This window comes from Roseivivax lentus, from assembly GCF_900156805.1.
GTDB classification, from domain to species: Bacteria; Pseudomonadota; Alphaproteobacteria; order Rhodobacterales; family Rhodobacteraceae; genus Roseivivax; species Roseivivax lentus.
The window spans coordinates 1-56,093 of the sequence record NZ_FTOQ01000015.1 but is presented as its reverse complement, the minus strand read 5'-3'; the positions used below and the strand labels follow the sequence as shown (position 1 = coordinate 56,093).

Below are 56,093 nucleotides of genomic sequence, written 5' to 3'. Positions count from 1 at the left end.
AGCGGCGCTCGCCCTTCGCCGACGATCCCTTCTTCGGCAGCATCTTTCGCGATTTCGCGCCGACGCGGCCGCGGGTGCAGAACTCGCTGGGCTCGGGCGTCATCCTGTCGGCAAACGGGATCGTGGTGTCGAATTACCACGTCGTCGGCGAGGCCCGGGACATCCGCGTCGTGCTGAACGACCGCCGCGAGTACCGCGCCGAGGTGCTGCTGGGCGACGAGGAGGCGGACCTCGCGATCCTGAAGCTGGAAGGGGCGGAGGACATGCCCTTCCTGCCCCTGCGCCGCGACGACCCGGTCGAGGTGGGCGAACTGGTTCTCGCGATCGGCAACCCGTTCGGCGTCGGGCAGACCGTCTCCTCCGGCATCGTGTCGGGGCTGGCGCGGTCGGGTGCGGCCACGGGCAATGCGCGGGGCCATTTCATCCAGACCGATGCGCCGATCAATCCCGGCAATTCCGGCGGGGCGTTGATCGACGTCGCCGGGCGGGTGATCGGGGTGAACACCTCGATCCTGAGCCGGTCGGGCGGATCGAACGGCATCGGCTTCGCGATTCCGGCGGCGCTGGTGGCGCAATTCGTGGCGCAGGCCGAGGCGGGGGCGGATCGCTTCGTGCGGCCCTGGGCCGGGCTGACCGGGCAGCCGGTGGATCAGGATCTCTCCGAAAGCCTCGGGCAGAGCCGTCCGGTCGGCATCCTGATCGCCGATGTGCATCCGCTCTCGCCCTTCGCCGCGGCGGGCATCGCGGTGGGCGACGTGATCGAGGCGGCGGATGGCACGCCGGTCCACACGCCGTCCGAGATGATCTACCACATGGCGGTGCGCGGCATCGGGGCCGAGATGCAGGTGCGCGTGGCGCGCGGCGACGACGTGCGGACCCTGCCGGTGACGCTGATCGCCGCGCCCGAGACGCCCGCGCGCGAGACCGTGTCGCTGGGCGAGGGCAGCGTGCTGCCGGGCCTCGTCGTCGCGCGGATCAATCCGGCGCTCGCCGAGGAGATGGCGCTCGATCTGCGCGCCGAGGGGCTGGTCGTGCTCGATCCGGGGCCCTGGGGAATGCGGGCGGGGCTGCGCCGGGGCGACCGCCTGCTCGGCATCGACGGGCGCGTGCCGGACCGGCCGGCGGAGATCGCGCCGCTTCTGCAGCGCGCCGCGCCGCAGATCCAGATCGACATCCTGCGCGGCGGGCGCCGCCTCGCGCTCAGGTTCCGCAGCTGATGGCGGATCTCTTCGACACTGGCGGCGATGCGGGCGATGCTGCGCCGCAGGGGCGCGCACCGCGACCCCTGGCGGATCGGATCCGGCCCGGCAGCCTCGGCGATGTCATCGGGCAGGCGCAGCTCCTCGGCCCGGACGGGCCTCTTCGCGTCATGCTCGATGCCGGAGCGCTCGGCTCCATCGTGTTCTGGGGGCCGCCCGGTGTCGGCAAAACCACCATCGCGCGGCTTCTGGCCCATGAGACCGACCTGCATTTCGTGCAGATCAGCGCGATCTTCTCGGGTGTGGCGGAGCTGAAGAAGGTCTTCGAGGCCGCCCGGCTGCGCCGCCGCTCGGGCCACGGCACGTTGCTCTTCGTCGACGAGATCCACCGCTTCAACAAGGCGCAGCAGGACAGCTTCCTGCCGCATATGGAGGATGGCACGATCCTGCTCGTGGGCGCGACCACGGAGAATCCGAGCTTCGAGCTGAACGCGGCTCTGTTGAGCCGGGCGCAGGTCATGGTGCTGGATCGGCTGTCGGAGGTGGATCTCGAGGCGCTGATCGCCCGTGCCGAGGCGGAGCTGGGCGCGGCGCTGCCGCTCGAAGCGGGCGCGCGGGCGAGCCTGATCGAGATGGCCGACGGCGATGGCCGCGCGCTTCTCAATCTCGTCGAACAGATCGCCGCCTGGCGGCTCGCGGCGCCGCTCGACCGGCAGGCGCTGTCGCAACGGCTGATGCGGCGCGCGGCGCAATACGACAAGTCGGGCGACGGGCATTACAACCTGATCTCGGCGCTGCACAAATCGGTCCGCGGCTCGGATCCGGATGCGGCGCTCTACTGGTTCGCGCGGATGCTCGAGGGCGGCGAGGACCCGCGCTACCTGGCGCGCCGGATCACCCGGATGGCGGTGGAGGATATCGGGCTCGCCGATCCCGAAGCGCAGGCGCGCTGCCTCGAGGCCTGGCAGATCTACGAGCGGCTCGGCTCGCCCGAGGGCGAGCTGGCGCTGGCCCAGGCGGTGACCTATCTCGCGCTCGCGCCGAAGTCGAATGCGGGGTACGCCGCCTACAAGGCCGCGCGCAAGGCGGCCAAGTCGACCGGCTCCGCGCCGCCGCCGAAGCATATCCTGAACGCGCCGACGAAGCTGATGGAGGCGCAGGGCTACGGGGCGGGCTATGCCTATGACCACGATCAGGAGGATGCCTTTTCCGGGCAGAACTATTTCCCGGACGGCATGGCGCGGCCGGATTTCTACCAGCCGGTGGAGCGCGGCTTCGAGCGCGACCTGAAAAAGCGGGTGGAGTATTTCAATCGGCTTCGCCAGGAGCGCGACGGCAGCTAGCGCCATCCCACGGCGTCCCGCCGTGACGCCCCGGGCGCGACAGCCTGTCATGACCGGAATTGAAATACCTTGGGGGGCCGTCAGTGGTGTGCCATTGGTCAAAGCGACAAAGGCGGCGGGGCAGCGCCCCCGACGGGCCCGGTGCCAGGGGCGCCGGACCCGATCTTCAAGAAGCGGGGGGCAGGATCAGAGCCCGATCATCTCCGCCTGGCGCACGATCACCTCGGCCTGCTTGATCGAGGCGATGTCCACGAGCCGGCCCTTGTAGACCGTGGCGCCTTCGCCCCGGGCGGTGGCCTCTTCCATGGCCGACAGGATCTCGCGCGCCTCGCCGACGGCGTCCTCCGAAGGCGTGAAGACCTCGTTGGCCAGCGCCACCTGCTTGGGATGGATCGCCCATTTGCCCACCATGCCGAGCGTCGCCGACCGGCGCGCCTGGGTGCGGAAGCCCTCGTCGTCGGAGAAATCCCCGAACGGGCCGTCGACCGGCAGCACGCCATGGGTGCGGCAGGCGGCGACGATGGCGGCCTGCGCCCAGTGCCACGGGTCGGACCAGTAATTCACGCCCTCATGGTGCATGTAATACCATTTCTGCGTGCCGCCGATGCCGGTGGTGGCCATGCCCATGGAGGCCGCGAAATCCGCCGCCCCGAGGCTCATCGCCTGCAGGCGTGGCGTGGCGGCGGCGATCTCCTCAACGTGGCAGATGCCGGCGGCGCTTTCGATGATGACCTCGAAGGCGATCTTCTTCTTGCGGCCCTTCGCGGCCTCGATGGCGGTGACGAGCGCATCCACCGCGTAGAGGTCGGCGGCATTGCCGACCTTCGGGATCATGATCTGGTCGAGCCGCTCGGAGGCCTGTTCCAGCAAGTCGACCACGTCGCGATACCAGAACGGCGTATCGAGGCTGTTGATGCGCACCGACAGGGTCTTGTCGCCCCAATCCACATCGCCGATCGCCTCGATGATGTTGGCGCGCGCGGCGGGCTTGTCGTCCGGCGACACCGAATCCTCGAGATCGAGATTGATCACGTCCGCCGCCGAGGCGGCCATCTTCTCGAAGATGGCGGGGCGCGAGCCGGGGCCGAAGAGCTGGCAGCGATTGAGCCGGGCGGGCGGCGCGGGCTGGATGCGGAAGGACATGAGGCGAGCCTCCGTTAGGCTAAGGAAGTTTCAATTCGGATGCGCCAACCGGTATAAAATTGCTGCGCTGCACGCAAGTTCATTTTGCACATGCAGCATTTTCGCCGCCCTGTGGTGAATTCTTCGACAAGGGCCGGTCTTGCTGCCCTTATCTTGCGCAATCCGGCGCATCGGCGGCGCGATTGCGCAGGACATTCCGCTGCAGACTGCTAGTTTGCGCCGAAACCGCTGGAGGATGCCATGATCGAGACACCCTATCTTCTGTTCCTGGGCGACGCGCCCGACCCGCTCGCGGCCAAGGTGGCCCAGGGGATCAAGGACTGGCGGCCCGACAATTGCGTGGGCCAGCTGCGCCTCGAGGGTTGCAACGCGGATATGGGGCTCACCGACATGACGCTCGAGGAGGGCCGCGCGGCCGGGGCAAAGACGCTGGTGATCGGCGTGGCGAACCGGGGCGGCAAGATCTCCGCGAAGTGGAAGGAGGTCCTGCTCGCGGCACTCGATCAGGGCTACGACATCGCCAGCGGCTTGCACAACCTGCTGCGCCATGAAAAGGACCTCGCGGCGAAGGCCCAGGAGACCGGGCGGGCGCTGCACGACGTGCGCATCCCCGAGGTGGAATATCCCATCGCCGACGGCAAGAAGCGAACCGGCAAGCGGGTTCTGGCGGTGGGCACCGATTGCTCCATCGGCAAGATGTACACCGCGCTGGCCCTCGATGCGGAGATGAAGCAGCGGGGGATGAAATCCTCGTTCCGGGCCACCGGGCAGACCGGCATCCTGATCACCGGCGAGGGCGTGCCGCTCGATGCGGTGATCGCGGATTTCATGGCCGGTGCGGTGGAATGGCTGACGCCCGACAACGATCCCGATCATTGGGACGTGATCGAGGGGCAGGGCAGCCTCTATCACGTCTCCTATTCCGGGGTGACCATGGCGCTTATCCATGGCGGCCAGCCCGACGCGCTGATCCTCTGCCACGAGCCGACGCGCACGCATATGCGCGGTCTGCCGGATTACAGCCTGCCGAGCCTCGAGGAGCTGCGCGACCTGGCGCTGGCGCTGGCGCGCATCCCAAACCCCGGCTGCCAAGTGGTTGGGATCTCGGTGAATACCAAGGCGCTGTCGGACGATGAGGCGAACAGCTATCTCGCCGAGCTGGAAGAGCGGCTGGGCCTGCCGGCGGTCGACCCCTACCGCCACGGCGCGGGCAAGCTCGTGGATGCGCTGGCGGCGCTCTGAGCCCGGCGGCAAAGCCGCGTATTTTCAAAGAGGCAAGACAGGAGGTGCAGGGATGACCATCACCGTGACGCGCGACGTCTTCCGGCTCGCCGAAGCCTTCACCATCAGCCGCGGCTCGCGCACCGAGGCGCAGGTCCTGACCGTGCGGATCACCCGCGACGGCGTCACCGGCTGGGGCGAATGCGTGCCCTATGCGCGCTACGACGAGACGCTCGACAGCGTGACCGCCCAGATCGAGAGCCTGCCCGCGGATATCGACCGCGCGGCGCTGCAGGAGGCACTGCCGGCCGGCGCGGCGCGCAACGCCGTGGATTGCGCGCTTTGGGATCTCGAGGCCAAGCAGGCGGGCTGCCGGGTCTGGGAACTCGCGGGCCTCTCCGCGCCGAAGCCCGAGATCACCGCCTTCACCCTGTCGCTCGATGCGCGCGAGAAGATGGAAGCGGCGGCGCGCAAACACGCTCATCGCCCGCTTCTGAAGATCAAGCTCGGCACGCCCGACGACATGCCCCGTCTCGAGGCGGTGCGGCGCGGCGCGCCCGAGGCGCGGATCATCATCGACGCCAACGAGGGCTGGTCGGCGGAGGTCTATGCCGATCTCGCGCCGCATCTCGTCAAGCTGGGCGTGAGCCTTGTCGAGCAGCCCCTGCCCGCGGGCGAGGACGACGCGCTGCGGGGCATCGACCGGCCCGTGCCGCTTTGCGCCGACGAAAGCTGCCACGACCGGGCCTCGCTGCCTGCGCTCAATGGCAAGTACGACATCGCCAATATCAAGCTCGACAAGACCGGCGGGCTTACCGAGGCGCTGGCCCTGCGCGATGCGGCGCTGGCCGAGGGCTACGACATCATGACCGGCTGCATGGTCGGCTCCTCGCTCGCCATGGCGCCCGCGGTGCTGGTGGCGCAGGGGGCGCTGGTGACCGATCTCGACGGCCCGCTGCTTCTGGCCGAGGACCGCGACTTGCCGCTTCTTTTCGACGAGCATGGCGTGCATCCGCCGGAGCCGGGGCTCTGGGGCTAGAGCGGAGCGCCGTGGCCTCGGCCCCGGCGAGTTACGCGCAAGCGCGGGCCGCGTGCCCCGGCGCGGCGTCCGCAAGCTGCCCTGTTTAGCAGTGCCGGTCGCGCCGGATCGGCGGACAGAATATCGCAGCGCCCTCTCTTGACGGAGCGGCCGAAGCCATGAAAACCACCTGCACGACATTCAGGAGACATGCCCCATGACCCGCACCGTCTATGTGAACGGCGAGTATCTGCCCGAGCACGAGGCGAAGATCTCGATCTTCGACCGTGCCTTCCTGATGGCCGACGGGGTCTACGAGGTGACGAGCGTGCTCGACGGCAAGCTCATCGACTTCGCGGGCCACGCCAAGCGGCTGGAACGCTCGCTCTCCGAGCTCGACATGCGCAGCCCCGTGACCACGGATGAGCTTTTGGAGATCCACCGCGAACTGGTGCGCCAGAACGGCATCGAGGAGGGGCTCGTCTACCTGCAGATCACCCGCGGCGCGCCCGGCGACCGGGATTTCGTCTTTCCCGACCCCGAGACGACCGAGCCGACCATCGTGCTCTTCACCCAGAACAAGCCCGGCCTCGCCGACAGCCCGGCGGCCAAGAAGGGCATGAAGATCATCTCGATCGAGGATCAGCGCTGGGGCCGGCGCGATATCAAGACGACGCAGCTGCTTTACCCGTCCATGGGCAAGATGATGGCCAAGAAGGCGGGCGCGGACGATGCCTGGATGGTCGAGGACGGGTTCGTCACGGAAGGCACTTCGAACAACGCCTATATCATCAAGGGCAACACCATCATCACCCGCGCGTTGTCGAACGACATCCTGCACGGCATCACCCGCGCGGCGGTGCTGCGTTTCGCCGCCGAGGCGCAGATGAAGGTGGAGGAGCGGAATTACTCCATCGACGAGGCGAAGGAAGCCGACGAGGCCTTCATCACCTCGGCCTCGGCCTTCGTCATGCCGGTGGTCGAGATCGACGGCGTAGCGCTGGGGGACGGCACGCCGGGCGCGCGCGCGGCACGGCTGCGCGAGATTTACCTCGAGGAAAGCCGCAAGGCCGCGATCTGAGATCGGGCGCGGGTGGGAGGCGCGGGCCGAGGGCCGCGCGTCACTCCCCGGGCGTCAGGCTGATCTGCTGGTAGAGGCACCCGGTTTCCGGATCGAAACTGCCCGCGCGGCGCGACAGGCGCGCGGCATCCTCGAACTCCGCGCAGAGGCGGTATTCCTCGCGGTCCACCACCTCGTAGCGATAGGGCGCGCCGGTATAGGGGTCGGTGCGGCGGACGTCGTAATAACACGATGTGCTGGGGCTCAGATCGTCGGGCAGCACATTGCCTTCGGTCGTGGCCTTGCAGGTGACGACCGAGGTCAGGGCGAGAAGATCGCCGAAGCGGGCCTCGTCCCGCGCCTCCATGCGCCCGGCCTGCGGGCCGCCCACCTGCACGAAGGCCAGCCCGACAAGGCCCACGCTCAGCGCGATGACACCCCAGACGGCGATGCGGTCGGGCCTCACGAGGCCGCCTCGGGCGCCATGACGCCGCGGATATAAAGAAAGACGAGCCCCGCCGCGATGGCGACAAGCACGGCCTTGGCGATGAAGCGCAGGGTCAGCTCGCCCGACAGGAAGGCATACAGAACGGCGACCGCGTCGCAGATCAGCGTAGCGGCGGCGAGAAACAGCAGCACATGGCCGAGCCAGGCCCGCGTCGCAGACCGCCCGCCGGCAGGGTCCGAGGCGCGGTTCTGCACCATCCGCCGGTCGAGCAGCAAGAACAGCGGCAGGAAGATCATCAGGTTCGCGATGGACCAGCGCATCAGCCCGTTGAAGCCCGCATAGGGCCGGTCGCCGGGATCGGGCAGCCAGGCGTCGATCAGGTTGAAGCCGAGCGCCACCATGTAGCCGATGATGGCCGCGAGAGACAGGAACATGACCGCGTAGAGGAACGCATCGCGCGCGCCGAGCACCGCCCGCGGGCGCGGCACCGGCAGGGGGCCGTCCCCGGGCGCCCATTGCGCGAGCGCGGCGCGGGTTTCGCCTTCGGACCAGCCCGCTGCGATCAATTGCCGGGAAATGCCCTCTGCGCTCTGGCCCGCGGCCAGCGCATCGCGCACGAAGCTGTCCCGGCGTTCCTCGGGGCGCATGGGCGCCTCAGCCCTTGGAGCCCACGTTTTCCGCGAATGCCTGCTCGAAAGCGGCCTGCTTCTCGCCCGAGGCCTCGGTCTGGTACTTCGCCTTCCACTCGGACATGGGCATGCCGTAGAAGATCTCGCGCGCCTCGTCCTTGCCCATCTCGATGCCCTTTTCGTTCGCGGCCTCCTGGTACCAGCGCGACAGGCAGTTCCGGCAGAACCCCGCGAGGTTCATCATGTCGATGTTCTGCACGTCGGTGCGGTCTTCCATCAGGTGCTGGCGCAGGCGGCGGAAGGCGGCGGCTTCAAGCTCGATGCGGGTCTGGTCGTCCATGATGTCCTCCTGAACTTTCCCGATAACGTCGTGTCTTTCGGCATCCTATGCAAGTGGTGCCGCGGACAGGGCGGTTGTGCAAATGGCCCTTTGACAATCGCCCTCCCGGTCGGTTCAGGTTGAGCCCGCGGGAAAAGTGCGCCATAAGCCGACCGACTGGTAGCGGTAACATGGCCGCTTTCCCCTTCGATCAACGAACAGGACCTTGCGATGAGACGGATGCGAAACGTGAAGATCGTGGCCACCCTCGGCCCGGCCTCCTCCTCCTACGAGATGATCCGCGCGCTGCACGAGGCCGGGGCGGACGTCTTTCGCCTGAACATGAGCCATGGCAGCCACAGCGAGATCGCCGAGCGGCACAAGATCATCCGGCAGGTGGAAAAGGACCTCGATTCGACCATCGGCATCCTCGCGGACCTGCAGGGCCCGAAGCTGCGTGTGGGCGCCTTCGCCAAGGGCGAGGAGGAACTCGAGGAGGGGCAGGCCTTCCGCCTCGATCTCGATCCCGCCGAGGGGGATGCCAAGCGCGTGAACCTGCCGCATCCGGAGATTTTCGCGGTGCTGGAACCCGGCGCCTCGCTGCTGGTCAATGACGGCAAAATCCGCCTCAAGGTCGAGAAATGCGGCAAGGATTTCGCCGATTGCACCGTGACCGTGGGCGGCACCATCTCGAACCGCAAGGGCGTGAACGTGCCCGACGTGGTGCTGCCGCTGGCGGCCCTGTCCGAAAAGGACCGCAAGGACCTGGAATTCGTCGCCGATCTGGGCGTCGACTGGCTGGCCTTGTCCTTCGTGCAGCGCGCCGCCGACGTGGAAGAGGCGCGCGAGCTGACCAAGGGCCGCGCGGCGATCCTGTCGAAGATCGAGAAGCCCGCCGCGGTGAAGGCCTTCGCCGAAATCCTCGCGGTCTCGGACGGTATCATGGTGGCGCGCGGCGATCTCGGCGTGGAACTGCCGGTGCAGAACGTGCCGCCCATCCAGAAGCGCCTGATCCGCCAATGCCGCGCGGCGGCCAAGCCGGTGATCGTGGCCACGCAGATGCTCGAATCGATGATCGAAAGCCCGATGCCGACCCGCGCCGAGGTCTCGGACGTGGCGACCGCGATCTACGAGGGCTCCGACGCGATCATGCTCTCGGCGGAATCGGCCGCGGGCGATTACCCGATCGAGGCGGTCACGACGATGAACAACGTGGCCGAGGAGGTCGAGAGCGACCCGACCTATACCGACATCATCGAGGCGTCGCGCTCTTCCAACAAGCGTTCGGTCGCCGATGGCATCGTCGCCGCGGCGCGCGAGATCGCCGAGAGCGCGCAGGTCAAGGCGATCTGCTGCTACACCCAGTCGGGCACCACGGCGCTTCTGGTGGCGCGGGAACGGCCGCGGGTGCCGATCCTCGCGCTGTCCTCCTCGGCCAAGACGGCCCGGCGGCTGGCGCTGACCTGGGGCACGCAATGCGTCGTGACCGACTCGCTCGACCGGTTCAAGATGGCCGTGGTGAACGCCGCGAAGGCCGCCCGCGCCCTGGAATACGCCACCACCAAGGACCTGATCGTGGTGACCGCGGGCGTGCCCTTCAACACGTCGGGCACCACGAACATCCTGCGCGTCGCGCCCTGCGATGAGCGTTTGATCTACGCCACAGATCCCGAATAGGCTGCCCCCCGAAAGGGGCGCTGTCCATGTCACCCGATATCGCGCTGGCGCTGGGGATCTTCCTCTCGGCGCTGGCGGTCACCTCGGCGCTTGCGGCCTTCGCGGAACGGCGGCGTCCGGTCGTCGCCTGTCTGCTGGCGCTTGGCGCCGGCTGGGCCATCGTCTTCGCGTGGCAGGGATCCGAAGACGGCTACCGGCTCGCAGATATTCCGATGGTTTTCTACGAGGTGATCGCGGCCCTGCGTTAGGGAACTCGGGGCGGCGATCCCGGCGCCCGGCGCGGCGTCGCGGCAGGGCTTGCAATCCCATAGGGCCTTGTCTAAAGGGGCGTCTCTGACGTCGCGCGTCCGGCCAAGTGGCATTGCCGAGTCGCGCGTTTCCGACGCTCAAGCAGATGGAGATGGAAATGCCCAAGATGAAGACGAAGTCGAGCGCCAAGAAGCGCTTCAAGGTCACGGCCACCGGTAAAGTCATCGGCGGTCAGGCTGGCAAGCGCCACGGCATGATCAAGCGCACCAAGAAATTCATCCGGGACGCACGCGGCACGACGACCCTGTCGGAGCCCGATGCGAAGATCATCAAGGGCTTCATGCCCTACGACCGCTGATCCCACCCAGAGACACCAGAATTAGGAGCTAGATCATGGCGCGAGTCAAAGGTGGGACCGTTACCCACGCCCGTCACAAGAAGATCACCAAGGCAGCCAAAGGCTATTACGGCCGCCGCAAGAACACCTTCAAGGTCGCCACGCAGGCGGTCGACAAGGCCAACCAGTACGCCACGCGCGACCGCAAGAACCGCAAGCGCAACTTCCGCGCCCTGTGGATCCAGCGGATCAACGCCGCCGTGCGCGCGCATGACGAGGCGCTGAGCTATTCGCGCTTCATCAACGGCCTGTCGCTGGCCGGCATCGAGGTGGACCGCAAGGTTCTGGCCGATCTGGCCGTGCACGAGCCCGAAGCCTTCGGCGCGATCGTGGAGCAGGCCAAGGGCGCGCTGGCCGCGTAAGCCTTGCCCGACACCGTCCTTCGAAGGCCCCGGACCGCAGACGCGCCCGGGGCCTTTTTTCGTCTCGGGGGAAGGCATGGAAGGGGACGCATGACATATGACCGGATCGCCATCGTCGGCGGCGGGCTGATCGGCGCCAGCTGGGCGGCCCTGTTCCTCGCCCATGGCGCGCATGTGGCCGTGCAGGACCCCGACCCCGAAGCCGAGGCGCGGGTCGCGCGGACGCTCGCTGCCGCATGGCCCGACCTGCAGGCGCTGGGGCTGGCAGAGGGGCCCGTGCCCATGGAGAGATTGCTGGTCACGACCGATCTCGCCGAGGCCTGCCGGGAGGCGGAGTTCGTGCAGGAATGCGGCCCGGACCGCATCGCGGTGAAGCGCGAGATCGTGGCCGCGCTTGAGGCGCATCTGGGCGCGGCGGTGCCCATCGCCTCCTCGACCTCGTCGCTTCTGGCCTCGGACATCCAGGAGGGCGCGGCGCATCCGGGCCGGGTTTTCGTCGCGCATCCCTTCAACCCTCCGCATCTCATCCCGCTGGTGGAGCTGGTGGCGGGCCGCGCGACTGATCCCGAAGTGATCGAGGCCGCGCGCGCCTTTTACGGCGGCCTCGGTCGCGACGTTATCGTGGTGCGCAAAGAGGTGATCGGCCATATCGCCAACCGCCTGTCCGCCGCGCTTTACCGCGAGGCGGTGCATCTGGTGGCCGAGGGCATCGCCAGCGTCGCCGACGTGGACCGCGCGGTGGCGTCGGGGCCGGGGCTGCGCTGGGCGCTGATGGGGCCGCACCTGACCTACCATCTGGGCGGCGGCGATGGCGGGTTTCGCCATTACATCCGTCACCTCGGCCCGACGCAGGCGGCGCGCTGGGCCGAGCTGGGCAGCCCCGAGCTGACCGAGCCGGTGATCGCGCAGCTGATCGCGGGCGTCGATGCAGAGCTTGACGAGTATGCGGGGACGGATTTGGTGCGCGCGCGCGATGCGGGCCTGATCGCCATCTTGCAGGCCCGGGCCAGGCAGGGGCTCTGAGCCGTGGGGGGGCCCCGGCGCTTTGACGCGGGCGGCCATCGCGGGTAAGCGGGCGTGATCTGGAATCCAAGGTCGGAGGTCCTCGGTGAAATACCGCCGCGATATCGACGGGCTGCGCGCCGTGGCCGTCCTGCCGGTCGTGCTGGACCACGCCCATGTGCCGGGCTTTTCCGGCGGTTACATCGGCGTCGACATCTTCTTCGTCATCTCGGGTTTCCTGATCACCCGCATCCTGATGGACGACATCGCGGGCGGGCAATTCAGCCTATTGCGCTTCTACGAGCGCCGGGCGCGGCGCATCCTGCCCGCGCTCTTCACGGTGATCGCGGCGACGCTGGTCGCGGGCTGGTGGATGCTGGTGCCGGGGCAATACGAGGCCCTGGGCGAAAGCGTCATCGCCACGACCTTCTTCTTCTCCAACTACCACTTCCTCTGGATCGCGTCGGATTATTTCGCGCCGGGGGCGGAGTTCATGCCGCTTCTGCACACCTGGTCGCTGGCGGTGGAGGAGCAGTTCTACATCGTCTTCCCGCTGCTGCTTCTGGGCCTCACGCGGTTCGCGTCGCGGTTGGTCTGGGCTGGGATCGCGCTGATGTCGGCGCTCTCGCTGGCCTATGCAATCTGGCTGGTGGGCGCCGATCCGGTCGCCGGATTCTACGCGACGCCGACCCGCGCGTGGGAGCTTGGGGCCGGGGCGCTGGTGGCGCTCTCCGGGGCGCGGTGGCGGCTTCCCGACTGGCTGGCGGACGGGCTTTCGGTGCTGGCGCTGGGCGCGATCCTCCTGCCCATCGCGCTTTATTCCGAGGCGACGCCGTTTCCGGGGCTCGCGGCCCTTCCGCCGGTTCTGGGCGCGGCCCTGCTGATCTGGACGGGCGGGTTCCGCACGACGCCCGCGGCGCGGCTCCTGTCCCTGGCGCCCTTCGTCGGGGTCGGGCTGATATCCTACTCGCTTTACCTCTGGCATTGGCCGGTGCTGGTCGCCGCGCGGCTCTGGGTCGGGGACGGGCTCTTGCCCGCCACCCTGGTGGTCGGGGCCATCGCCCTGTCGCTGGCCCTCGCCACGCTGAGCTGGCGGTTCGTGGAGCGTCCGTTCCGCAGGCCCGCGCAGGCGGGCGGCCTCGGGCGGCGCAGCATCTTCGGCGGCGCGGTGCTGGGCGCGGTCCTGTTTTATACTGCCGGCAGCACCATCGACACCGAGGACGGCTATGCCGCGCGGATGCCCGCCGCCATCGCGCCGATCCTCGCCACCGCGGATGAAGAGACGCTGCCGGTGGCGCGCTGCGGCGGACGGGCCGAGGGCAAGCTGTGCCCCCTCGGCGTCGAGACCGCGGCGCCCGAGGTGATGATCTTCGGCGACAGCCATGCCGGTGCGCTGGCCTATGGCTTCGACGCGCTGTTGCGCGAGACGGGGCAGGGCGGGGCGCTCCTTTATGCCTCGGCCTGCACGCCGCTTGCGGGGGTGCGACGGACCGACGAGGAGGCGGAATGCGCGGCGGCCAAGGCGCGCCTTCAGGAGGCGCTCGAGGGAGAGGCCTTCGGGACCATCGTCCTCGTTGCGCGCTGGGCGCTGGCGGTCGAGGGCGTCCGCGCGCCGGGCGAGGCGCCGGGCGTGGCCCTGTTCGAAAGAGAAGCGCCGGGCATCGCGCCCGGGGCCGACGGCGCGGGCCTCGTGCGCGCGGGCGTCGCCGCGCTGATCGACATCATTACCGCGAGCGGGCGGCGGGTCGTCCTGCTGGAGGGGGTGCCGGAGATCGGCTACGATGTGCCGCAGGTCTATGCCTCGGCGGCGCTCTTCGGCGCCGATCTGCGCCCGCCGCCGGGCCGGATTGCGACCGAGGCGCGCAACGCCCGCGCCTCGGCGATGCTGGCGGAACTGGCGGCGGGCCGTCCGGACGTGGTCTTCGTGCCGTTCATCGCCGAGTGGTGCGGCGCGACCTGTCCCGTCGCCGATGCCGGCGGGCTTTATTACCGCGACGACGACCATCTCAGCCGCCGGGGGGCGGAGGCCCTGATCGCCGACTACCTGCGCGCCCCCCTGGCCGCGGCGCTGCGCCCCTGACGGGCGCCGTCCGGGGAGTTGCGCCCGTCCCGGCGGGGCTGTAGTCAGGCGCGCATCGAGGCCGGGCTTCAGCGAGGGCGACATGGACGATCTGCGCAACAAATATATCGAGGCGATTGCCGGGGCCGATGACGAGGCCGCGCTCGAGAGCCTGCGCGTCGAGGCCCTGGGCAAGAAGGGCGAGATCAGCCTGAAGATGCGCGAGCTGGGCAAGATGAGCCCCGAGGAGCGCCAGACCGCAGGTCCCGCGCTCAATGCCCTGAAGGACGAGATCAACTCGGCCCTGTCGGCCAAGAAAGAGGCGCTGGCCGATGCCGCGCTCGATGCGCGGCTGCGCGGCGAATGGCTGGACGTGACGCTGCCCGGGTGGGGCCGGCGCATGGGTTCGATCCACCCGATCAGCCAGGTGACGGAGGAGGTCACGGCGATCTTCGCCGATCTCGGCTTCTCGGTCGCCGAAGGGCCGCAGATCGACACCGACTGGTACAATTTCGACGCGCTGAACATCCCGGGCCACCACCCCGCGCGGGCCGAGATGGACACGTTCTACATGCACCGCGAAGATGGCGACAATCGCCCGCCGCACGTGCTGCGCACCCATACCTCGCCGGTGCAGATCCGGCATATGGAAAAGCACGGCGCGCCCTGCCGGATCATCGCGCCGGGCCGGGTCTACCGCGCCGATTACGACCAGACGCACACGCCCATGTTCCACCAGGTCGAGGGGCTTGCGATCGACCGCGACATCTCGATGGCGAACCTGAAATGGGTGCTGGAGGAGTTCTTCGCCGCCTTCTTCGAGGTGGACGGCATCAAGACCCGCTTCCGCGCGTCGCATTTCCCGTTCACGGAGCCGTCGGCGGAGGTCGATATCCAGTGTACCTGGGAGGACGGGCAGCTCAAGATCGGGCAGGGCGACGGCTGGATGGAAGTGCTGGGCTCCGGCATGGTGCACCCGAAGGTGCTGTCGGCGGCGGGAGTGGATCCGGCGGAATGGCAGGGCTTTGCCTTCGGGATGGGGATCGACCGGATCGCGATGCTGAAATACGGGATTCCGGATCTGCGGGCGTTTTTCGATTCAGACCTGCGGTGGCTGCGGCATTACGGCTTTGCGAGCCTGGATGTGCCGACGCTGCATGGGGGGCTGTCCCGCTAAGGGATTGCGCCGCGCGCGGCGCGTCGCCCGGGGCAGAAAATTAAAAATTTTCTGATCGCGGCGGCTCTGAGGTGACGCTTTCATTTCGGGTGACATGCGTAATGGGCCCGGAACAAGGCTGCCCCTGGCAGCCGCCGGGCCAGCGCCGGACCGGCCCGACCGGTCTGGCGCTTTGGGGACGCAAGTGCGCCGTTCGATACGTGCAATGACATAACGGGATAAAGCGCATAGCACAATCATTGCTGCGCCAGCCCGCCGGTCCGGCGCTGGCCCGGCTCGACCGTCGGTGCGCGGGCCACTCGCAGCGTGCGGGCCAGGCGTCGGCCATTACGCGCAACGTCGCAGGATAGGCGAAAGCCCATCAGCCCCGAAATACGGCCCCGGCTGGACAGCCCGCATCCTCCGCCTAGGCTTCCCGGCATCCAAACCGGAGGTCCTCCATGCCGCTCTTCCACCAGGAAAACCGCGACCGCAACGACCGCACGCGCCAGCTCTACGCGTTCTACGAGATCGCCCACACGCTCGTCGATTTTGCCGCCGCGATGCTCTTTCTCGTAGGCTCCGTCCTGTTCTTCTGGGCCGCCTACGAGACCCCGGCGATCTGGTGTTTCGTCTGGGGATCGATGTTCTTCGCGGTCAAGCCGACCCTGCGCCTGGTCCGGGAAATCCACCTTCTGCGCATCGGCGCGACCGAACGGCTCGCCCGCGCGCAGGAGTAGCGCCGCCCGGCCCCTTTCCCCCCGCCTTGCGATCCGGTAACACCCCGGCCAACACCGCACCAGAGGGCTGCACGCGATGAAATTCACCCTGTCCTGGCTGAAAAGCCATCTCGACACCACGGCCTCCGCGTCCGAGATCGCCGAGGCGCTGACCGATCTGGGCCTCGAGGTCGAAGGCGTGGAAAACCCCGCCGAGAAACTGCGCGACTTCACCATCGGCAAGGTCATCGCCGCCGAGAAGCATCCCGATGCGGACAAGCTCAAGGTCTGCCGGGTCGAGACCGACGAGGGCGAAAAGCAGATCATCTGCGGTGCGCCCAATGTGCGGCAAGGCATCACCGTGGTCGTGGCCAAACCCGGCACCTACGTGCCAGGCATCGACACCACGATCCAGGTCGGCAAGATCCGCGGCATCGAGAGCCACGGCATGATGGCCTCCGAGCGCGAGATGGAGCTTTCGGACGAGCATTCCGGCATCATCGAGCTGCCCTCGGGCGAGGTCGGCCAGAGCTTCGCCGACTGGCTGGCCGAGAACGAGCCCGCCAAGGTCGACCCGGTCATCGAGATCGCCATCACCCCGAACCGCCCCGACGCGCTGGGCGTGCGCGGCATCGCCCGCGACCTCGCGGCGCGCGGGCTCGGCACGATGATCGCGCGCGATTGCGATCCGGTGCCCGGCAGCTTCGCAAGCCCGATCACCGTCAGCATCGACGAGGACGCCCGCGAGGCCTGCCCGGTCTTCTACGGCCGGGTGATCCGCGGCGTGACAAACGGGCCTTCGCCGGACTGGCTGCAGGCGCAGCTCAAGGCCATCGGCCTGCGCCCGATCTCCTTCCTCGTCGATGTCACCAACTTCTTCACCTTCGACCGCAACCGCCCGCTGCATGTCTTCGACGCCGACAAAGTGCAAGGCAACCTGCGGGTGCATCTCAGCGACGGCGGCGAGGAGCTTCTGGCGCTCGACGACAAGACCTACCGGCTCGATCCCGGCATGACCGTCATCTCCGACGATGCGGGCGTCGAGAGCCTTGGCGGGATCATGGGCGGCGCGCATTCGGGCGTGACGGGCGAGACGGTGAACGTCTTTCTCGAGGCCGCCTTCTTCGATCCGATCCGCACCGCCTATACGGGCCGCGCGCTCAAGATCAATTCCGATGCGCGCTACCGGTTCGAGCGCGGGATCGACCCCGCCTGGACGCCCGAGGGCATCGAACATGCGACGCGGATGATCCTCGATCACGCGGGCGGGGAGGCCTCCGAGGTGGTCGTCGCGGGTGCGATCCCCGACCATTCCCGCGCCTACAAGCTCGATACCGACCGCGTCGTCAGCCTTGTCGGCATGGAGATCCCCGCCGAGACCCAGCGCGCGACGCTTGAGGCGCTGGGCTTCACGATGAAAGGTGACATGGCGCATGTGCCGTCCTGGCGGCCCGACGTGCAGGGCGAGGCCGATCTCGTCGAGGAGGTCGCGCGGGTCGCCTCGCTGACCAGGCTCGAGGGCAAGCCGCTTCTGCGCACCGATCCGGGCGTGCCGCAGCCGATCCTGTCGCCCGCGCAGATCCGCGAGCGCGCCGGGCGGCGGACCGCGGCGGCGCTCGGCTACAACGAATGCGTGACCTACAGCTTCATCGACCAGGCGGCGGCGACGCTTTTCGGCGGCGGGGACACGGCGACGATGCTCGCCAATCCGATCTCGTCGGAGATGAGCCATATGCGCCCCTCGCTGCTGCCGGGCCTCCTGCAGGCGGCGGCGCGCAACCAGGCGCGCGGGCATTCGGACCTTGCGCTTTTCGAGATGGGCCATGTCTTTTCGGGCGGTGAGCCCGGCGAACAGGCGCTGATGCTGGCGGGGCTTCTGGTCGGCAAGACCGGCCCCAAGGACTTGCATGGTGGTTCCCGTGCGGTCGATCTCTATGACGCGAAGGCCGATGCGGAGGCCTGCCTTGCGGCGATGAACGCGCCCGCGAAGATGCAGATTCTGCGCGGGGCCTCCGAATGGTGGCATCCGGGGCGGCACGGCATGCTGTGCCTCGGCCCCAAGAAGGTGCTCGGCGTCTTCGGTGAGTTGCACCCCAAGGTGCTGCGCGCGCTCGATGTGAAGGGCCCGGCGGTGGCCTTCACGCTTTGGCCCGGCGAGATCCCGATGCCCAAGGCGCGCACGACGACGCGGCCCGCGCTCATCCTCAAAGATCTGCAGCCGGTGGAACGCGATTTCGCCTTCGTGGTGGATGCCGAGGTGCAGGCGCTCGACCTGGTCAATGCCGCGGCGGGGGCCGACAAGGCGCTGATCGAAGAGGTGCGCGTCTTCGACGAATTCATCGGCGGCAGCCTCGGCGAGGGCAAGAAGAGCCTCGCCATTACCGTGCGGATGCAGCCGACCGAGAAGACCTTGAAGGAAAAGGATATCGAGGCGGTCGGCGCGAAGATCGTCGAGAAGGTCCAGAAGGCGACCGGCGGGGTCCTGCGGGGCTGAGCCTTGGCGCGCCTGTCGCGCCGCCTAGGTTGCAGGAAAAGCGGGCGCTCCGGCGCCCGTTTTCATGACGAGAGACAGTGAAGGAGACTGAGAGCGATGGGACTGAACGTATACCTTGCAGGCGAGATCCACACCGATTGGCGGGATCAGATCATCCAGGGCGCACAGGGGCTCGACGTGACCTTTTCGGGTCCGGTGACGGATCATGCGGCCTCGGACGATTGCGGGGTCGAGATCCTCGGTGCGGAGGACCAGAAGTTCTGGCACGACCGCAAGGGCGCGCTGGTCAACGGCATCCGCACCCGCAAGGACCTGCACGACGCCGACGTGGTGGTCGTGCGCTTCGGCGACAAGTACAAGCAGTGGAACGCGGCCTTCGACGCGGGCCAGGCGGCGGCGCTCGGCAAGTCGATGATCATCCTGCAGCCCGAAGAGCATGACCACGCGCTGAAAGAGGTGAACGCGGCCGCCGACGCGGTTGCGCGCACGCCCGAGCAGGTGGTGCAGATCCTGCGTTACGTGCTGACCGACAAGCTGCCGGGCTGAGGCCCTAGGCCCCGCGCGCCCCGGGTCTCGCGATCCGGGGGCGCGGGGGCCACGCCCCGGCTGCAGGATTGCGCCGTTTTCCCGAAAGCGGCGAAATTCTTCTCGCGCGACGCCGGATAGCACGCTATCGCCTACGGCGCCCCCGGCGTATCGGGGGTGGCTTTCTGGAAACTGGGACATGATTAACGAATTCAAGGACTTTATCGCCAAGGGCAATGTCATGGACATGGCCGTCGGCATCATCGTGGGCGCCGCCTTCACCGCGATCGTCACTTCGCTGGTGGGCGACATCATCAACCCGATCATCGCGCTCTTTACCGGCGGGATCGACTTCTCGGGTTGGTTCTACACGCTCGACGGCTCGGAGCATGCCTCGCTTGCCGCCGCGACCGAGGCCGGCGCGCCGGTCTTCGCCATCGGCAGCTTCATCATGGCGGTCATCAATTTCCTGATCATCGCCTTCGTGGTCTTCATGCTCGTGAAGATGGTCAACCGGATCAAGTCAGCCGCGGAAAAGCCCGACGAGGTGGCACCCGCGGTCGAGACCGGGCCGTCCGAGCTCGATATCCTGATCGAGATCCGCGACGCGCTCAAGAAGTAGGCGCCGCGTCCACCGCAGCTTGCGGCCCGGCAGCGGGCCGCCCGATTGTCCCGCGCATGCCGACCGAACGGTTGAGTGCGCGGGATTGGTCTTTTAAGACCTGCGCGACCCCGGTGCAGGACAGGATCCGTTCTTCATGACGAAAACCGCCCGGATTGCCGCGATCTCGGTCCTCGTCGGGATCGCCGTGCTGGCGATCAAGACGCTGGCCTGGTGGGTCACAGGCTCGGTCGCGCTGTTGTCCGACGCGCTGGAAAGCATCGTGAACGTCGCCACTGCGCTGGCGGCGCTGATCGCGGTGCGCATCGCCGACCGTCCGCCCGATGCCGATCATCCCTACGGGCATCACAAGGCGGAGCTGTTCTCGGCGGTGATCGAGGGGGTGCTGATCATCCTCGCCGCGCTCTTCATCCTGCGCGAGGCATGGGCGGCTTTCGCCGAGCCGCGCGCGATCACCGCGCCCTGGACCGGGCTTGCGATCAACCTCGTCGCGAGCGCGCTGAACGGCATCTGGGCCTTCGTGCTGATCCGGCAGGGCCGGGCGCTGCGGTCGCCCGCGCTGGCGGCGGACGGGCGGCACCTCCTGACGGATATCGTCTCGTCGATCGGGGTGGCGGTCGGCATCGCGGCGGCGGCGCTCACGGGCTGGCTCTGGCTCGACCCGGCGCTGGCGGCTTTCGTGGCGCTGAACATCCTCTGGGCGGGCTATCACGTCATCTCGGGCTCGGTGGGCGGGCTCATGGACAAGGCGGTGCCCGAGGACGATCTGAGCGCGCTGCGCGATCTCATCTCGGAACATGCGGAAGGTGCCATCGAGGCGCATGACCTGCGCACCCGCCATGCCGGCCGGCACACCTTCATCGAGTTCCACCTGATCGTGCCGGGCGAGATGAGCGTGCATGACGCCCACCAGATCTGCGACCGGGTCGAGGCGGCGCTGCGCGAGGCGGTGCCGGATTGCACCGTGACCATCCATGTGGAGCCCGAGCACAAGGCCAAGCATAGCGGGATCGTGGTGCTCTGATCCGCGCGGGGCGCCCGGCCCTTACGGCGAGCGAGGGGGCTGTCTGCCCCCTCGCGCTCCCCCGAGAGGTATTTCCGGTCCGGTCGTGACAGGGGGGGGGGGCGCGCCGGGCCGGCGCGGGGACACGCGGCCGGTGTGCGCGGCCGCGCCTCAGGAGGGCGCCAGCTGGTCGAGATAGGTCCGGGTCGCGGTCTTCACGTGCCGGAAGCGGTCGCCGCCCAGATGCGTGCCGCCGAACCAGCGGGTGACGATGACCAAATGGTTCTGCACGCCCGCGCCTTCGAGGCAGTTCAGGATCACCATGCCCGCGCCGCCTTCGCCGTCATCCTGCTTGACCGGGCCTTCGGGCAGGAGTGCGGCCCAGCTGTTATGGGTGGCCTTGGCGAATTTCTTGCGGCGCTTGAGCTCCGCGACCAGCGCCTCGGCCTCGGCGCGGCTGGCCGCCGGGCCGCCCGCGACCGCGTATTTCGAGCCGCGGTCGCTGAGCACGTTGGGGAGGATCGTCAGGCGGGCCATGGGTCCCGCCTGAGCGATCCTCGCTCAGCCGTCAAGCGCCGTCGCGCAGGATCAGCTGCGGCGCCGTCACGTCGATGCCGAGCGCGCGGCCCACCGCGTAATAGGTCAGCTTGCCGTCATGCACGTTGAGCCCGTTCAGGAGGTTCGGATCGTCCTGGCAGGCCGTGCGCCAGCCCTTGTCGGCCAGCGCCAGCATGTAGGGCATGGTCGCGTTGCCGAGCGCCAGCGTCGAGGACCGGGCGACCGCGCCGGGCATGTTGGCCACGCAGTAATGCATGATGCCGTCGACCTCGTAGATCGGGTCCTGATGGGTGGTGGCCTTCGAGGTCTCGAAGCAGCCGCCCTGGTCGATGGCCACGTCCACCAGCGCGGCCCCGGGCTTCATGCCCGAAAGCTGGTCGCGGCTGACGAGTTTCGGCGCGGCAGCACCGGGGACCAGAACCGCGCCGATCACCATGTCGGCCTCGGTTACCAGCTCCGCCGTTGCGGCGCGGCTGGCATAGACGGTCTTGAACGTGCCGCGATAGACCTCGTCGAGAGTGCGCAGGCGCGCCAGCGACCGGTCGAGCACGGCCACGTCCGCGCCCATGCCCGCGGCCACCCGCGCGGCATTGGTGCCCACGATGCCGCCGCCGATCACCACGACGCGCGCGGGAAAGACGCCGGGCACGCCGCCCATCAGCACGCCGCGTCCGCCATTGGCCTTCTGCAGCGTCCATGCGCCCATCTGCGGCGCGAGGCGACCCGCAACCTCGGACATCGGGGCCAGCAGCGGCAGGCCGCCGCGATCGTCGGTCACCGTCTCGTAGGCGATGCAGGTCGCACCCGAGGCGATGAGGTCGCGGGTCTGCTCGGGATCGGGGGCGAGGTGCAGATACGTAAAGAGGATCTGGCCGCGGCGGAGCATCTTCCGCTCGCTGGCCTGAGGCTCCTTCACCTTGACGATCATCTCCGCCTCTTCGAAGACGGCTTCGGCATCGGGCAGGATGCGTGCGCCCTGCGCGGTGTAATCGTCATCCGTGAAACCCGCGCCGTCGCCGGCGCCCGCCTGGATCAGAACCTCGTGGCCATGGGCCACCGCCTCGGCGGCGGCTTCGGGGGTGATGCCGACGCGGAATTCCTGCGCCTTGATCTCCGTGGGGCAACCGATCTTCATCTCGTACTCCTTCCTGATTTGCCCGAGTGTCGCGCGGCGCAGCGGAAATGTCTGCGCCGAATCTCTGGAAAATTCGGGGCGCTTGCGCAATGATCCTCCGCCAAGGGCTCAAACCGGGGGAGATGCTTCGAAACATGTCCATTGACACGATAGATCGTCGCCTGCTGGGCATCCTGCAGAAACGCGGGCGTATCTCCAATGCGGATCTCGCCGAAGAGGCCGGGCTCTCGCCCTCGGCCTGTCACCGCAGGGTTGCCCGCCTCGAGCAGGAGGGGGTGGTGGACCGCTACGTGGCGCTGCTCGATCCCCGCGCGCTGGACCTGCCCGCGACCATCTTCGTGGAGATCACGCTGTCGCGGCAATCGGACGACATCCTCGACCAGTTCGAGACGGCGGTGCGGCGCATTCCGAACATGCTCGAATGTCACCTGATGGCCGGGACGGCGGATTACCTGCTAAAGATCGTGGCCGCCGATACCGAGGATTTCGCCCGGATCCACCGCCGCTACCTGACGCGCCTGCCGGGCGTCGCGCAGATGCATTCCTCGTTCTCGCTGCGCAGCGTGGCGCAGACGACCGCGCTGCCGCTCTGAAAAAGTCCGGAACCAAACCACACGCCTCTGAGTTGTGGCTCAAATCTGCGCCCAATTTGCACCTTCACGCATTGCGCGGATCGGTGCGGCCTGTGCCGCGACCTCGAGAACACAGCCAGGGGAGAGCGCATGAACGATCACATGGACAAGATGAACCAGGAAAGATTGCTGTTCTTTCCCAAGGTCAACAGGCGCGTCTTCTCGACCTCGGCCGTCCTTATCCTGAGCTTCATCATTCTCGGTGCCGCGTTCAGCGAGACCGCGGGAGCGGTCTTCAACTCCATGCAAAGCTGGCTCGCCGGCACCTTCGGCTGGGCGATGATCGCGCTGGTGAACATTCTGCTGATCGCCACGGTCTACCTCGCCTTCGGCAAGTTCGGCGATATCCGGCTCGGCCGGATGAACGAAACACCCGCCTATGACCTGTTTTCCTGGGTCGCGATGCTGTTTTCGGCGGGCATCGGCATCGGCCTGATCTACTGGGGCGCGGCGGAGCCCATCTACCATTACTTCGCGCCCCCGATGGGCGAGGCGGAGACCGAGGCCGCGGCCAAGCAGGCGATGACGATCTCCTTCCTGCACTGGGGCTTTCACGCCTGGGCCATCTACGCCATCGTCGCGCTGAGCCTTGCCTATTTCCACTTCCGCAAGGGCCTGCCGCTGACCATCCGCTCGGCGCTCTACCCGATCCTCGGGGACCGGATCTTCGGCTTCTGGGGCGACGTGGTGGACATCCTCGCGGTCTTCGGGACGATGTTCGGCATCGTCACCTCGCTGGGCCTCGGGGCGCTGCAGATCAATTCCGGCCTCGGCGAGGTCTTCGGCATCGGCCAGAGCGCCTATGTCCAGATCGCGATCATCGCCGTGATCACGGCGATGGCGACCGTGTCTGTGGTCGCGGGTCTCGATGGCGGGATCAAGCGGCTGTCGAGCCTCAATATCCTGCTCAGCGTCGTCTTCCTGATCTTCATGCTGATCGTCGGGCCGACGCTCTTCATCTTCGACACCTTCGTGCAGAGCTACGGGGCCTATGTGCGCGATATCGTCTCCTGGGGCACCTGGTCCGAGGCCTGGACCGAGGGCGGCACCTGGCAGAACAGCTGGACGATCTTCTACTGGGCCTGGTGGGTCAGCTGGGCCCCCTTCGTCGGCGTGTTTGTGGCCCGCATCAGCCGGGGCCGCACCATCCGGGAGTTCCTGATCGGCGTGATGCTGATCCCCTCCTCCATCATGTTCTTCTGGTTCTGCGCCTTCGGCGGCACCGCCCTGAACATCTCGCTCGGCGGTGACCGGACGCTGGTGGAGGCCACGCAGAACGCCTATGGCGACGCGATGTTCGCCCTGCTGGATTACTTCCCGGCGGCCGACCTGATGTCGGGCTTCGCGATCATCCTCATTGTCCTGTGGTTCGTCACCTCCTCGGATTCGGGCTCCTTCGTGATCGACATGCTGACCGCGGGCGGCGATCCGAACCCGCCCAAGGTGCAGCGGATCTTTTGGGCCATATCCGAAGGCGCGGTGGCCTCGGTCCTGCTCCTTGCAGGTGGCCTTTCGGCGCTGCAGGCCGCCGCGGTGGTCGCGGGCTTTCCGTTCGCGGTGGTGATCTTCCTGATCCTGATCGGCCTCTTCAAGGCGCTGAGCTGGGATCCGCTGATGGTCTATCGCCACAACCAGCGTTACCGCAACGACGACGAGGCCGACCACGCCATGCCGCCGGAGTTGCCGGGCGAGCTTTACGGCGCGGACCCGACCCCGCCGCCCGGCGTGCGCCCGGTCCCCGCAGAGTAGACGCGCTCGACCCGGCGATGCCACAGCGCCCCCGAGCCCGTCGGTTCGGGGGCGCCCTTGTATCCGAAGCCCCGATCCGGCACTTCTCGCGTCAGAGGCTTCGGGGGGGAACGAGATGCGGATCGAGACGGATTACATCGTCGTGGGGGCCGGCAGCGCGGGCTGCGTCGTGGCGCGCAGGCTCGCCGATGCCGGGCACCGGGTGACCCTTCTCGAAGCGGGCGGGCGCGACAATTACCATTGGGTGCATATCCCGATGGGCTATCTCTACTGCATCGGCAATCCGCGCACCGACTGGATGTTCAAGACCCGCGAAGAGCCGGGGCTCAACGGCCGGTCGCTGCTCTATCCGCGCGGGCGCATCCTCGGCGGCTGCTCGGCGATCAACGGCATGCTCTACCTGCGCGGGCAGGCTGCCGATTACGACGGCTGGCGGCAGATGGGCCTTGCGGGCTGGGGCTGGGACGACGTGCTGCCCTATTTCAAGCGCAGCGAGGATTACGTCGACGGCGAAAGCGCCCATCACGGCGCGGGCGGCCCCTGGCGGATCGAGAACCAGCGCCTGTCCTGGAAAGTGCTCGACGACTGGATGGAGGCCGCATCGCAAGCGGGCATCCCCAAGGTCGACGATTTCAACACCGGCAACAACGAAGGGGTGAGCTATTTCCGCGTGAGCCAGAAGCGCGGCTGGCGCGTGTCCATGGCGAAAGCCTTCCTCAAAGGCGCGCCCGAAGGCCGTCTCCGGGTCGAGACCGACGCGCAGGTCAAGCGGCTGACGCTCGAGAGTGGCCGCGCCAAAGGTGTCGTCTTCGAGCAGAACGGCACCGAATGCACCGCCACGGCGCGGGCCGAGGTGATCCTCTGTGCCGGGGCCATCGGCTCGCCGCACATCCTGCAGCTCTCCGGCATCGGCCCGGCCGAGCATCTTGCGCAGCACGGCATCGCGGTGGCTCGCGACATGCCCGCGATCGGCGGCAATCTGCAGGACCATCTGCAGATACGCTGCGCCTGGAAACTCAAGGACGCGAAGACGCTCAACACGCTCGCCAGCACCCTCTGGGGCAAGGCCAGGATCGGGCTCGAATACGCGCTCACCCGCTCGGGCCCGATGTCGATGGCCCCCTCGCAACTCGGGGCCTTCGCCAAGTCCCGGCCCGATCTCGCCACGCCGGATCTGGAATACCATGTGCAGCCCCTGTCGCTCGGGGCCTTCGGGGAGCCGCTGCACGATTTCCCGGCCATGACCGCGAGCGTCTGCAACCTGCGCCCCGAATCCCGCGGCGAGGTGCGGCTCACCAGTCCCGATTTCCGCGCGGCACCCGAGATCGCGCCGAACTACCTTTCGACCGAGGGTGACCGCCGCACGGCCGCCGACGCGATCCGGTTCACGCGCCGCATCATGGCGCAGCCCGGGCTCGCGCATTACGCGCCCGAGGAGATGAGGCCGGGGGTGAGCGCCGAAAGCGACGAAGACCTCGCCCGCGCCGCAGGCGATATCGGCACCACGATCTTCCACCCGGTGGGCACCGTGCGCATGGGCACCGACGATGCCGCCCCGCTGGACGGCACGCTCAGGATGCGCGGGATCGGAGGCCTCCGGGTCGTCGATGCAAGCGTCATGCCGACCATCACCTCGGGCAATACCAACGCGCCCACGGTCATGATCGCCGAGAAAGCCGCGGACATGATTTTGGCGGCCGCGCGCTGATCCCCCAAATGCGCGACCCGCGCGACCCCAGCGCGGCCCCCCTCACGATCGGACCAGAAATACCTCCGGGGGTCTGGGGGCAGCGCCCCCAGCGGATCGGCGCGGAACGCGTCGATCCGATCCCGGGATCAACCCGCGCATCGGCCCTTCACAGGACCCGACGCGCGAAAACAATGACCCCGGAAACGACAAACCCCCGACCGGGTGTACCGACGGGGGTCGTCTGAACCGGCGGCTTGCGCCGCCCAGTGTCCAAAAGCTTACATCATGCCTTCGCGCTGCGCCTTCTTGCGCGCCAGCTTGCGCGCACGGCGGATCGCTTCAGCCTTCTCGCGCGCTTTTTTCTCGGACGGTTTCTCGAAATGCTGCCGAAGCTTCATTTCACGGAACACGCCCTCGCGCTGCAGCTTCTTTTTCAGGGCACGAAGCGCCTGATCGACGTTGTTGTCGCGAACACTAACCTGCATGTGGTTGTCACCACCTTCCTAGATTGAGTTGCAATATTTGCAGGAGGTGGCCGTATAGCAAAGCGACCCTACCTTGTCCAGAGGACACGCAACCAGCCGGGAGACCCCGTTTCATGCAAGACGATCCGACCGAAAAACTGATCGACGCGGCGCTGATGCACGTTCCCTTCGACGGCTGGACCGAGACCACGTTCCGCGCCGCCATCGCCGATGCGGAGGTCTCGCCGACCGTCGCCAAGGCGCTCTTTCCACGCGGCGCGGTGGATCTCGCACTGGCGTTTCACCGCCGGGGCGACGCGCAGATGGTGGCCCGGCTGAAACAGGCGGACCTCTCGGGCATGCGCTTTCGCGACAAGGTGGCTTTCGCGGTCCGCACCCGCATCGAGGTCGCCGAGGACCGCGAGGCGGTGCGCCGGGGCACCACGCTCTTCTCGCTGCCGCCCTATGCGCCCGACGGGGCACGGGCGATCTGGGGCACGGCGGATGCGATCTGGACCGCGCTGGGCGACACGTCGGACGATCTCAACTGGTACACCAAGCGCGCGACGCTTTCGGGGGTCTACTCGGCCACGGTGCTGTTCTGGCTGGGCGACGATTCGATCGACAATCAGGCGACCTGGGAATTTCTCGACCGCCGCATCAACGACGTGATGGCCATCGAGAAGGCGAAGGCGGTCTTCCGCGACAATCCGGTCCTGTCGAAGCTGATGGCCGGGCCCGCGCATCTCGCCGCCTCGATCAAGCCGCCGAAGCGCCGCGACGACGTGCCGGGTCAGCAGGCGCCGGGCGCTCAGCTGTAAAGCGTCACCATCGTCCCGAGATGCAGGAGCGCGAGCAGGCCCGCGACCTGCGCCGCGCGGGCCCGCAGCCCGAGCAGGGGCAGCGCAATGAGCGTGGCGAGGATCTGCAGCGGAAAGAGCGTATGCGCGATCTCGGCGGCCTTGTCGGGCCGCGCCAGCCCCGCGATGGAGGCGCAGGCCAGCGTCGCCAATATCGCCGCCAGAAGCCGCCGGGACGCGCCGTCGGGGCCGAGCGCGCGGGTCATCCTGGGCAGATCGCGCCAGAGCGCGCCCAGCACGGCGGCGGCGACGGCAAGATTGGCGGCGAAGGACAGCATCATCATGGAGCCTTTCTAGCGGAGCCGCGCGCGGTGGCAATCGCCCTGCTGCGGCTTGTCTCCGGCGCGGGCAGGGGCCAAGGTCTGCGCGTACCGACGGGAGACGACGATGACGGAAACGATGCGCGCAGTCGAAATCGCGAAGCCGGGCGGGCCGGAGGTGCTGACCCCGGTCACGCGCGCCATCCCCGAACCCGGGCACGGACAGGTCCTGTTGCGCATCGCCTATGCCGGCGTGAACCGGCCCGACGCCCTGCAGCGCGCCGGGCTCTACGATCCGCCGCCCGATGCCTCGGACCTGCCGGGGCTCGAGGCTTCGGGAGAGGTGGTGGCGATGGGCCCCGGTGTCGCGGGCGTGGCCCTGTGCGACAAGGTCTGCGCGCTGCTGCCCGGGGGCGGCTACGCGGAATACGCGGTCACGCAGGCCGCCCATTGCCTGCCGGTGCCCGAGGGGATGGGCCTGAAGGAAGCCGCCTGTCTGCCCGAGACCTTCTTCACTGTCTGGTCCAACGTCTTCCAGCGCGGCGGTTTGCAGGGCGGCGAGCGGTTCCTCGTCCATGGCGGCTCGTCCGGGATCGGCACCACGGCGATCCAACTCGCCGCGCAATTCGGCGCGCGGGTCTTCGCGACCGCCGGATCGGCCGAGAAATGCCAGGCATGCCTCGATCTCGGGGCCGAACGCGCGATCAATTACCGCGAGGAGGATTTTGTCGCGGTGTTGCGCGCCGAGGGCGGGGCGCATCTGATCCTCGACATGGTGGGCGGCTCCTACATCCCGCGCAACATCAAGGCGCTGGCCGATGACGGGCGGCTGGTGCAGATCGCCTTTCTCGACAGTCCCAAGCTCGAGATGAACTTCGTGCAGGTGATGACGCGGCGGCTGACCATCACCGGCTCGACCCTGCGTCCGCAATCGGACCTCGCGAAGGCGCGGATCGCCGAGGCGCTGCGCGCGCATGTCTGGCCGCTGCTGGCGGCGGGCCGGATCGGGCCGGTGATGGATTCGGAGTTTCCGCTGGAGGCCGCGGCCTCGGCCCATGCGCGGATGGAGGGCTCGACCCATATCGGCAAGATCGTCCTCGCGGTCGGCGGCGGCGATGTCTGACGAGGCGCCCCGGCGCTCGCCGCTCGATCTGCTGGTCGAGTGGTCCGTGCAGGACAGTTTCGAGACGTTCCGGGAGGCGATGTCGGGGGCCATGCTGTTTCCCGAAAAGCGCCAGATCCGAAAATATTGCCTGTCCCGCGCGGTGGCGCGGCACGGCACCGGGGGGCTCTTCGCGGAGTTCGGGGTCTGGCGCGGCCATGGCGTGAATCTCTTCGCCAAGCAGCTTCCGGACACGACGATCTGGGGTTTCGACAGTTTCGAGGGGCTGGAAGAGGACTGGACCGGCCATGCCAAGGGCGGGCAGGCCGGGCGCTTCACGCTGAAGGGCCAGTTGCCGGAGGTGGCGGAAAACGTGGCGCTGGTGAAGGGCTGGGTGCAGGATACCGTGCCGGACTGGCTGGCGCGGCACCCGGAGGCGCAGGTCACCTTCGCGCATCTCGATCTCGACACCTACACGCCCACGCGCTTCGTGCTCGGGGCGCTACGCCCGCGGCTCAGGGCGGGCAGCGTGGTGCTGTTCGACGAGCTTTACGGCTATCCCGGCTGGCGCCATCACGAATGGAAAGCGATGCAAGAGGTGCTAGCTGAAGACGCATACCGGTTCCTGGCTTTTTCCGAACAGGCGGTCGGGATCGAAATTCTGAATGACAAAGGGGAGACGTGACATGGCGCGGACGGTGATCATCGAGGAACATGGGGGACCCGAGGTCTTCAAGATCGTGGATCGCGAGGTCGGCGATCCCGGCCCGGGCGAGCTGCGCATCCGGCACGAGGCGGCCGGGCTGAACTTCATCGACGTCTACCAGCGCACGGGTCTCTACCCGATGAAACTGCCCGCGGCGCTGGGCATGGAGGCTTCGGGCGTCGTCGAGGCGGTGGGCGAGGGCGTCACGCATCTCAAGGAAGGCGACCGGGCGGCCTATGCCGCGCAGCCGCCGGGCGCCTATTGCGAGGCGCGCGTCATGCCCGCCGCGCAGGTCTGCAAGCTGCCCGACGAGATCGATTTCGACACCGGGGCCGCGATGATGCTGCAGGGCCTGACCACGCAATACCTGTTCCATCGCACCACCCCGATCGCCAAAGGCGACACGGTGCTGTTTCACGCCGCCGCGGGCGGTGTGGGCCTCATCGCCTGCCAATGGGCCAAGTCCGAGGGCATCCGGCTGATCGGCACGGCGGGCACCGACGAGAAGTGCCAGCTCGCGCTCGATCACGGCGCGGATGCCTGCATCAATTACCGCGAGGGCGACTGGGCGGCGCGGGTGCAGGAGCTGACCGACGGCAAGGGCGTGCACGTAGTGATGGATGCGGTCGGCAAGGACACGTTCGAGGGCTCGCTTTCCTCGTTGCGGCCATTGGGCATGATGATCTCCTTCGGCAATGCGTCGGGACCGGTGCCGCCCTTCAATATCGGCGAGCTGGGCGCAAAGGGCTCGCTCAAGATCACCCGGCCGACGCTCTTCACGCATATCGCCGATCACGCGACCTGCCAGGAGATGGCGGCGATGCTGTTCGACAAGGTGGTCTCGGGGGATGTGAAGATTCGCATCGACCAGCGTTTCGCGCTTGAGGACGTGGCCGAGGCGCATCGCACCCTCGAGGCGCGCAAGACCACCGGCTCGACCGTTTTCACCCTCTGATCCCGCGGTGCAAGGCCCTGGGGGCCTTGCGCATGTCTGGCCCGCCGATCGTTCCGATCATCGGGCGGTTGGGGGCTTTTTTCCCCCAAACCCCCGCGCGTTTGATCGGAAAGGTGAAGCGCGAAGCGGGTTCGCGCCTTTGATCCCAAGGCGGCTCGGGCGGCCGGCTGCGGGGGCCGCAAAAGCGTCCGAAGGACGCCGCGCCGGGCCGTCGGAGGTTCAGGAGGAGAGGGCGCGCCAGCCGATATCGCGGCGGCAGAAGCCGTCGGGCCAATCGATCGCGTCGACGAGGCCATAGGCGCGGTCGCGCGCTTCCTGCAGGCTCTCCCCGCGCGCGGTGGCATTGAGCACCCGGCCCCCTGCCGCGACGATCCGGCCGTCGCGCGTGGCGGTCCCGGCATGGAAGGCCATGTGAAAGCTGTCTTCGGGCAGCGCGTCGAGCCCGCCGATCACCGAGCCTTTCGCATAGGCGCCGGGATAGCCCGCCGCGGCCAGCACCACGGTCATGGCGTGATCCTCGGCCCAGGTGACTTTCTGCTCCGCGAGGCGCCCCTCGGCGCAGGCCTGCATCAGATCGAGCGCCTGCGCGCCCAGGCGCATCATCAGCACCTGGGTTTCGGGATCGCCGAAGCGCACGTTGTATTCGACGAGACGCGGCATCCCGTCCTCGATCATCAGCCCGGCATAGAGCACGCCCTGGTAGGGTGTCCCGCGGCGCGCCATCTCGGCCATGGTGGGGCGGATGATCGTCTCGAGCGCGGCCTCGGTGACCTCGGGCGTCATTATCGGCGCGGGCGAATAGGCGCCCATGCCGCCGGTATTGAGCCCGGTATCGCCTTCGCCGACGCGCTTGTGGTCCTGCGCGGTGCCGATGGGCAGCACGTCGGTGCCGTCGACCAGGACGAAGAAGGAGGCTTCCTCGCCCTGCATGAATTCCTCGATCACGACCTCGGCCCCGGCCTCGCCGAAGGCCCCGCCGAACATGTCCTCGAGCGCGGCCTCGGCCTCGGCCACCGTCTCGGCGATGACCACGCCCTTGCCTGCCGCAAGCCCGTCGGCCTTGATCACGATGGGCGCGCCCTGCGCACGGACATGGGCGCGCGCCGCGTCCAGATCGGTGAAATGCGCATAGGCGGCGGTGGGGGCGCCGCAGGCGTCGCAGACCGCCTTGGTGAAGGCCTTCGAGGCTTCGAGTTCCGCAGCGGCGCGGCTCGGGCCGAAGACCGGGATGCGCGCGGCGCGCAGGGTGTCGGCGACACCGGCGGCCAGCGGCGCCTCTGGGCCGATGATGACCAGATCGATGGCGTTCTCGCCGGCGAATTCGCAGACCGCGCCGCCATCCTCGATATCGAGCGTGGCGCAGGTGGCGATCTCGGCGATGCCGGCATTGCCCGGTGCCACGATCAGCTTGTCGCATTTGGGGTTCTGCATGACCGCCCAGGCCAGGGCGTGTTCGCGTCCGCCGCCACCGAGGATCAGGATGTTCATGGGCGTGCCTTCCGATTGTCCCGCGCTGCCCCGCGTTCTAGGATCGCCCCGGGCAAGACACAAGCGAGGCAGCGATGGATCTGATCGAGGGCGACGAGACGGGCAACACGCCCGAATTCACCGTCTCGGAAATCTCGGGCGCGGTGAAGCGCGTGATCGAGGGCGAGTTCGGCCATGTGCGCATCCGCGGCGAGGTGGGGCGCGTGTCGCGGCCGCGCTCGGGACATGTCTATCTCGATCTGAAGGACGACCGCGCGGTGATCTCCGCGGTGATGTGGAAAGGGGTCGCCGCGCGCCAGGACACTCAGCCCGAGGAGGGGATGGAGGTGATCGCGGTCGGGCGGCTGACCACTTTCCCGGGCCAGTCGAAATACCAGCTGGTGATCGAGGAGATCCGCCCGGCGGGCATGGGCGCGCTGATGGCGATGCTGGAAAAGCGGCGCAAGATGCTCGCGGCCGAGGGGCTGTTCGACGAAGGCCGCAAGCGGCCCATCCCGTTCCTGCCGGAGGTGGTGGGGGTCGTGACCTCGCCCTCGGGGGCGGTGATCCGCGACATCCTTCACCGGCTGCGCGACCGCTTTCCGCGCAAGGTGCTGATCTGGCCGGTGGCGGTGCAGGGCCAGGCCTGCGCGCCCGAGGTGGCCCGCGCCATCGCCGGGTTCAACGCGCTCTCGCCCGGCGGCGCCGTGCCGCGCCCGGACGTGCTGATCGTGGCCCGCGGCGGCGGCTCGGTCGAGGATCTCTGGGGTTTCAACGAGGAGGCGGTGGTACGCGCGGCGGCGGCCTCGGAGATCCCGCTCATCTCGGCGGTGGGGCACGAGACCGACACCACGCTCATCGACTTCGCCGCCGACCGGCGTGCGCCCACACCCACGGCGGCGGCCGAGATGGCGGTGCCGGTGCGGCGCGATCTCATGGTCTGGGCGGACGAGATGCAGGCGCGGCTCAGCCGGGCGGTCAGCCAGCGGCTGGAGACACGCGCCCAGCGGGTGGGCGACCTCGCCCGCGCCCTGCCGCGGCCCGAGACGCTGCTCGAAACCGCGCGCCAGCGGCTCGATACCGCGTCCGATCGCCTGCCCGCGGCGCTGTTCCGCGGCGTGCAGACCCGCCGCGTGGCGCTCTCAGAGGCAGGTGGCGCGCTGCGTCCCTCGGGGCTGCGCGCGCGCACGGGCGAGGCGCGGCGCATGTTGCACGGCTGGACCACCCGCCTTGACCCGGCGCTGGCGCGGCTCGCCGCCACCAAGCGCGAGGCGCTGGGCCGCCGGGCCGACCGGCTTCGGGTGCAGCCCATCGCGAGCCGGGTGAAGGACAGCCGCGACAGGCTCGACGCGCTCACGGCGCAACTCCAGGCCGCGCAGACGAGCCGGCTGAAGACCGAACGCGACCGCCTCAAGGCAATGGGCCGCCTGAACGAGACCCTGAGCTACCGCGCGACGCTGGCTCGCGGCTACGCGGTGGTGCGCGGTGATGGCAATGTGGTCACCACGAAAACCGCCGCCGAAGCCGCCACCGGTCTCGAGATCGAATTCCAGGACGGCAGGCTGCGCCTCGGCGGCACGGCCCCGAAAACGAAGGCCAAGGCGAAACCGCCCGAACAAGGCAGCCTGTTCTGATCGACGCGGTATCCCTTTGCCAAGGGCGGCTCCCGCGGTGCAAACTCGGCGCGCGCCGGCACCACAAAGCCCGCTTACTTACGCTTGCCTCTTTCCAAATACGCGAAAAAAACAGCCCGGTGATCCAAGGGATCACCGGGCCAGACATGCGCAGCCGTAGGCTGCACAATCGGATCGGGCGGATCAGGCCGCCGCGGCCTCCGGGGCGAAGCGCCCGTAGAAGCTCTGGTTCTTCTCGGCCATCTCGCTCAGGAGCGCGGGGCAGGCGAAGCGCTCGCCGAAGGCCTCGGTCAGCTGGTCGCAACGCTCGGCCGCATACGGCGCGCCGAGGATGTCGAGCCAGGAAAGCGGCCCGCCCGACCACGGTGCGAAGCCCCAGCCCAGAATCGCGCCGACGTCACCCTCGCGGATATCCATCAGCACCCCGTCCTCGAGCGCGCGGACCGCTTCCAGCGCCTGGGCGAAGAGCAGGCGGTGCTGCACGTCGGCCAGTTCGGGCTGCGTCTCCGCCACCGCGTACTTGGCCGCAAGCCCTTCCCAGAAACCCTGGCGCTTGCCCTTCTCGTCGTAGCTGTAGAAGCCCGCATTGGCCTTGCGTCCGAGACGGCCTTCGCCCTCCATCCAGAAGATGACCTCGTCCACCGCTTCGTCCGCGTAGGCGTCGCCCATCGCGGCCTTCGTGGCGCGCGCGATCTTGGCCCCGAGATCGATCGAGGTCTCGTCCACCAGCTGCAGCGGCCCGAGCGGCATGCCCACCATCTTTGCGGCATTCTCGATGAGCGCGGGGGCCACGCCCTCGGACACCATGCGGATGCCCTCGTTGATATAGGGGATGATGCAGCGGTTGGCGTAGAAGAACCGCGCGTCGTTCACCACGATGGGTGTCTTGCGGATCTGGCGCACGTAATCCAGCGCCTTGGCCACCGCGCGGTCACCGGTCTCCTGCCCCTTGATGATCTCCACCAGCGCCATCTTCTCGACCGGCGAGAAGAAATGGATGCCGATGAACTGCGCGGGCCGCTGGCTTGCCTTGGCCAGATCCGAGATCGGCAGGGTCGAGGTGTTGGTGGCGAAGATGCAGTCCTCGCCGATCACCGCCTCGACCTTCGCGGTCACCTCGGCCTTGATCTTCGGGTCCTCGAACACCGCCTCGATGATCAGGTCGCAGCCTTCGAGGGCCGCGTAATCGGTGGTCGCGGTGATCAGGCCGAGCACGCGCTCTTTCTTCGCCTCGTCGACCTTCTTCTTCTTGATGCCCTGATCGAGATAAGCCTCGGTATAGGCCTTGCCCTTGTCGGCGGCCTCCTGCTTCTGGTCGATCAGCACCACCTCGATGCCCGCGAGCGCCGAGACGAGGCTGATGCCCGCGCCCATCATGCCGGCACCCAGAACGCCCACTTTCTTCACCGACTGGTCGTCGATGCCCTGCGGACGCACGGCGCCTTTTTCCAGCGCGCCCTTGTTGATGAAGAGCGACCGGATCATCGCCGAGGAGGAGGGGTTCATCAGCACGTTGGTGAACCAGCGCGCCTCAATCTTGAGCGCGGTGTCGAAGGGCACGAGCGCGCCTTCATAGACCGCCGAGAGCAGCGCCTTGGCCGCCGGGTAGACGCCCTTCGTCTTGCCATGCACCATCGCCGAGGCGCCGACGAAGGTCATGAAGCCCGCCGGGTGATAGGGCGCGCCACCGGGCATCTTGTAGCCCTTCTGGTCCCAGGGCTTCACGATATCCGCGTCGCCCGCCTGCAGCACCCATTCCTTCGCCGCCGCGACCGGATCGGCCACGACTTCGTCGACGAGACCCGCGGCCTTCGCCTTCAACGGATCGGAAAGCTTGCCTTCCAGCAGGAAGGGCGAGGCCGCCATCGCGCCCATCTTGCGCACCAGCCGCGTGGTGCCGCCCGCGCCGGGGAAGATGCCGACCATGATCTCGGGCAGGCCGATCTTGGCCTTGGGATCGGGGGTCACGAAGATGCGGTGACAGGCAAGCGGCAGTTCCAGCCCGATGCCGAGCGCGGTGCCCGGAAGCGCCGCCGCGATGGGCTTGCCGCCCTTCTGGGTCTTGGGGTCCATGCCCGCCAGCTCGATCTTCCGCAGCGCCTTGTGCAGCGACATGATACCGTCGAAGAGCCCCTGCGCGGCATTGTCGCCCGCCTCGGCCTTCATCTTGGCGATGACGTTGAGATCCATCCCCGCGGCGAAGCTGTCCTTGCCCGAGGTGATGACGATGCCCTTCACGGCGTCATCGGCCAGCGCGTCGTCGATCAGCGTCTCGAGATGCAGCGCCGCATCGATCGAGAGCACGTTCATGGTCTTGCCCGGGCAATCCCAGGTGATGAGGGCGACGCCGTCGGCGCCTTTGTCCATGGTGAAATCGGTCATTGTCTTCGTCTCCTCTCGGGCCGCGCTTACACGCGCTCGATAATCGTGGCCGCACCCATTCCGGATGCGATGCAAAGCGTGGCGAGGCCGGTTTCCTTGTCCGAACGCTCCAACTCATCGAGCAGCGTGCCGATGATGATCGCGCCGGTCGCACCCAGCGGGTGGCCCATGGCGATGGAGCCCCCGTTCACGTTCAGCTTGGAATGATCGACGTCGAAGGCCTGCATGAAGCGCAGCACCACGGATGAGAACGCCTCGTTCACCTCGAAGAGGTCGATGTCACCAATCGCCATGCCGTGATCCTTCAGGATCTTCTCGGTCACCGGGACGGGACCGGTCAGCATGATGGTCGGATCGGTGCCGATCTTCGCGGTTGCGCGGATGCGCGCGCGCGGCTTCAGACCGTACTTTTCGCCCCATTCCTTGGACGCGATCAGCACGCCCGCAGCACCATCCACGATACCGGACGAGTTGCCCGCGTGGTGGATGTGGTTGATTTTCTCCAGATGCGGGTACTTCAGGAGCGCCACCTTGTCGAAGCCGGGCATCATCTCGCCCATGTCCTTGAACGACGCCTTGAGTCCGCCCAGCGACTGCATGTCGGTGCCGGGGCGCATGTATTCGTCGTGATCGAGGATCGGCAGACCGTTCTGGTCGCGCACGGTGACGACGGACTTGGCGAAACGCCCGTCTTCCCAGGCGGCCGCGGCGCGCTTCTGGCTTTCGACCGCGAAGGCGTCGGCGTCATCGCGCGAAAAGCCGTATTCGGTGGCGATGATGTCGGCCGAAATGCCCTGCGGCACGAAATAGGTCTCCATCGCGATCGACGGATCGACGGCGATGGCCGCTCCGTCCGAGCCCATGGCGACGCGGCCCATCATCTCGACGCCACCGGCGATATAGGCCTCACCGGCGCCGCCGCGGACCTGGTTCGCGGCGAGGTTCACCGCTTCCATGCCGCTCGCGCAGAAGCGGTTGATGGCGAGGCCGGGAATCGATTCGTCGAGATCCGAGGCCAGCACCGCGGTGCGCGCGAGGCAGCCGCCCTGTTCGCCGACCTGGGTGACGTTGCCCCAGATCACGTCCTCGACCGCGTGCCCTTCGAGGTTGTTGCGCGCCTTGAGGTTGTTCAGCACCTGGGCGGAGAGGCGCGCCGAGGTCATCTCGTGCAGGGCGCCGTCCTTGCGGCCCTTGCCGCGGGGCGTGCGGATCGCGTCGTAGATATAAGCGTCGGTCATGGGGTCGTCCTTTGACAGGCTGTACGTGCTGGCCTTGGTGTGAAGGCCGGGAGGGGGTCTCTTCAAGAGTGACGTGACGGCGGTTTACGTAAACGTCGCGACGTCAGATCGGCGCGCGATCAGGCGCGGTCCGCGGGGCTGCCGGGCATCAGCGCATAGGGATGCTTCCAGCCGGGCTGCTGCGAGAGCCGCGTGAGCCAGGCGTCGATATGGGGCCAATCCTGCCGCTCGAAACCGAAGGGCTCGGGGTAATAGAGATAGCCGCAGCACGACAGATCGGCATTGGTGAGGCCGTCGCCGACGATCCAGTCGCGGCCGTCGAGATGGGCGTCGAGCGTGGCATAGGCCGCCTTGAGCCTGCCTTGCATGAAATCGATCACCGGCTGCGGGCGTTTGTCCTCGGGCAGGAAGTTCATCAGGAAGCGCGTCATGCCGGCCTGCGACGAAAGCTTGTGGTTGTCCCAGAACACCCAGCGCATGACCTCGCGCGCTTCCTCCGGCGTGGTGCCGCCGAACTTGCCCGTCGTCTCGGTCACGTACATCTGGATGACACCGGATTGGGTCAGCTTGACGTCGCCGTCGACCATCACCGGGGCCTCGCCCATCGGGTTGAGATCGCGGCGGAAGTCCTCGCTGCGGGTCGCGCCGCCGAAGAAATCCACGAAGACCGGTTCCCAGTCGAGACCGGAGAGTTCGAGCGCCAGCGCGGCCTTGTAGGCATTGCCCGATTCGCCGAAGCAGTGAAGCTGGATCGTCATGTGAGGCCTCCGGTCAGGGGCGCCCGCTGCGCGGGCGGTTTTGCGTATTTGGAAAGAGGCAAGCGCCGCAGCGCCTGCGCGTCGATTAACCGTGTTTTTACCATTCGCGGGTCAGGATGGGCGCGCGGTACAGGCGGGCGCGCCGATGACCGCAAGAGGCAAGGCAGGCCGCGCCCCGATAGAGGGTTTACCCCGTGACATCCGGGCGCGCGTTTCGCTGAGAAGGGCAGGGGAGGCGGACCGCCGATCTGGCGCGCTGCCTCCCCTGTCTTGCCTCTTTCCAAATACGTGACATCGATGCCGCAAGGCATGTCCGGCGCGACGCTCATGCCTGGAACCCCCGGGCGATCAGTTCCTTCATGATCTCGTTGGTGCCGCCATAGATCCGCTGGACGCGCGCATCGGCCCACATCTCGGTCACGGCGTAATCCATCATGTAGCCGTAGCCGCCATGAAGCTGCACGCACTCGTCGAGCACCTCGCCCTGCGTATCGGTCAGCCAGTATTTCGCCATCGCGGCGCGCTCGACGGTCAGTTCCCCGCGCAGATGTTCGGCGATGCATTGATCGAGGAAGGCGCGGGCGACGGTGGCCTTGGTCTGGCACTCGGCTAGCTTGAAGCGGGTGTTCTGGAATTGCAGGAGGTTGCCGCCGAAGGCCTCGCGTTCCTGCGCGTATTGGATGGTGCGCGCCACGGCCCCTTCGATCGCGCCCACCGCCCCGCAGCCGATGATGAGCCGCTCCTGCGGGAGCTGGTTCATCATCTGGTAGAAGCCCCTTCCTTCCTCGCCGCCCAGACAGGCCTCGGGGGGCAGGGCGACATCGTCGAAGAACAGCTCGGACGTGTCGGCGGCGTGCAGCCCGGCCTTTTCGAGATTGCGGCCGCGGGTGAACCCCTCGGCCCCCGCGGTCTCGACCGCCATCAGCGAGATACCCTTCGAGCCCTGCGCGGGATCGGTCTTGGCCGCCACCAGGATCAGGGTCGCGTGCTGGCCGTTGGTGATGAAGGTCTTCTGCCCCGAGAGGCGGTAGCCGTTGCCCGAAGGCTGCGCGCGGGTCCGGATCGCCTGCACGTCGGAGCCGGTCGAGGGTTCGGTCATCGCAAGCGCGCCCACGAGCTCGCCGGTGACCATGCGCGGCAGCCAGCGTGCCTTCTGGTCCTCGGTGCCGTAGGCCAGGATGTAATGGGCGACGATGCCGGAATGGATGCCGTGGCCCCAGCTTGCCAGATTGGCGCGCGCGGCCTCCATCAGGATCACCGCCTCGTGGCCAAAATCGCCGCCCGCGCCGCCATATTCTTCGGGGATCGAGGGGCAGAGCAGGCCGAGCTTCCCGGCCTCGGCCCAGATGCCCGGATCCATCTGCCCGGCGCGCCGCCATTCTGCGAAATGCGGTGCCCATTCGCGGGCGATGAAGTCCGCCGTCATCTCGGCCAGCATGCGATGCTCGTCGGTCATCCATGTCGATGTCATGCGGCCCCCTCCCAAAGGCGCGGAGCCCGTCAGCGTTTGCGCGCGTCGAGCTCGGCATTGAAAAGGCGCAGCCTGTGCGGCAGCGCCTCGTCGTCGGTGATGCTGTCGAAATTCTCGAACAGGAAGCTGAGCGCCTCGCCCTCGTCGAGGCCGGCTTCCGATGCGAAACGCTTCAGCCTGCGGTATCCGTCCTCCGTCATGGCGACGGGGAAGCGGCGGGTCAGGCGGAAGCGTTTCGGCATGGTTCAGCTCCGGACGGATGAGGGTGGGCGTCGCCGCCCACCGTCGCCTCAGAAGTTCGCCGCGTCCAGTTCCATGACCGTCTCGGCCCCGGATTCGATCCGGGCGAGGTGGGTCGCGGTCGCCGGAAGCTGGCGCGCCATGTAGTAGCGGCCCGTGGCGATCTTGGTCTTGTAGAACGCCTCGTCCGAGGCCCCCTCCGCCAGTGCCGTCTTCGCGGCGAGACCCATGCGGGCCCACATCAGGCCGAGGCAGACATGGCCGAAGAGGTGCATGAAGTCATACGAGCCCGACAGCGCGTTGTTGGGGTTCTTCATGCCGTTCTGCATGAAGTACATGCCCGCGGTCTGCAGGTCCTTCGACGCCTTCTTCAGGGGCTCGATGAAGTCCCGGTCGAAGGCCTCGTCCTGGCCCTTGTTCTCCTTGATGAAGTTTTTCACCAGGTCGAAGAAGGCCATGACGTGCTTGCCGCCGTCCTGGCCGAGCTTGCGGCCCACGAGGTCGAGCGACTGGATGCCGTTGGTGCCCTCGTAGATCATGGTGATGCGGGCATCGCGAACGAACTGCTCGAGGCCCCATTCCTTGGTGAAGCCCGAACCGCCCAGCGTCTGCTGCGCGAGCACCGTGGTCTCGAAGCCCTTGTCGGTCAGGAAGCCCTTCAGCACCGGGGTCAGGAGCGAGATCATGCCCTCGGCCGCCGCGTCGCCATTGCGGTGCGCGCGGTCGATGAGCGAGGCGCCCCAGAAGGTGAAGGCGCGCGCGCCCTCGACGAAGCTCTTCTGGTGCAGGAGGTTCCGGCGCACATCGGGGTGCACGATGATCGGATCGGCGGGCTTGTCGGGGGCCTCGACGCCGGTGACGGCACGGCCCTGCAGACGGTCCTGGGCGAAGGCCAGGGCGTTCTGGTAGGCGACGACGCCCTGCGCGTAACCCTGCAGGCCCACGCCGAGACGCGCTTCGTTCATCATGGTGAACATGGCGCGCATGCCCTTGTGCATCTCGCCGATGAGGAAGCCCTTGGCGCCGTCGTAGTTCATGACGCAGGTGGCGTTGCCGTGGATGCCCATCTTCTCTTCGAGGCCGCCGCAGGAAAGCGAGTTGCGCTCACCCAGCGAGCCGTCCTCGTTCACCAGGAACTTCGGCACGATGAAGAGCGAGATGCCCTTCACGCCCTCGGGGCCGCCGGGGATCTTGGCAAGCACGAGGTGGATGATGTTGTCGGTCAGGTCATGCTCGCCCGCCGAGATCCAGATCTTCTGGCCGGTGATGGCGTAGCTGCCGTCGTCCTGCGGCTCGGCCTTGGTGCGGATGAGTCCCAGATCGGTGCCGCAATGGGGCTCGGTGAGGTTCATGGTGCCGGACCAGGAACCCTCGACCATCTTGGGCAGGTAGGTTGCCTTCTGCTCGTCCGAGCCGTGGGTGTGGATGGCGTTATAGGCGCCGTGGCTCAGGCCCTGGTACATGTTGAAGGCCATGTTGGAGGAGACGAACATCTCGCCCACGGCGGAGTTCATCAGGTAGGGCATGCCCTGGCCGCCATATTCGGGGTCGCAATCGAGCCCGATCCAGCCGCCTTCGCGCATCTGGTCATAGGCTTCCTTGAAGCCCTTGGGCGTGCGCACGACGCCGTTCTCGAGCGTGCAGCCCTCTTCGTCGCCGGTCCGGTTCAGGGGGGCGAGCACGTTCTCGGACAATTTGCCCGCTTCCTCGAGGATCGCCTGCAGCGTGTCGCGGTCCAGGTCCTCGTAGCCGGGGATGTTGCCTTCGCTGATCTTCAGCACCTCGTCGAGGACGAAGATCATGTCTTTGGTCGGGGCGGTGTAGACGGGCATGATTGCTCTCCCTTGTCTTTCTGTCTATCTAGCTGTCGGTCTCGTGTCGGCGGTCGCGGATCACTCCGCGGCTTTCTTGGACTGGCCCATGGAGGCCAGCATCTTTTCACCCCAGCGCATCTGGTCCTCGAGTTCGGAGATCGCCTCGTTCAGCTCGTCTCGTTGGGAGATCATGTCGTTCAGGCGGTCCTGCGCGATCTCGTAGGTGCGGGCGAGCTGGGTGCGCTGCTGGTCTCCCATGTCGTAGAGATCCAGAAGCTGGCGGATCTCCTCGAGGCTGAAGCCGAACCGCTTGCCGCGCAGGATCAGCTTGAGCCGACCGCGGTCGCGGCGGGTGAAGAGACGCTTCTGTCCCTCGCGGATCGGGAACAGCAATTCCTTGGCTTCGTAGAAACGAAGCGTGCGGGGCGTCACGTCGAAGGCGTCGCACATTTCGCGGATCGTCAGGGTTCGGTCGTCGGTCATGTCGTCGTCTATCTCTGCCGGTTCCAATGCCGACGGATTAAGGGCGGATGACCGATTCCTACAACAGTGCTTGACGTTGACGTAATCCATACGTCACGTCACTTCGGGCCTGACGTAAGATCAGGCAAAATTTACGCAGGGTCAGGGTAATTTTCGACGCGCCGGAGGGCGCCGGGCGGGCCCTATTCCTTGAGTGCGGCGGCGGTATCGTCGCGCAGCGCCGTCAGTTCGGCCATCGCCGCATCGAGCTGTTCGCGCTGCACGGCCAGCTCCTCGATCTGGCGGTCGGCCAGCGCGATCCAGGCCTTCATCTGCGCCTCGGTGCCTTCCTTCTCGTAGATCAGGAGCCACTGGCGGATATCCTCGAGCTGGAAGCCGAACTTGCGCCCGCGCAGGATCAGCGTCATCCGCGCCACCTCCCGCGGCCCGTAAAAGCGCGACCGGCCTTCGCGGTCCGGCGTGAGCAGCTCGATATATTCGTAATAGCGCAGCGTCCGTGGCGTCACGTCGAACTTGGCGCACATTTCCTTGAAAGTCAGACGGGTGTCGGCCATGCGGTTCTCCTCCGCGATTATTCTAGGCGAGCGGTGGGCCGCCTGCAAACCGGAACCCGCGCCGCGCGGGCGATATTGCGCGCCCGGGACCGGCGCACGATGGGGCCTTGTTCCCGCCCCCGACAATGCCGATAAACGCGGGCCAAAGCATCCCTCCCGAAAGGCCCGGCCCGTGGCTGCAGACAAAGCGAAAATCGCGCGTCAATTCATCGCCAGCATCCCCCATGCGCAGATGCTCGGCATGCAGATCGAGGAGATTGACGACGGCTATGCCCGCATCATCATGCCCTATCACGCGCGGCTGGTGGGCGATCCGCAGACGGGTGTGATCCATGGCGGCGCGGTCTCGGCGCTGATGGATACCTGCGGCGGCGCCGCGGTGATGAGCCATCCCGCCGCCCCCGGGGGCACCGCCACGATCGATCTCAGGATCGACTACATGCGCGCGGCCACGCCGGGCGACACGATCGTGGCGGAGGCGCGCTGCACCCATATCACCCGCAATGTGGCCTTCGTGCGCGCCACGGCGGTCGACGACGACAAGGACAACCCGGTGGCCACCGCCACCGGCGCCTTCTCGGTGGAGGGCACCTGATGGCACGGCGACCTCGTCCCGAACCCGTCCAGCAGGTCAAGCAGCGCCGGGATGCGGCGCTCAACGCGCTCGCGGGCGGCGTGCCCTATATCCAGACGCTCGGGCTGCAGTTCGATCGCCGCGGCGACGAGCTGACCGGCATCCTGCCCTTCAAGGACGACCTGATCGGCAACCCGATCCTGCCGGCGATCCATGGCGGGGTGACGGCGGCCTTCCTCGAGATGACGGCGATCATCACGCTCAGCTACCAATGGCTGTGGGAAGACGTGGAATCGGGTGCGATCCTCGTCGAGGAATTGGAGCGGGGCGAGCTGCCGCGCCTGCCCAAGACCATCGATTTCACTGTGGATTACCTGCGCTCGGGCCTGCCGCGCGACGCCTATGCGCGGGCCCGCGTGACCCGGTCGGGACGGCGCTATTCCTCGGTGATGGTGGAGGCCTGGCAGGACAATCGCGACCGGCCCTTCGCGATGGCGACGGCGCATTTCCTGATGCCGCGCCGCGATGGCTGAGGCCGCGCCCGGCCCCGACAGCATCACCCATGCCCGCGTCCTGACCATTGCCGGACCGATCGTGCTGTCCAATGCCACGATCCCCATTCTCGGCGCGGTCGATACCGGCGTCGTGGGGCAGCTCGGGGCCGCGGCGCCCATCGGCGCGGTGGGGCTCGGCGCGATCATCCTGCAGGCGGTCTACTGGATCTTCGGCTTCCTGCGCATGGGCACGACGGGGCTCGCGGCGCAGGCGGCAGGGGCGGGCAACCGCGCCGAGGTGGCCGCCCTCCTGACCCGCGTCCTGATGATCGGCCTCGCCGGGGGCACCGTGATGATCGCCGCCCAGTCGCTTCTCTTCGCCGGGGCGTTCCGGCTCGCGCCCGCCTCCGCCGAGGTCGAGGCGCTGGCCCGCGACTACATGGGCGTGCGCATCTGGTCGGCGCCCGCGGCCATCGCCATCTACGGCATCACCGGCTGGCTCATCGCCGCCGAACGCACCCGCGCGGTGCTGGTGTTGCAGGTGGGCATGAACCTGCTCAACATGGCGCTCTCGGTCTGGCTGGTTCTCGGTCTCGACCTCGGGGTCGAGGGCGCCGCCCTGGGCACGGTCATCGCCGAATGGTGCGGCCTCGCGCTGGGCCTCTGGCTGTGCCGTGCGGCCTTCGGGGTGCCGGCCTGGCGCGACTGGCCGCGCGTCTTCGACGCGCACCAGCTCAAACGGATGGGCCGGGTGAACGGCGATATCCTGATCCGCTCGGCGCTGCTGCAATCGATCTTCGTCTCCTTCCTGTTTCTCGCCTCCGGCATGGGCGATGTGACGCTGGCGGCGAACCAGGTGCTGCTGCAGTTTCTCCACGTCACCGCCTATGCGCTCGATGGCTTCGCCTTCGCCGCCGAGGCGATGGTGGGCCAGGCCGCGGGGGCGGGGGCGGTGGCGACGCTCCGGCGCGCGTCGCTCCTCTCGGCGTTCTGGGGGGCGGTCGCCACGCTCCTGCTCGCGGCGGCATTCGCGCTGGGCGGCGGGGCGATCATCGAGCTGATGGCCGAGGCACCCGAGGTCGTTTCCGAGGCGCGCCGCTACCTGCCCTGGATGGTGCTGGCCCCGGTGCTGGGCCTCGCCTCCTACATGTATGACGGCATCTATATCGGCGCGACGCGCACCGCGGACATGCGCAACCTCATGGCCGTCTCCGCGGCGGGCTATTTCGCCGCCGCGGCGCTGTTGATCCCGGTCTTCGGCAATCACGGGCTCTGGGCGGCGCTGATGGCCTCCTTTGTGTTCCGCGGCCTGACGATGGCGTGGCGCTACCCCGCCCTAGAGCGCGCGGTCGCCCGGGGCGCGTGACCCTCTTGGGCTTGCCTATTGGACAAATACCGCCGGGGGTGAATTGGCCGGAGGCCAAGAGGGGGCAGCGCCCCTTGCCCAAGCGTCGATTGCACGGGGAAGCTGATAACGGTCTCTTGGCTGAGCGAGGCAGGCACAGGAGCGCACAGCGGCAACAACGCTAACGCAACTCTATCACGTTTTCAGGCAGTGGACGGACCAAACAGCTTGAGCACACCGGCCCCAGGAGCCGCGTAAAAACTTGGCGGCGTCTGCTTGCGGCCCACAAGAGACATTCGTCGTCCAGTATTGCGCCGCACTGCGGCTTCCCCAGACCGGACTTTCGCTGCGGGTGCATGGATCCAGGTGGCCTCGAACTCACACTTCGCGGACACTCCGGGCTTTCGCTGCGTCCCACAGGAAGGTCCGTTCCATCGCCGGGATGCCGCCGAGTGCCTGCCGTGGTCAAGCTGGGGTCAAATTTTCTCCGGCGGATCTACTTTATCGGATGCTTCGACCGTGTAACCGAAGCCACGCACGTTGCGCAGGATGACGGCGTCGGTCGCCTCGCGCAGTTTTCGGCGCAGGTAGGAGACATAGACTTCGACCACGTTGGTATGCGGATCGAAGTCGTAGCCCCAGACGGCCTTGAGCAGCTCGGTCCGGCTCATCACACGGCCCTGGTTCTCCAGCAGCGCCGCAAGCAGCTCGAACTCGGTCGCTGTCAGCGACAGAGGCGTGCCGTCGACGTCGGCCACGACGGCGGCGCGGTCCAGCCGAAGGGGGCCGAGCGTCGAGGCGGACGGCACCTGACCCCCGGGCCCTGCATGGCCCGCGCGGCGCAAGAGCACCTTCACCCGCGCCGTCAGTTCAGACAGCGCGAATGGCTTTGTGAGATAGTCGTCTGCACCCGCATCGAGGCCTTCAAGCTTTTCCTCCAGGCTGTCGCGCGCCGTCAGCATTAGGATCATCACGCCGCTTCCGGCGGACCGCAGGGCGCGGCAGAGTTCCGCGCCTTCGGAATCGGGCAGAGTCCGATCGAGAACGACGAGGTCGGGCGCGGTCTCGCCGACATGCTCGACCAGCCCCGCGCCATGGGTGCGCACGGTGATTTCGTGCCCTTCCAGGCGCAGGCCCGATGTCACGACCTCGCAGATCTCGAAGTCGTCCTCTACCAGCAGAATGCGTGCGGCATCGCTCATGGTGCGTCCTCGCGCAGTACAAGTCGGACGACGCCACCGCCGCCCGAGCCGTTGGACACGCTTAACGAGCCACCGTGACCTTCCATGATCCAGGCGGCGATGGACAGGCCAAGCCCGGTTCCGCGACTGCGCCCTTTGCGGAAGCGAACGGACGGCTCGGCGATCTCGTCCTCGGAAAAGCCCGGCCCCTCATCCGCGACCTCGATGACCGTGGCATCGTCGCGGCTCAGCGTCACCTGGATCGTGCTGGCTTCGGGCGCAGCCTCCACGGCGTTGTCGAGCAGGATCAGCAGCGCCTGTCGCAGCCGGTCCGCGTCTCCTGTAACCTCTATGGGCACCGCCGGTTGACGCGGCAGCAAGGCGATGCGCTTGGACCGTGCAAGCTCTCGGCTGTCGAGCAACGTGTCGGCAAGCACGTCCTGAAGGACCACAGGGCCGCGTTCGATCGGGATCACTCCGGCCTCTGAACGGGCAAGGAACAATAGATCTTCCACCAGGCGGCCCAGCTTGGTCGCGGTGCCCACGGTTCGCTCGATCACGGTCCGCATCGCCGTCTGATCAGTTTCGGGATCGCGCAGCGCCACCTCGGCCCGTCCGCGCAGCACTGTCAGCGGTGTGCGCAACTCGTGGCTGATGTCCGCCAGAAAGCGGGACCGCTGCTTGGACTGTCTTTCAAGGTCCCTCAGCGCATCGCGCAGTTCCTGCGTCCGCTCGTCCACCTCGCGTTTCAGATTGTTGCGCGCAGCGATCAGCGCGCCGCGCTGGGTGTCGATCTCGGCCGTCATGCGATTGAAGCCCTTTGCCAGGTCACCGAACTCGTCCTTGCGATTCACCGTGATCCGATGGTCCAGATCGCCGCCTGAAACGGCCGCGACGCCATCGCCCAGACGGGCGACAGGCCGCAGAACCGAACGGTTCAGGAAATGCGACAGCCCCGCGGCCACAAGCACGGACGCCAGCCCCAGCCCCGCGGCGATCCATCGCAAGCGGTGCATCGCCTCTTGGGAGTCGGCAAGCGCTTCACGGACTTCAAGCTGTTCGCGGGCGACCGAATCCTCGGTCAGGCGATCGAGCGTTACGTCCAGCACCTCTTCGATCTCGCCGCTGTAGATCTCGATGGCGCGCGCGGTCTCGCCCTGTTGCAACGCGTGGACCAAGCGCAGGCGTGCCTCTTCCAGCCGCAAGACGGCCTCGCGCAGTCCCGTCATGCGGTCCAGTTCCAGCTGCTCCTCGGCGATCTCTTCCAGGTCATCGACCTCGCGCAGCTCCTCGATTTCCGCGGCGACCTGCCGTTCCATCGTCTCTATTACGCCCAGAAGCTCGTCGCGCGCCTTTTCCGCCTGTTCGGACTCGGGGCCCAGGATGACATGCTCGGCAATCTGTTCGGAGTAATTGTCGGCCATCTGCTCGATGCCCTTCACCGTCAGCGTCTGCTCGTAGCTGTCGGAAATCTCTCGCATGACGGATTGATTGGTGCGCAGCGTCGTCAGTATGAGCACCGCCACCGCCCCCGCCACAAGCACCAGCACAGCCTGTGCGATGGCGATCTTGGTCGTAAAGCGCATCCGGTCCCCCGCGTGTTCCTGAGCACCGTGATAGCACCGGTCTGTAAGCGGAGCATGGGCAATCTGCATGTTCTAACCAAACTCTAACGATCTCTAACCGTCTTCTAACGGGTCTTATCGAGAGCATCCGCGTTACAGATTTGTGACGCTCGGCAAAGCCCGGGCAAGAAACCCAGGAGATGCCCGAGATGTTCGAGAGGCTCGACGCCCGGTTCGATCCGATGCCCCACCGTCCGGCGGCGCCGTTGCGGATCATGCTCTATTCGCACGACACGTTGGGGTACGGGCACCTGCGCCGCAACCTGCTGCTCGCCGCCGCCCTGTCCGAGATCGAGCCGCGCCCCGAGATCCTGCTGATCGGTGGAATGCGCGAGGCGGGCGCCTTCACGATGCCCGCCGGAGTCGATTGCGTGACCCTGCCGGCCTACGCCAAGGAGGGCGACGGCAGCTACCGGCCGCGCGACCTGGGCGGCGATCTGGCGCGTCTTTCGGCACTGCGCTCCCGCACCATCCGGTCCGCCGCCGAAGGGTTCGATCCCGACCTGGTGATCGTCGACAACGTGCCGCGCGGCGCGCAATTTGAGCTGGACGACACGCTGCACGCGCTGCGCGCGCGGGGTCGCGCGCGTATCGTTTTGGGCCTGCGCGATGTGATCGACGAGTGTGCGACGGTGCGCCGCCAGTGGCTGCGCCAGCGCAACTTCGAGACGGTGCGCCATCTTTACGACGCGGTCTGGATCTACGGCGACGCGGCCTTCTACGACATCCTGTCGGATTGCTGCATGTTGGGGCCGCTTGGCGGGAAGGCGATGCATGTGGGCTACCTCGACCCGACGGGGCGCCGCGATGCCGATCAGGCGGCCCGCGACCTGGCGGCCGTGCAAATGGCCGATCCGCGCCCATACATCTACTGTGCCGTCGGCGGGGGGCGCGACGGGCTTACGCTTTGCGAAGCCTTCGCCGGATCCCGGATGCCGGATGGCCATCGCGGCGTCCTTGTCACCGGCACCCAAATGCCGCGTGAGGCCAAGGACCGTATCGCTGAATTGACGCGGGACCGCGACGACCTGACGGTTCTGCCGTTTCTGAGCGAACCCATCGGGGTGATGGCCAACGCCGCCCGCATCGTCGGAATGGGCGGATACAACACCACCATGGAGATGCTGGCGCTTGATCCTCCCGCGCTGATCGTGCCGCGTTGCGCCCCCCGTCGAGAGCAGGTCATGCGCACCGAGCGGCTTGCCGCGCGGGGGCTCGTTTCGATGATTCTGCCCGCAGACCTGACCTCGGACGCCCTGTCGGCCTGGATGGCCGCCCCCGCGCCAAGACCAGAGCGGCAACCCGACATGGGCGGCCTGGCGCGCGTTCAGGCGCTTGCGTCGAAGGTCTGCAGCACCGCACCGGCCCTCGTCGCCTGACTAAAGGAGATTCCATCATGACCACACTCGCTCCCCCTGTCGGACGCATCGGCTACGTGCTCAAGCGGTATCCGCGTTTTTCCGAGACCTTCGTGGTCACCGAAATCCTGGCCCACGAGGCCGCGGGCCAAGAGATCGACATCTTCGCGCTGCGCAGCGTGGAAGAGACGCACTTCCAGGACATGCTGGGCCGTGTGCGCGCGCCCGTCACCCGCCTGAAGGATCGGTTTTCAGGGACCGAAGGCCTCTGGCATCGGCTGGACGAGGCGCGGGCCGAACTGCCCGGCGCATGGGAGGCGTTACGCGCGTCAGATGGCATCGCCTCTGGACGGGACGTGGCGCAGGCCTTGGAACTGGCCGTGCTGGCCAAGCGCCGAGGCCTTGTGCATCTGCATGCGCATTTCGGCACCGTCGCCACGTCGGTCGCGCGGCTTGCGGCGGCCATGGCGGGTATAGGCTACAGCTTTACGGCGCACGCCAAGGACATTTACCACGACTACGAAGACCCACAGCACCTGGACCTTAAGCTGCGCGACGCCGACCTTTGCGTCACCGTCTCGGATTACAACCTGGCCCACCTGCGTGACCGCTTCGGCCCCGGACCCCGGCTGACGCGGGTCTACAACGGTCTCGACCTCGATCGCTTCGCCTACAAGACGCCCTCACCCGAGGCGCGCGAGATCCTCGCGGTCGGTCGTTTGGTGGAAAAGAAGGGCTTTCACATCCTGATCGAGGCCATTCGCCTGATGGCACAGGACGGTCTGGCGCCGGTCTGCCGCATCGTGGGCGACGGCGAAGAGCGCGAAGACCTCGCCCGCCAGATCGAGGATGCGGGCGTGTCCGACCACGTTGTGCTCGAAGGCCCCCGCCCCCAGTCAGAGGTCATCGAGATGATCCGGGGCGCGGCGCTGATGGCCTGCCCCTGTGTCGTCGGCTCGGACGGCAATCGCGACGGGATGCCGACCGTGCTGGTCGAGGCGATGGCTCTTGGTCTGCCCGTGGTGTCGAGCGATGTGGTGGGCATCCCCGAACTCGTGCAGGACGACGAGACGGGACTGATCGCACCGGCATCCGACCCCGAAGCGCTTGCGGCGGCGATGACCCGTCTTCTGGACGATGCGGCCCTCCGCGACCGTCTGTCGGCCAGTGCCCGCGCGCGGATCGAGCGCGACTTCGACGCCCGCGGTGCGGCCTCTGCCCTGCGCGCCCAATGGGCGGAAACGCTGTCCGCGCGCCCCAGTGCGAAAGAGGCGGCATGATGCGCATCGCCTATGTCACGACCGATCCCGGCATTCCCGTCTGGGGCGCAAAAGGCGCGTCTGTCCATGTTCAGGAGATGCTGCGCGCGGTGACGGCGGCGGGCCATTCGGTCACCGTCCTGTCTCCGCGCCTGGAAGGCACGCCGCCCGCTGATCTGGCGCAGGTCGCGATGCTGGCGCTGCCGCCCGCCCCCAAGGGAGCGCCCGAAGCGCGGGCGAAGGGGCTCCTTGCCGCGAACGCGGACGTTTGTGCCGCGCTCGATACCCTGTCGCCTGATATCGTGTACGAGCGCCACGCCCTTTACGCCCATGGCGCCACGGAGTGGGCGCGAGCCCAAGGCGTCCCGAGTGTGCTGGAGGTGAATGCCCCGTTGGCGGCAGAGGCCGCGGCGCATCGCACGCTGGCCCTGGCCGCCGAGGCAGATAGCTCTGCGCAGCGCGCCATGTCGGCTGCCACGCTGGTTTCTGCCGTGTCCGAGCCCGTGGCCGACCACGCGCGGCAGATGGGCGCCCAATACGTGACCGTAGAGCCCAACGCCGTCGATCCGGCGCGCTTTCCTGCTCCTGCCCCGCTGGCCGCCGATCCGTTCACCGTCGGCTTCCTCGGCTCTCTCAAGCCGTGGCACGGCATGCCGCTGCTGATCGACGCCTTTGCCCTGCTGCGCGCCTCGGTGCCTGACGCGCGCCTTCTGATCGTGGGCGACGGACCCGAACGCGCCGACATAGAGCGCCGCTTGGCAGCGGCGGGCTGTGCGGACGCCGCAGAGATCACGGGCCTCGTTCCCGCCGCCGAGGTGCCCGCCCACCTTGCGCGGATGGATGCGGGCTGCGCACCCTATGGCGAGAGCGAAGCCTTTTATTTCTCGCCGCTCAAGGTTTACGAATACATGGCCGCGGGCGTGCCGGTGGTCGTCACCCGTGTGGGCCATCTTCCCGGCATCGTATCGGAAGGACTTACCGGCCTGGTGGGCCCCGCGGGCGATCCGCAGGCCCTCGCGGACAGGCTGGCCCAATTGGCGGCGGACGCGAAACTGCGGCGCACCCTGGGTGCCGACGGTCGTGACGCCGTCCTTGGTACCCGCACCTGGGCAGGTGTCGCCGCCCGCGTCCTTGGTCGCGCCATGGCCGCCGCGCCGGATCGCGTGGTCGCATGAGCCGTCCCACCCATCTTCGCGAAACGCTGCCCGGTCTGGGACGGATCGTGCGTCGCCTTGCTCCCTACCTCGTCGGGCACCGTCTGGTGCTGGTCGGATCGGTTCTGGCACTGATCCTGTCCACCGTCGCCAAGCTGGCCGAGCCATGGGCGCTCAAGTTCGTGATCGACAGCGTCGTGCCCACCGCCTCGGGCGAGCCTGCCCTCGGCGCCTATGATCCGATGGTGATACTCTCGCTTTGCGCCGGTGGCCTTCTGGCCGCCGTGCTGCTGCGCGCCCTGTTCCAGTTCCTCGCCACGATGGGGTTTGCGAAGGTCGGAAATACGGTGCTGACCAAGGTGCGCGCCGACCTGTTCCGTCACCTCCAGTCCCTGTCGGTCGGGTTTCATACGCGGTCTCGCGCGGGCGATCTGACCATGCGGTTGGTGGGCGACGTGGGCATGCTCAAGGAAACGATGGTGACGGCGGCGATGCCGCTGGCCGCCAACGTGCTGATCTTCGTGGGCATGGTGGGCGTGATGCTCTGGCTCGATTGGCAGCTCGCGCTTGTGGCGCTGGCACCGCTGCCTGTCCTGATGATCCTGTCGCGCGTGCTGACCGGCCGTATTCGAGAGGTCAGCCGCACGCAGCGCAAGCGGCAGGGCCATCTGGCCGCGACCTCGACAGAAACGCTGGCCGGCATCCGCTCGGTTCAGGCGCTGGGACTGGAAGAGCGCTCTGCCGCGGTATTTTGCGGCGCAAACGACGGCGACATGAAGGCCGGCCTGCGCGGCGCGCGCCTGACCGCCGGGCTGGAGCGGTCGGTCGACGTGCTCGCAGGCGTCGGTCTTGCAGCCATCCTGTTTTTCGGGACATTGCAGGTTCTTGCCGGACGGATCACGCCCGGAGACCTTCTGATCTTCGTCACCTACCTCAAGCACACCTTCCGGCCGGTGCGCGGCTACGCCAAATACGCCGCGCGTCTTGCCAAGGCCATGGCCGCGGGCGAACGGGTCGTCGGCCTTCTCGACGAGACCGATGCCGTGGCCGACCGCCCTGACGCGATGCCTGCGCCCGCCCTTTCGGGTGCGCTGGCCTTCGAAGGGGTGCGATTTTCCCACGCTGACGGCCCGCCCGTCTTCAACGGGCTTGATCTGAAGATAGAGGCCGGAGAGCGGGTTGCCGTCGTCGGCCCCTCTGGGACCGGGAAATCGACGCTCGCGGCCCTCGCCCTGCGCCTGTATGATCCAGACGCCGGGCGGGTGATGGCAGACGGACACGACCTGCGCGACGTCACCATGGCCAGCCTGCGCACCCAGATCGCCCTTGTGCCGCAAGAACCATTGATCGTCTCGGGCACGGTGCGGGAGAACCTGGTCCTGGGGCTGGATCGCGACGTCAGCGATGCCGAGATCGGGTCCGCCGCCAAAGCCGCCGCGGCACAGGACTTCATCGACGCCCTGCCGGACCGATACGAGACCCATATCGCCGAGCGCGGAGGCTCATTGTCGGCGGGGCAGCGGCAGCGGCTGTCTTTGGCGCGCGCGATGCTGCGCCGGACGCCAATGCTGATCCTCGATGAGCCGACGACGGGTCTTGACGGCCCCTCGGAAGAGGCCGTCGCACGGGCCATCGGCGAAGTGTCCAAGGGGCGCACGACCCTTTTGATTACCCACGATCTCGCACTTGCCGCCGCTTGCGACCGCATTGTCGTCCTTGACCGGGGTCGCGTGGCAGAGGACGGCGCGCCCGCCGGTCTCATTCGAAACGGCGGCTGGTTCGCCAACGCCCATGCCCGCCAAAGAGGGGAACAACCGCATGCGCTCGCATCCTGAAACGACTGGCTCGTCCGGGGACGACAGCCTTGCCTCGCGAGAGCCGGAACTGCCTGGCCTGCCGGGCCTGCTCGACGCCACCACCTTGGCAGAGCGCGCGGGACTTGGCCCGATGCGCACCTCCTACCTTCTTTACAAGCCGTGGACATCCTGCATCGCGGGACTTGTTCCGAAGAACGGGCGGTTTGGCGCGTGGATGGCCGCGACCTATCCGATCGAACGCTACGAAGAGGTGCGGGCAAGGCCTGCCTGGAAGGACGACGCCGTTTATTTTGATGATGTCCAGACCGTGTTGGTGCCACTTGCGCTGCTGCGAAGGCCGCGTGCGGCGCGCGCGCTCGCCGATCCCGCGGCGCGGGATGCTCTTCTATTCAGCGTCAGCCTTTCGGGCTGCAGCCTGACGCTCCTTCGCTTCAAACCCGGACGTCGCCTCGTGCTGCGCGCGGACGGACCCGCAGGGCCTCGCGCCATTCTGAAGATACACGCGCGAAAGGCCGACTATGATCGTGCGTTGGTCGGTGCCCGTATGGCGGCCGCGCACGGCGTGGGCCTGATCGGAACCTGCGCGCGCGCGAAAGCCATCGCCAGCGAATGGGTGCCGGGCGAGGCGCTGACGGCGGACGCGTCGCTGCAAGCCTTCGTGCGTGCGGGGCGCGCTCTTAACGCGGCACACGCCATCGCGCCCGCTGATAAAGCGCTCGCACTCAAACCCGCCGATACCATGCGGCAGGCCGAAAACTTGGGCTGGCTTCTGCCAAGGCTGGAAGACGCGGCGAAGGACCTTGCTGCACGGATGCCCGCGCCGCACTCGGGGGCTCCGGTCGCCCTGCACGGCGATTTCAGCGCCGACCAGATCGTGGACGGTTCCACAGGCGCGCGGATCGTTGACTGGGACCGGGCCTGCCAGGGGCCAGCCGCATGTGACCTTGGCTCCGCTCTCGCCGCGCTCGATTTGGACGGGCTGCGCGGGGCGGACACAGCAGAGGCCTCGGGCGACGCGCTGTTGGCAGGGTACAGAGCGGCTGGCGGGCAGGTGTCCGACGTCGACCTGGCGGCGTGGCGCGCGCGTGCGTTGCTGGCCCGCGCCGACGAGGGGTTCCGCACGCGCCGCCGCGATTGGGAGGCCGAAGCCGCTTCCGTTCTGGACCGCGCGGCGGCGGTGCTGGACGGCGCCGGGGCCCCGACCCCGCATCTGTCCGCAGCACTCGCGCTGCGGCCCGAACCGGGTACGACGGGCGAAGCAACCCTGATGCGACTGAAGCCCCGGCGTCGCGCATTGATCCGCTATGGACACGGCGTGCTTGGCAAGCTGAGAGCAAAGGGCCCGGACACCCACGCCACTCGGGTTCAACAGCGCCTGCGCGCCGCCGGGCTGGACGGGAAGAAGGGCGTCGGGGTGCCGCCAGTTTTTGGAACCTACGAGGATCCGCCCGTCTGGCTACAGGCAGAGATCGACGGCGCGCCGTTGGGCGACCTTCTGGATGGGCCGACGGCTGACGCAGCAATGCGCCGGACGGGCCGGGCCCTCGCGATGCTGCACGACACCCCGGCCCAGACGGACAGACGTTGGAGCATGGGAGATGAACTGTCCGTTCTGGACCGCGCGGTCTCGGGCGGCCCCCATCCCGATCTGGCAGAGCTTGCCGTCACGCGTTTGGCCAACTTGCCGCCCGCCGCACCGGTCGGACTGCACCGGGATTTCTACTTCGATCAGGTCGTGGTTGGGCCCGATACGCTCTGGCTGGTCGATCTGGACTTGCACGCGCGCGGCGATGCGGCCATCGACATCGGCAACTTCCTTGCGCATCTGACAGAGCTTGACTTGCGCCGTGGCAGCCACGGCGATGGCTTTGGTCATCTCGCCCAAGAGTTCCTGTCGGGATACGCCGAGACTCGCGCGCTGCCGAGCGAAGATCGGGTCGATCTTCTGCACTGGGTCTCTTTAGCGCGCCACGTCGCCATCGCGCAGCGCTTCGCGGATCGCGCTCACGCAGTTGACGCGATCGCAGCGCTGTGCCGCGAACGCCTTGGCGCCCAAGCGTTACCAGCGATCAGAGACGCAATTTAACGGGACGCGCTTCATCATGCGCGCCCCAACTGAACGGCGACGTGGAACGGGTCAGCCGTCACAATAGCGTTCGTGCAGACTTTCGGAACGCTCCAGCACCCGGGTCTAAATCCATAAGGAACATCATGCTGCATCTGCAGCACGCCCTGCCTGAACCCGCCATTCGTGCATCGTGCAGCATCGGTGAAAGTGGGCTCGTAGCTGCCTTGCGGCAGCGCAGAGGAAAGCGTGCAGTGATAGCCGTTTGAATGTAGGGTTCACGTGGTCCTGGCATGAAATTGCGCACTTGCAGCGAATGGCCGGAACCCGCCGATTCCGTTGAAAAACTCCTGTTCGCGAGCGCAGAATATTGGCGCTCGTGATTGGCTCAAGCGCCTTTCCCTTCAGGCGTTTCGTGGTTTCT

The 56,093-nt window shown here is 67.6% G+C and carries 52 protein-coding genes (1 of these 52 running past the window's edge); 33 read left to right on the top strand and 19 right to left on the bottom strand.

The features are described 5' to 3' along the window. Together BW990_RS17360 and BW990_RS17355 are read left to right on the top strand one after the other, a co-directional pair. Window positions 1–1,217, top strand: partial view of a trypsin-like peptidase domain-containing protein gene (locus tag BW990_RS17360; RefSeq protein ID WP_076450050.1) — the 3' portion only. The gene continues 157 nt to the left of window position 1, outside the view; only the last 1,217 of its 1,374 coding nucleotides appear in the window; its start codon lies off the left edge, out of view; the stop codon is at window positions 1,215–1,217. Beyond that, window positions 1,217–2,542 carry a replication-associated recombination protein A gene (locus tag BW990_RS17355; protein WP_076450048.1) on the top strand — a complete coding sequence of 442 codons (1,326 nt, stop codon included), beginning with the start codon at window positions 1,217–1,219 and terminating at the stop codon, window positions 2,540–2,542. Before BW990_RS17360 ends, BW990_RS17355 begins: the two co-directional genes overlap by 1 nt. Before the next feature lie 186 nt (window positions 2,543–2,728). Here the strand turns inward: BW990_RS17355 and BW990_RS17350 are convergent, their stop codons facing one another. Then, entirely contained in the window at window positions 2,729–3,685 is a 957-nt protein-coding gene (locus BW990_RS17350) for an L-malyl-CoA/beta-methylmalyl-CoA lyase (RefSeq protein WP_076450046.1), read from the bottom strand. Window positions 3,686–3,925: 240 nt separating this feature from the next. Here BW990_RS17350 and dgcN point away from each other — a divergent pair, with 240 nt between their 5' ends. From dgcN to BW990_RS17335, 3 genes are all read left to right on the top strand, one after another. Beyond that, window positions 3,926–4,927: an N-acetyltransferase DgcN gene (dgcN, locus tag BW990_RS17345; RefSeq protein ID WP_076450045.1), complete on the top strand. Its 1,002-nt coding sequence runs from the start codon at window positions 3,926–3,928 to the stop codon at window positions 4,925–4,927. Between the two features lie 52 nt (window positions 4,928–4,979). Then, complete coding sequence (gene dgcA / locus BW990_RS17340) at window positions 4,980–5,945, top strand: N-acetyl-D-Glu racemase DgcA (RefSeq protein WP_076450043.1); 966 nt, start codon at window positions 4,980–4,982, stop codon at window positions 5,943–5,945. A 196-nt stretch (window positions 5,946–6,141) separates the two neighbouring features. Further along, window positions 6,142–7,005: a D-amino-acid transaminase gene (locus tag BW990_RS17335; protein ID WP_076450041.1), complete on the top strand. Its 864-nt coding sequence runs from the start codon at window positions 6,142–6,144 to the stop codon at window positions 7,003–7,005. 40 nt (window positions 7,006–7,045) lie between these two features. On the opposite strand, the gene BW990_RS17330 is transcribed toward BW990_RS17335, so the two are convergent. From BW990_RS17330 to BW990_RS17320, 3 genes are read right to left on the bottom strand one after another with little or no spacing between them, the layout of a single operon-like run. Beyond that, window positions 7,046–7,450 carry a hypothetical protein gene (locus BW990_RS17330; RefSeq protein ID WP_076450039.1) on the bottom strand — a complete coding sequence of 135 codons (405 nt, stop codon included), beginning with the start codon at window positions 7,448–7,450 and terminating at the stop codon, window positions 7,046–7,048. Then, the gene (locus tag BW990_RS17325) at window positions 7,447–8,079 is read right to left on the bottom strand and encodes a DUF5671 domain-containing protein (RefSeq protein ID WP_076450037.1); all 633 of its coding nucleotides are present in this window, start codon (window positions 8,077–8,079) and stop codon (window positions 7,447–7,449) included. Before BW990_RS17325 ends, BW990_RS17330 begins: the two co-directional genes overlap by 4 nt. A gap of 7 nt (window positions 8,080–8,086) precedes the next feature. Beyond that, on the bottom strand, window positions 8,087–8,401 hold the full coding sequence (locus tag BW990_RS17320; RefSeq protein ID WP_076450036.1) for a DUF1244 domain-containing protein: 315 nt from the start codon (window positions 8,399–8,401) through the stop codon (window positions 8,087–8,089). Between the two features lie 210 nt (window positions 8,402–8,611). Here BW990_RS17320 and pyk point away from each other — a divergent pair, with 210 nt between their 5' ends. The 12 genes from pyk (at window position 8,612) to BW990_RS17260 (ending at window position 20,666) form a co-directional block, all read left to right on the top strand. Next, window positions 8,612–10,057 carry a pyruvate kinase gene (pyk, locus tag BW990_RS17315; RefSeq protein ID WP_076450035.1) on the top strand — a complete coding sequence of 482 codons (1,446 nt, stop codon included), beginning with the start codon at window positions 8,612–8,614 and terminating at the stop codon, window positions 10,055–10,057. A 26-nt stretch (window positions 10,058–10,083) separates the two neighbouring features. Continuing rightward, window positions 10,084–10,305: a hypothetical protein gene (locus BW990_RS17310; protein ID WP_076450034.1), complete on the top strand. Its 222-nt coding sequence runs from the start codon at window positions 10,084–10,086 to the stop codon at window positions 10,303–10,305. A 158-nt stretch (window positions 10,306–10,463) separates the two neighbouring features. Further along, entirely contained in the window at window positions 10,464–10,664 is a 201-nt protein-coding gene (gene rpmI / locus BW990_RS17305; RefSeq protein WP_076450119.1) for a 50S ribosomal protein L35, read from the top strand. Window positions 10,665–10,699: 35 nt separating this feature from the next. Next, window positions 10,700–11,065: a 50S ribosomal protein L20 gene (gene rplT, locus BW990_RS17300; RefSeq protein WP_076450033.1), complete on the top strand. Its 366-nt coding sequence runs from the start codon at window positions 10,700–10,702 to the stop codon at window positions 11,063–11,065. 90 nt (window positions 11,066–11,155) lie between these two features. Continuing rightward, on the top strand, window positions 11,156–12,088 hold the full coding sequence (locus BW990_RS17295; RefSeq protein ID WP_076450032.1) for a 3-hydroxyacyl-CoA dehydrogenase NAD-binding domain-containing protein: 933 nt from the start codon (window positions 11,156–11,158) through the stop codon (window positions 12,086–12,088). A gap of 85 nt (window positions 12,089–12,173) precedes the next feature. After that, window positions 12,174–14,147 carry an acyltransferase family protein gene (locus BW990_RS17290; RefSeq protein ID WP_076450031.1) on the top strand — a complete coding sequence of 658 codons (1,974 nt, stop codon included), beginning with the start codon at window positions 12,174–12,176 and terminating at the stop codon, window positions 14,145–14,147. A gap of 82 nt (window positions 14,148–14,229) precedes the next feature. Beyond that, entirely contained in the window at window positions 14,230–15,303 is a 1,074-nt protein-coding gene (gene pheS / locus BW990_RS17285) for a phenylalanine--tRNA ligase subunit alpha (protein ID WP_076450030.1), read from the top strand. 440 nt (window positions 15,304–15,743) lie between these two features. Beyond that, window positions 15,744–16,022, top strand: a complete 279-nt coding sequence (locus BW990_RS17280) for a YrhK family protein (protein ID WP_076450029.1) — start codon at window positions 15,744–15,746, stop codon at window positions 16,020–16,022. 76 nt (window positions 16,023–16,098) lie between these two features. After that, window positions 16,099–18,495 (top strand): phenylalanine--tRNA ligase subunit beta, encoded by a 2,397-nt coding sequence (gene pheT, locus BW990_RS17275; RefSeq protein WP_076450027.1) that lies wholly within the window; start codon window positions 16,099–16,101, stop codon window positions 18,493–18,495. A gap of 96 nt (window positions 18,496–18,591) precedes the next feature. Continuing rightward, complete coding sequence (locus BW990_RS17270; protein ID WP_076450025.1) at window positions 18,592–19,041, top strand: YtoQ family protein; 450 nt, start codon at window positions 18,592–18,594, stop codon at window positions 19,039–19,041. A 178-nt stretch (window positions 19,042–19,219) separates the two neighbouring features. Then, window positions 19,220–19,642: a large conductance mechanosensitive channel protein MscL gene (mscL, locus tag BW990_RS17265; RefSeq protein WP_076450022.1), complete on the top strand. Its 423-nt coding sequence runs from the start codon at window positions 19,220–19,222 to the stop codon at window positions 19,640–19,642. 136 nt (window positions 19,643–19,778) lie between these two features. Beyond that, window positions 19,779–20,666 carry a cation diffusion facilitator family transporter gene (locus tag BW990_RS17260; RefSeq protein ID WP_076450020.1) on the top strand — a complete coding sequence of 296 codons (888 nt, stop codon included), beginning with the start codon at window positions 19,779–19,781 and terminating at the stop codon, window positions 20,664–20,666. Window positions 20,667–20,816: 150 nt separating this feature from the next. Here the strand turns inward: BW990_RS17260 and BW990_RS17255 are convergent, their stop codons facing one another. Together BW990_RS17255 and ald are read right to left on the bottom strand one after the other, a co-directional pair. Beyond that, entirely contained in the window at window positions 20,817–21,182 is a 366-nt protein-coding gene (locus BW990_RS17255; RefSeq protein ID WP_407690144.1) for a YigZ family protein, read from the bottom strand. 31 nt (window positions 21,183–21,213) lie between these two features. Then, complete coding sequence (ald, locus tag BW990_RS17250; protein ID WP_076450017.1) at window positions 21,214–22,338, bottom strand: alanine dehydrogenase; 1,125 nt, start codon at window positions 22,336–22,338, stop codon at window positions 21,214–21,216. Window positions 22,339–22,472: 134 nt separating this feature from the next. On the opposite strand from ald, the gene BW990_RS17245 reads away from it, so the two are divergent. The 3 genes from BW990_RS17245 (at window position 22,473) to BW990_RS17235 (ending at window position 26,427) form a co-directional block, all read left to right on the top strand. After that, window positions 22,473–22,931, top strand: coding sequence for an Lrp/AsnC family transcriptional regulator (locus BW990_RS17245; protein WP_076450015.1), 459 nt, complete (start codon window positions 22,473–22,475; stop codon window positions 22,929–22,931). A gap of 129 nt (window positions 22,932–23,060) precedes the next feature. Beyond that, the gene (locus BW990_RS17240; RefSeq protein WP_234990294.1) at window positions 23,061–24,719 is read left to right on the top strand and encodes a BCCT family transporter; all 1,659 of its coding nucleotides are present in this window, start codon (window positions 23,061–23,063) and stop codon (window positions 24,717–24,719) included. 115 nt (window positions 24,720–24,834) lie between these two features. Then, window positions 24,835–26,427, top strand: a complete 1,593-nt coding sequence (locus BW990_RS17235; protein WP_076450012.1) for a GMC family oxidoreductase — start codon at window positions 24,835–24,837, stop codon at window positions 26,425–26,427. A gap of 260 nt (window positions 26,428–26,687) precedes the next feature. Here the strand turns inward: BW990_RS17235 and rpsU are convergent, their stop codons facing one another. Beyond that, window positions 26,688–26,894 carry a 30S ribosomal protein S21 gene (gene rpsU, locus BW990_RS17230; protein ID WP_049641104.1) on the bottom strand — a complete coding sequence of 69 codons (207 nt, stop codon included), beginning with the start codon at window positions 26,892–26,894 and terminating at the stop codon, window positions 26,688–26,690. Window positions 26,895–27,007: 113 nt separating this feature from the next. Between rpsU and BW990_RS17225 the strand changes: the two genes are divergently transcribed. Then, complete coding sequence (locus tag BW990_RS17225; RefSeq protein ID WP_076450009.1) at window positions 27,008–27,694, top strand: COQ9 family protein; 687 nt, start codon at window positions 27,008–27,010, stop codon at window positions 27,692–27,694. On the opposite strand, the gene BW990_RS17220 is transcribed toward BW990_RS17225, so the two are convergent. Next, window positions 27,685–28,017, bottom strand: coding sequence for a hypothetical protein (locus BW990_RS17220; protein WP_076450007.1), 333 nt, complete (start codon window positions 28,015–28,017; stop codon window positions 27,685–27,687). The two genes, BW990_RS17225 and BW990_RS17220, sit on opposite strands and share 10 nt — an antisense overlap. Before the next feature lie 103 nt (window positions 28,018–28,120). On the opposite strand from BW990_RS17220, the gene BW990_RS17215 reads away from it, so the two are divergent. The 3 genes from BW990_RS17215 to BW990_RS17205 are packed head-to-tail and all read left to right on the top strand — an operon-like array spanning window position 28,121 to window position 30,756. Then, complete coding sequence (locus BW990_RS17215; protein ID WP_076450004.1) at window positions 28,121–29,116, top strand: NAD(P)H-quinone oxidoreductase; 996 nt, start codon at window positions 28,121–28,123, stop codon at window positions 29,114–29,116. Beyond that, the gene (locus BW990_RS17210) at window positions 29,109–29,780 is read left to right on the top strand and encodes a TylF/MycF/NovP-related O-methyltransferase (RefSeq protein WP_076450001.1); all 672 of its coding nucleotides are present in this window, start codon (window positions 29,109–29,111) and stop codon (window positions 29,778–29,780) included. The genes BW990_RS17215 and BW990_RS17210 overlap by 8 nt, the downstream gene beginning before the upstream one ends. A gap of 1 nt (window position 29,781) precedes the next feature. Further along, window positions 29,782–30,756 (top strand): quinone oxidoreductase family protein, encoded by a 975-nt coding sequence (locus BW990_RS17205; RefSeq protein ID WP_076449998.1) that lies wholly within the window; start codon window positions 29,782–29,784, stop codon window positions 30,754–30,756. A 219-nt stretch (window positions 30,757–30,975) separates the two neighbouring features. On the opposite strand, the gene purD is transcribed toward BW990_RS17205, so the two are convergent. Beyond that, window positions 30,976–32,244 (bottom strand): phosphoribosylamine--glycine ligase, encoded by a 1,269-nt coding sequence (gene purD / locus BW990_RS17200; RefSeq protein ID WP_076449995.1) that lies wholly within the window; start codon window positions 32,242–32,244, stop codon window positions 30,976–30,978. A gap of 74 nt (window positions 32,245–32,318) precedes the next feature. Between purD and xseA the strand changes: the two genes are divergently transcribed. After that, window positions 32,319–33,857: an exodeoxyribonuclease VII large subunit gene (xseA, locus tag BW990_RS17195; RefSeq protein ID WP_076449992.1), complete on the top strand. Its 1,539-nt coding sequence runs from the start codon at window positions 32,319–32,321 to the stop codon at window positions 33,855–33,857. A 183-nt stretch (window positions 33,858–34,040) separates the two neighbouring features. Here the strand turns inward: xseA and BW990_RS17190 are convergent, their stop codons facing one another. The 8 genes from BW990_RS17190 to BW990_RS17155 form a co-directional block, all read right to left on the bottom strand. After that, on the bottom strand, window positions 34,041–36,239 hold the full coding sequence (locus tag BW990_RS17190; RefSeq protein ID WP_076449990.1) for a 3-hydroxyacyl-CoA dehydrogenase NAD-binding domain-containing protein: 2,199 nt from the start codon (window positions 36,237–36,239) through the stop codon (window positions 34,041–34,043). Window positions 36,240–36,265: 26 nt separating this feature from the next. Beyond that, window positions 36,266–37,477: an acetyl-CoA C-acetyltransferase gene (locus tag BW990_RS17185; protein WP_076449987.1), complete on the bottom strand. Its 1,212-nt coding sequence runs from the start codon at window positions 37,475–37,477 to the stop codon at window positions 36,266–36,268. A gap of 119 nt (window positions 37,478–37,596) precedes the next feature. Continuing rightward, entirely contained in the window at window positions 37,597–38,235 is a 639-nt protein-coding gene (locus tag BW990_RS17180) for a glutathione S-transferase family protein (protein WP_076449985.1), read from the bottom strand. Window positions 38,236–38,560: 325 nt separating this feature from the next. Continuing rightward, on the bottom strand, window positions 38,561–39,706 hold the full coding sequence (locus BW990_RS17175) for an acyl-CoA dehydrogenase family protein (RefSeq protein ID WP_076449982.1): 1,146 nt from the start codon (window positions 39,704–39,706) through the stop codon (window positions 38,561–38,563). 29 nt (window positions 39,707–39,735) lie between these two features. Beyond that, window positions 39,736–39,948 (bottom strand): hypothetical protein, encoded by a 213-nt coding sequence (locus tag BW990_RS17170; protein ID WP_076449979.1) that lies wholly within the window; start codon window positions 39,946–39,948, stop codon window positions 39,736–39,738. A 48-nt stretch (window positions 39,949–39,996) separates the two neighbouring features. Continuing rightward, the gene (locus tag BW990_RS17165; protein WP_076449976.1) at window positions 39,997–41,778 is read right to left on the bottom strand and encodes an acyl-CoA dehydrogenase C-terminal domain-containing protein; all 1,782 of its coding nucleotides are present in this window, start codon (window positions 41,776–41,778) and stop codon (window positions 39,997–39,999) included. Window positions 41,779–41,838: 60 nt separating this feature from the next. After that, window positions 41,839–42,243, bottom strand: a complete 405-nt coding sequence (locus BW990_RS17160; RefSeq protein WP_076449973.1) for a MerR family transcriptional regulator — start codon at window positions 42,241–42,243, stop codon at window positions 41,839–41,841. A gap of 182 nt (window positions 42,244–42,425) precedes the next feature. Then, window positions 42,426–42,797 carry a MerR family transcriptional regulator gene (locus BW990_RS17155; RefSeq protein ID WP_076449971.1) on the bottom strand — a complete coding sequence of 124 codons (372 nt, stop codon included), beginning with the start codon at window positions 42,795–42,797 and terminating at the stop codon, window positions 42,426–42,428. Window positions 42,798–43,029: 232 nt separating this feature from the next. Here BW990_RS17155 and BW990_RS21580 point away from each other — a divergent pair, with 232 nt between their 5' ends. Genes BW990_RS21580 through BW990_RS17140 form a run of 3 tightly spaced genes read left to right on the top strand, consistent with a single transcriptional unit; the run spans window position 43,030 to window position 45,231 of the window. After that, window positions 43,030–43,392, top strand: coding sequence for a PaaI family thioesterase (locus BW990_RS21580; RefSeq protein WP_076450114.1), 363 nt, complete (start codon window positions 43,030–43,032; stop codon window positions 43,390–43,392). Beyond that, entirely contained in the window at window positions 43,392–43,904 is a 513-nt protein-coding gene (locus BW990_RS17145) for a PaaI family thioesterase (RefSeq protein WP_076449968.1), read from the top strand. Before BW990_RS21580 ends, BW990_RS17145 begins: the two co-directional genes overlap by 1 nt. Beyond that, window positions 43,897–45,231 (top strand): MATE family efflux transporter, encoded by a 1,335-nt coding sequence (locus BW990_RS17140; RefSeq protein WP_076449966.1) that lies wholly within the window; start codon window positions 43,897–43,899, stop codon window positions 45,229–45,231. Before BW990_RS17145 ends, BW990_RS17140 begins: the two co-directional genes overlap by 8 nt. A 455-nt stretch (window positions 45,232–45,686) precedes the next feature. Here BW990_RS17140 and BW990_RS17135 read toward each other — a convergent pair whose 3' ends face one another. Further along, window positions 45,687–46,412, bottom strand: a complete 726-nt coding sequence (locus BW990_RS17135; protein WP_076449963.1) for a response regulator transcription factor — start codon at window positions 46,410–46,412, stop codon at window positions 45,687–45,689. Then, window positions 46,409–47,977, bottom strand: coding sequence for a HAMP domain-containing histidine kinase (locus BW990_RS17130; RefSeq protein ID WP_076449961.1), 1,569 nt, complete (start codon window positions 47,975–47,977; stop codon window positions 46,409–46,411). Before BW990_RS17130 ends, BW990_RS17135 begins: the two co-directional genes overlap by 4 nt. Window positions 47,978–48,165: 188 nt before the next feature. On the opposite strand from BW990_RS17130, the gene BW990_RS17125 reads away from it, so the two are divergent. The 5 genes from BW990_RS17125 to BW990_RS17105 are packed head-to-tail and all read left to right on the top strand — an operon-like array spanning window position 48,166 to window position 55,690. Further along, entirely contained in the window at window positions 48,166–49,395 is a 1,230-nt protein-coding gene (locus tag BW990_RS17125; RefSeq protein WP_143526262.1) for a glycosyltransferase family protein, read from the top strand. A 17-nt stretch (window positions 49,396–49,412) separates the two neighbouring features. Next, a complete protein-coding gene (locus BW990_RS17120) occupies window positions 49,413–50,654 on the top strand; it encodes a glycosyltransferase family 4 protein (protein WP_076449959.1) in 1,242 nt (413 codons plus the stop codon). Beyond that, complete coding sequence (locus BW990_RS17115; RefSeq protein ID WP_159441684.1) at window positions 50,651–51,808, top strand: glycosyltransferase family 4 protein; 1,158 nt, start codon at window positions 50,651–50,653, stop codon at window positions 51,806–51,808. Before BW990_RS17120 ends, BW990_RS17115 begins: the two co-directional genes overlap by 4 nt. Beyond that, window positions 51,805–53,622, top strand: coding sequence for an ABC transporter ATP-binding protein (locus tag BW990_RS17110; protein ID WP_076449957.1), 1,818 nt, complete (start codon window positions 51,805–51,807; stop codon window positions 53,620–53,622). The genes BW990_RS17115 and BW990_RS17110 overlap by 4 nt, the downstream gene beginning before the upstream one ends. Beyond that, window positions 53,579–55,690, top strand: coding sequence for a phosphotransferase family protein (locus tag BW990_RS17105; RefSeq protein ID WP_083950693.1), 2,112 nt, complete (start codon window positions 53,579–53,581; stop codon window positions 55,688–55,690). Before BW990_RS17110 ends, BW990_RS17105 begins: the two co-directional genes overlap by 44 nt. Window positions 55,691–56,093: the final 403 nt, after the last annotated feature.

Coding starts and splice junctions, on each gene's coding strand:
- BW990_RS17355 (WP_076450048.1), top strand. CDS start 1,217: ATGGCGGATCTCTTCGACACTGGCGGCGATGCGGGCGATGCTGCGCCG.
- BW990_RS17350 (WP_076450046.1), bottom strand. CDS start 3,685: ATGTCCTTCCGCATCCAGCCCGCGCCGCCCGCCCGGCTCAATCGCTGC.
- dgcN (WP_076450045.1), top strand. CDS start 3,926: ATGATCGAGACACCCTATCTTCTGTTCCTGGGCGACGCGCCCGACCCG.
- dgcA (WP_076450043.1), top strand. CDS start 4,980: ATGACCATCACCGTGACGCGCGACGTCTTCCGGCTCGCCGAAGCCTTC.
- BW990_RS17335 (WP_076450041.1), top strand. CDS start 6,142: ATGACCCGCACCGTCTATGTGAACGGCGAGTATCTGCCCGAGCACGAG.
- BW990_RS17325 (WP_076450037.1), bottom strand. CDS start 8,079: ATGCGCCCCGAGGAACGCCGGGACAGCTTCGTGCGCGATGCGCTGGCC.
- BW990_RS17320 (WP_076450036.1), bottom strand. CDS start 8,401: ATGGACGACCAGACCCGCATCGAGCTTGAAGCCGCCGCCTTCCGCCGC.
- pyk (WP_076450035.1), top strand. CDS start 8,612: ATGAGACGGATGCGAAACGTGAAGATCGTGGCCACCCTCGGCCCGGCC.
- BW990_RS17310 (WP_076450034.1), top strand. CDS start 10,084: ATGTCACCCGATATCGCGCTGGCGCTGGGGATCTTCCTCTCGGCGCTG.
- rpmI (WP_076450119.1), top strand. CDS start 10,464: ATGCCCAAGATGAAGACGAAGTCGAGCGCCAAGAAGCGCTTCAAGGTC.
- rplT (WP_076450033.1), top strand. CDS start 10,700: ATGGCGCGAGTCAAAGGTGGGACCGTTACCCACGCCCGTCACAAGAAG.
- BW990_RS17295 (WP_076450032.1), top strand. CDS start 11,156: ATGACATATGACCGGATCGCCATCGTCGGCGGCGGGCTGATCGGCGCC.
- pheS (WP_076450030.1), top strand. CDS start 14,230: ATGGACGATCTGCGCAACAAATATATCGAGGCGATTGCCGGGGCCGAT.
- BW990_RS17280 (WP_076450029.1), top strand. CDS start 15,744: ATGCCGCTCTTCCACCAGGAAAACCGCGACCGCAACGACCGCACGCGC.
- pheT (WP_076450027.1), top strand. CDS start 16,099: ATGAAATTCACCCTGTCCTGGCTGAAAAGCCATCTCGACACCACGGCC.
- BW990_RS17270 (WP_076450025.1), top strand. CDS start 18,592: ATGGGACTGAACGTATACCTTGCAGGCGAGATCCACACCGATTGGCGG.
- mscL (WP_076450022.1), top strand. CDS start 19,220: ATGATTAACGAATTCAAGGACTTTATCGCCAAGGGCAATGTCATGGAC.
- BW990_RS17260 (WP_076450020.1), top strand. CDS start 19,779: ATGACGAAAACCGCCCGGATTGCCGCGATCTCGGTCCTCGTCGGGATC.
- BW990_RS17255 (WP_407690144.1), bottom strand. CDS start 21,182: ATGGCCCGCCTGACGATCCTCCCCAACGTGCTCAGCGACCGCGGCTCG.
- ald (WP_076450017.1), bottom strand. CDS start 22,338: ATGAAGATCGGTTGCCCCACGGAGATCAAGGCGCAGGAATTCCGCGTC.
- BW990_RS17245 (WP_076450015.1), top strand. CDS start 22,473: ATGTCCATTGACACGATAGATCGTCGCCTGCTGGGCATCCTGCAGAAA.
- BW990_RS17240 (WP_234990294.1), top strand. CDS start 23,061: ATGAACGATCACATGGACAAGATGAACCAGGAAAGATTGCTGTTCTTT.
- BW990_RS17235 (WP_076450012.1), top strand. CDS start 24,835: ATGCGGATCGAGACGGATTACATCGTCGTGGGGGCCGGCAGCGCGGGC.
- rpsU (WP_049641104.1), bottom strand. CDS start 26,894: ATGCAGGTTAGTGTTCGCGACAACAACGTCGATCAGGCGCTTCGTGCC.
- BW990_RS17225 (WP_076450009.1), top strand. CDS start 27,008: ATGCAAGACGATCCGACCGAAAAACTGATCGACGCGGCGCTGATGCAC.
- BW990_RS17220 (WP_076450007.1), bottom strand. CDS start 28,017: ATGATGATGCTGTCCTTCGCCGCCAATCTTGCCGTCGCCGCCGCCGTG.
- BW990_RS17215 (WP_076450004.1), top strand. CDS start 28,121: ATGACGGAAACGATGCGCGCAGTCGAAATCGCGAAGCCGGGCGGGCCG.
- BW990_RS17210 (WP_076450001.1), top strand. CDS start 29,109: ATGTCTGACGAGGCGCCCCGGCGCTCGCCGCTCGATCTGCTGGTCGAG.
- BW990_RS17205 (WP_076449998.1), top strand. CDS start 29,782: ATGGCGCGGACGGTGATCATCGAGGAACATGGGGGACCCGAGGTCTTC.
- purD (WP_076449995.1), bottom strand. CDS start 32,244: ATGAACATCCTGATCCTCGGTGGCGGCGGACGCGAACACGCCCTGGCC.
- xseA (WP_076449992.1), top strand. CDS start 32,319: ATGGATCTGATCGAGGGCGACGAGACGGGCAACACGCCCGAATTCACC.
- BW990_RS17190 (WP_076449990.1), bottom strand. CDS start 36,239: ATGACCGATTTCACCATGGACAAAGGCGCCGACGGCGTCGCCCTCATC.
- BW990_RS17185 (WP_076449987.1), bottom strand. CDS start 37,477: ATGACCGACGCTTATATCTACGACGCGATCCGCACGCCCCGCGGCAAG.
- BW990_RS17180 (WP_076449985.1), bottom strand. CDS start 38,235: ATGACGATCCAGCTTCACTGCTTCGGCGAATCGGGCAATGCCTACAAG.
- BW990_RS17175 (WP_076449982.1), bottom strand. CDS start 39,706: ATGACATCGACATGGATGACCGACGAGCATCGCATGCTGGCCGAGATG.
- BW990_RS17170 (WP_076449979.1), bottom strand. CDS start 39,948: ATGCCGAAACGCTTCCGCCTGACCCGCCGCTTCCCCGTCGCCATGACG.
- BW990_RS17165 (WP_076449976.1), bottom strand. CDS start 41,778: ATGCCCGTCTACACCGCCCCGACCAAAGACATGATCTTCGTCCTCGAC.
- BW990_RS17160 (WP_076449973.1), bottom strand. CDS start 42,243: ATGACCGACGACCGAACCCTGACGATCCGCGAAATGTGCGACGCCTTC.
- BW990_RS17155 (WP_076449971.1), bottom strand. CDS start 42,797: ATGGCCGACACCCGTCTGACTTTCAAGGAAATGTGCGCCAAGTTCGAC.
- BW990_RS21580 (WP_076450114.1), top strand. CDS start 43,030: ATGCTCGGCATGCAGATCGAGGAGATTGACGACGGCTATGCCCGCATC.
- BW990_RS17145 (WP_076449968.1), top strand. CDS start 43,392: ATGGCACGGCGACCTCGTCCCGAACCCGTCCAGCAGGTCAAGCAGCGC.
- BW990_RS17140 (WP_076449966.1), top strand. CDS start 43,897: ATGGCTGAGGCCGCGCCCGGCCCCGACAGCATCACCCATGCCCGCGTC.
- BW990_RS17135 (WP_076449963.1), bottom strand. CDS start 46,412: ATGAGCGATGCCGCACGCATTCTGCTGGTAGAGGACGACTTCGAGATC.
- BW990_RS17130 (WP_076449961.1), bottom strand. CDS start 47,977: ATGCGCTTTACGACCAAGATCGCCATCGCACAGGCTGTGCTGGTGCTT.
- BW990_RS17125 (WP_143526262.1), top strand. CDS start 48,166: ATGTTCGAGAGGCTCGACGCCCGGTTCGATCCGATGCCCCACCGTCCG.
- BW990_RS17120 (WP_076449959.1), top strand. CDS start 49,413: ATGACCACACTCGCTCCCCCTGTCGGACGCATCGGCTACGTGCTCAAG.
- BW990_RS17115 (WP_159441684.1), top strand. CDS start 50,651: ATGATGCGCATCGCCTATGTCACGACCGATCCCGGCATTCCCGTCTGG.
- BW990_RS17110 (WP_076449957.1), top strand. CDS start 51,805: ATGAGCCGTCCCACCCATCTTCGCGAAACGCTGCCCGGTCTGGGACGG.
- BW990_RS17105 (WP_083950693.1), top strand. CDS start 53,579: ATGCCCGCCAAAGAGGGGAACAACCGCATGCGCTCGCATCCTGAAACG.